Genomic DNA, 57,671 nt, shown 5'->3' on the forward strand with positions numbered 1-57,671 from the left:
GCGGATAAGTAGCTATCGACATAGACACAGTTTTCTTTATTGTAACTTTGTCAAGAATTTGAATTTTCTTTTCTGCTTCTATCTTAATACTTTTTGCTAAATTATATATATTAGAGTGATCAAATGAAGCAGGTATATATAAATAGAAACGGTCAGGTTTTTCACCTCTAGCAATAACTGATTCTTCGGGTAGTGCACTATTAATGTGTTTTGAAATATAAGAAACGATAAATGTCTCTTCTTCTTTATTAAAAGTATCTACAATTTCTTGAAACTCATCTAAATCAACTAGCATTAAGGTAAAAGGATCATCTTTTTTCTTACGACGCTTAATAGCACGGTTAATCAATTGATTAAATACATCTATTGAAACAACCTCTTCAGATAATAGAAGTTTTTCATCTTTATATTTTCTAATCTCAATTTTAAGTAAAAAGAATAAACCTATAATAAGGCCTATAATAACAACTACTATACCGAACATCAAAAGTATATCGGTCATAAATTCACCTTCTTTTTTATAAACTCAAATGCTTCTTTTTCAGGAAGTGCTTGTGAAACATAAAAACCTTGAATAATAGCAGTTGATTCTTTCCTGATTTGTTCTACTTGTTTATCAGTTTCTACCCCTTCAATAATAACACCCATTTTAAGATTCTTACCTAAAGCAATCATTGTTTTTAAAATTTGTCTTGCTTTACTAGATGTTTCAATTTCATCAACAAATAATTTATCAATTTTTATGTTATCAATCGGTAGACGTTTAAGGTAGTTTAATGAAGAGTAGCCCGTACCAAAGTCATCAAGTTGGATTTTAAAATTAAGTTCTTTTAGTGCATTAAATTTTTCTACAATAACATCCATTTGTAAAATAAGTAGTGTTTCAGTAAGCTCAATTGCAATCCGACCTGGATCTACTTGGTACTTATCTTTTAAAGCAATCAGTTCATTAATAAAACCAGGTTGAAGTAATTGTCTTGGTGAAATATTAAATGAAACATCAATATCCATACCTTCTAAAGACTTCGCTATTCTAAAGACCTTATCATTAATCACTCGCCCTAAGTCGATGATTAAATTAGATTTTTCTGCTTGTCTAATATAGGTTGCAGGAGATTCTTTTATATATTTTGGATTATGCCAACGAAGCAGTAATTCAAAACCAACTACACGTTTTTCATGCAAGTCATATTGTGGTTGCATATACATTTGAAACTCATCGTTTTCTATACCTTTTCTAATATCTATTTCTAATTGGTTTGCTCTATTTCTTAAATCCAGATAGCGTTCTGTATATATCATTAAGTTATTTGTAGTAGATACGATTGCACGTTCATAAGTTACATCAACAGCATCTAGTATTTCTTTAGTTGATGCGTTAGTGATGGTACCTTTATTATGTACTATACCAATTAATAGTTCTAACTTTACTGGTAAATCGGGTAATAAAATCTTTGTATCAACTAACTCCATCATTTGTTTTGCCCAACCAACGGTTACATCATAATTAACATCTTTTTGTTGAAGTATGACAAACTCATGTTTTTCGATATGGAATAAATACATATTTGGATACATCTTAGACTGAAATAATTCAATTAATACTTTATTTACTTCTTGTGACTTTTGACGTCCAATGGATTTAGAAATTTCATCAAAAGACTTAATACCTATGACAATCAAACTAAAGCGATCTTTTCTATTAAGCGTTTCTATCATCTCTTCTAGTGCTAATTTATTTTTTAGTCCGCTATCTGGATGTGTTAAAGCTAAATCTTTATATTTATCTAATACATTTGAAGTACTATCAATAATTTCTCCTATGAGTTGATAGTTTCTTGCATACTTATTAACTAAAAATCTAACTCTTATTTTAGGGTCCAACTTATCACAATCCATATAAAATGGTTTATTTGTTTTCAATATGGTTGGCATATCTAACTTTTCACTGGTTAGATCAGTTAATAACTTAATTTCATGATGTTTTATTAGATTTAGAAATAATTTATTCATCTTACGTATTTGACCTAAACCACCAGCTTCTATCATGATAAGATCAGATCTTAGTGTTTTAGTAATCTTTTCAAACACAATATCATCATCAAAACGTCTTTTGACAACCATCAAACTAAATACTACAAAACTTGCAAGGATTAGTAGTCCTAGTGCTAGATAACTCCAAATAACTGGTACAAAAAGTACTAAATAGTCATATTGATCATCAACACTTAAGTAAATATAATCACTATCTATTTTAGAATAAGATAATACATATGTTTTAGAATCAAGCGTATAATTTAAAAATCCAAACTCGTTTTGGCTTAACTTGGTATCTAAGTTGCTATAAACTGATGTCGGAAAATAGTTTGAGCCAAATAGGTTTGTGTTATTTACTGCATCATTCGAATGGTATTTAACAATACCGTTAGAATTTAATACAAAACCTGTGTCACCAAAACTTAAACCCACCATTGCTAGCACTTCACTAAATGGTTTGTATGTTACTTGATTAAGTGTAGGATGCTTTAAGATTAGATAGGTTAGATTTGATGTTTCATCACTAAAGATATCAGATAATCGATTAATTTCATAATTGGATAGTTCACTTACAATTAAAGTGGATGGATCATAATCTTTTGTAGGCCATGTAAGCGTACCTGCACTATAACTTTCTGTTAACACATCGATTCTTGTGCTAAGTATGTCATATTCTATTTGGTGTGTTTCAAAAGAGATTCGATTAGCTTCATTTTTAAGGGTTGTGTCTAAGATGAAAATATAAAACAGGCTATATACAACAAGTAAAAAGCCTAAAATGATAAATAATCTTAACATGAAGTTTTTAGTTGATTTCGTCAATTTATTCTCCCACCAGTTAAAAATAAATACTAATTTTATATTCATTATACATGATTTTTGAAAAATCTTGATACACCCAATTAAAAACCATCTAAAATTATGATTTTAGATGGTTTAATTTACGAATGTTTAATTCGAATATATGCTACCTTATCTTCATTCTTAACTTCGAAGTCTTTAAATGTTTTAAAGAAGTTTAAAGCTTTTAGTTTAGAACCATAGTTTACAGGGTCAAAACCAGGGCTTTTCTTTCTTAGTTGGTCAGCGACTATACTCCAGTACGCCCAACCATCGTCTTCTAAGTTATCTTCAATAATTTTTTTAACTTCTTTAATAATTGTTTCCTTCTTAGGGATTAAAGAATTGCCATTTTTGTCTTTACGTTCTTTTTTAGGTTCTAACGCTTCTAGAATTTGGTCGATGTAGTAAAAACGCTCATAAGAATTAACTAATACTTCTGGAGTTTTTGACTCACCCATACCAATTAGATACATATTATCTTCTTTTAATCTAATAATTAATTTCGTAAAGTCAGAATCACTTGAGACGATACAAAATGCATTCACCTTATTAGAATAGAGAAGATCCATAGCATCAATAACTAACGTAAAGTCTGTAGCATTACCTTTGTTTGATAGGTTTGCATATTGTTGGACGAAGGTAAGGCTGAATTTTTCAGCCTTACTACGCCATGTTTTTAATCTTTCTTGACTCCAATCCCCATAAACTCGGGCATTGGTGATTTTTCCATGTTTGTTAGCTTCATTTATAATAATATCTAAATAAATTGGTGAGATATTATCTGCATCAATTAAGAGTGCAATCGTATAATCTCTATCTGTCCTCATCTATTTTGACCTATAAAGAACAGTGCAAGTGTACCATGTCCTGCATGAGCACCAATAACTGGTCCTAATGTATTAATTAAAAGAAACTCAACATCAAAGTGTTCTTTTATCATTTCAGCTAACTTATTTGCATCTTCAAGTGCATTTGCATGAGAGATGAATACTGTTTGTTTACCTGGTTTAGCAGTTTTTTGCATTTCCTCAAATAAGCCTTTAACTGCACGTTTACGTCCAATGGCTTTATGACGTGAGATGAGTTTCCCTTCATCTGAAACGTGTAGGATAGGTTTAATGTTTGCAACCGTTGCAATAAAACCTGCAACTTTTGAAACACGCCCACCTCGTACTAAATGAGATATATCATCTACTGTAAACCAATGAGCAACCGTAGGTGCTAACTTACTTGCGAATTCATAAGTTTCTTCAATGGTTAGTTTTTTATCCATCGACTCTTTTGCAGTTAAATAGACAATTAATCCTTCACCTAGTGAAGCTGCTTTAGTATCAAGTAGCATAATTTTTCTATCTTTAAATGTTTCTCTTAGTTCTTCTGCAGCAATTCTTGCGCTATTAAATGTACCTGATAATGCGGATGAGAATGCTAGAATTAAAACATCTTGTCCCGACTTTAAGATGGGTGTTAATTTTTCAACATACTCTTCAGGGTTTACCTGGGAAGTTGTTGGTTTTGCTCCATTTTTAAGTTTTTCAAAAAACTCTGTAGGGTCAAGTTCTCTATTATCTAAGTAGTTCATGTACTCTTTACCATCTAAATTAAATTTTAGCGGCATTACATGTAATTTTAGTTCTTGTGCGATATGTTCAGGTAAATCTGTTGTAGAGTCTGTTAAAATTATAAATTTTGACATTTTTATACCTCTAATACTTTCATTTTAAAATCTTTCGGAACTTTTTTTAAGGCTTCCATCAAATTGGGTTTTCTACAATCTAGATTATGACAATCACTAGCGACGATATCAACTAAACCCTTTTTGAAGTATTTTTGAGCTTGTTTTTTAAATTGTTTTCCATCTAAACCTAATATTGCTCCACTATTAACTTGAGTGATTGCCCCTAGTGATCTTATACGTTCTACATCAAACATATCTAGATATAAGTAGCGCTCAATGTGCGCTATAATTGGCGTAAATCCTTTTGCCACTAAGTTGTAAACAATATCGTGAATTGGTTCTTTATTTTGAACAGAAAATTCTATTAATAGATATTTTTCTTTGAAACCTTGAAAAACAAAGTTATGATACTCTTTTGATTTTTCTTGATTAAATTTAACTTCATATCCTAAGTAAAGCGTCATTTCTGGTAAATCTACTTCAACACGTTTTTTCAAATCAGCAAATAGTTTAACATATTCTTTTGACGAAACTTTTTGGCTACTATTATGTACATGTGGTGTAATAATAACCTTATTAACACCACTTTGTAGTTGATGTTTTAATACTGCAAGTGCTTCTTCATATGTTTGTACACCATCATCTACACCAGGTAAAATGTGTGTATGTATGTCCATCATATGCTTATGATTTTTCCTTATCAAGATCATCTTGTAGTGATGAATTATATCCATAACCATAGCCATATGTATAAGATAATAAATCACTATTTTTAACATCTACTTGTGTAAATGCTATCCCGATGATATTCACTTTGTTTTGTTTTAGAGTTTGGATTGCTTCATTAATTACTGTACGTTTCGTCTCGTTTTGAGCAACTATAAATAATACACCATCTGCTAATCTTGAAATATATAAGGCATCAGAAACTGCCATAGTTGGAGGTGAATCAAGTAAAACGTAATCAAATTCCGTTCTTAATCTAGCAATTAAATCCTTTAATTTTTGTGCTTCTAAGACGTTTACAACTGCAGTTGTACGTTCACCAGCAACAATATAGTGAACACTAAACTTCTCAGAATAGTTTATTAATGTCTTGTAGTCGATTTTACCAGTTAAGTAGTCTGTTACACCATTTTCATTAGGTGATCTAAAAATTCTATTAATCTTAGGTTTTCTTAAATCTAAATCTACAATAACAACTTTTTTTCCTTTTTTACCAATTAAATGGGCAACGTTAGAAATAAATGTGGTTTTACCAGCACCAGCTAGCGTTGAAGTAAATTGGACGACCTTAAAATTACCATCAACGTTGATATACTCTAAATTCACTAATGCCTTTTGGAAAGCTTCTGCAGTATAAGACATAGGTGATTCATACGTTACTAAGTGATCATATTCAGCAATACGCTCTTTTTGAAATAATTTACGTCTTCTCATTTTTTCTTCCCCTCTTTAATAAAAAACTCAGGAATAACACCAATGACTTGAATACCAGTACCTTGTTCAAGTTGCTCTTTGGTCATATAAGAGTTATTAAATAGGTGTTTTATAAATGCTAAGCCGATACCAATAATTGCACCACCCATTAAACCTACGATAATATATAATATTCTATTTGGTGAATCATCAACCGGATCACTTGCTGGTGATAACTCTATAAATGAGTCTTCAAACATTAAAATGTCATTTTCTATTAAAATTGTAGTTAATACTGACGTAATCACTTGTGTAAAATCAGCATTAGAGTGGCTATAACTAAATTTGATAATAAAAGATGTACTTGATGAAGCAACCGAAATATTACTAATAATGTCACGGTCTGACATCGAATCAAGTAGACTTTGATGTTCTACATTTGTGATTAAACTACGATATTCCTCAGTTCTTAGTTTTCTTACTATATGAGGACTTCTTGCAAATTCTGCTGCGGTATCAAGTAATCTTTGTGAATTGATTAAAGTATTAGAATCAACTCTTTCACTTGATACTGGTACTTGAACCAGTATTTCAGAAGTTGATTTATACCTATCTTCTACAAAACGACTTACATAAGCGAATGTAAGTACACCCAATAATAATGTGAAAAATGTAATCATGATCCAGTTTAATTTAATAATAGATATAATATCCATTAAACTTAGCCCAGACTCCTGATTTTCTTTATTTTCTAAATCCATATAAAAATCTCCCTTTTAAATTGCTCTATATAGTTAATTTATTATAGCACATTAGCTTAATTTTTTAAACAAATCAATTACTTGGTCAATATTTTGTTCAATCATTTTTAGTGAATCTACCCAGAATGATTTCTCTGTAATATCAATACCCATAGATGCTGCTACATCTTCTGCATCTGCCATTGTTGTTAATTTTAATAATTTATCATAGTTTTTAATGAATGCTTCTTTATCTTTTAAGTACTGAGCATATAAGCCTTTTCCGAATAAAAGGCCAAATGCATAAGGGAAGTTATAGAAGTTTAAACCTGCACTATAATAGTGTCCTTTAACTAACCACATGTATGGATGTAGGTTTTGATGATCTAAGCCATCTTGATATGCTTCTTTTTGAGCTTCTAACATCCAAGTTTTCATTTCATGTTTAGAAATTGGGCGGTTTGCACTTTCAAATACTTTTGATTCAAATAGGAAACGAGAAAGAATATCAATAATAACTTGTGTATCTCCTTGTAAGCCCATTTCTAAAATAGATAATTTTTCACTATCATCTTTCACACCTGAAAGTAGGAAATCATTCATAATAGCTTCACAGAAAATTGATGCAGTTTCTGCTAAAGGCATAGAGTAACTCCAATGAAGTGGTGCGTTATCAGAAATAATTTCACCGTGATAAGCATGTCCTAATTCATGAGCAAGTGTAGATACATTATCTAGTGCACCAGTAAAGTTTAATAATATTCTTGATTGACCAATTTGTGGTTGATTTGAACAAAATGCACCACCACGTTTACCCTTTTTAGGGTATACGTCAATCCAGTTTTTATCAAATGTTTTTTGTGCAAAGTTACCAAGTTTTGGTGAGAATGATGTAAATGCATTAAACACTAATGATTTAGCCTCATCATAGGTATATGTTTTATTTAAGTTGCCGACAGGAGCAAACATATCATACCAAGGTAGGCTACCTTTATGTCCTAGGTATTTTGATTTTGCTTTTAAGTAGTTTGCAAATCGAGGTCTAAAGTCCTTCATTGCAGATATCATTGCATCCAGTGTTTCTTTTTTCATGTTGGATTGATCAAGGGTCTTTTCTAAAGCAGATTCATAACCTCTTAATTCATTCATGGTATTTACTTCACGTTTGATGTTTGTTAATGCAAGTGCTACATAGTCATCTACTTTTTCGTAAGCCTCTAATTCTTTTTCATAGGCAAGTTTACGTAATTTTTGATCACTGTCATAAGCCATATTTCTAACGTCTGAAAAGGTTTTTTCTTCACCGTTAATTTCAATCATCATATTAGAAGTTGCAAGTGTTTGAATTTGACTCCAAGAACGAGAACTTAGTTCACTTAGTTTTGCATATAGTGATTCTTCTGCTTCACTTAATAAATGTTTAGCGCCGTCTTGGTCTTTCTTCAGGTTATATAAGTATTTATTAATAAGTTCAGACTTCGTTGCTAGTTCATCTAAATTGACAGTTGTTAAATATCTACTAAAGACAACACTTGGTTTTGTTAAACCTCTGTAAATTTGGCTTAATTTAGATAAATAGCCTAGTGCTTCATTATTAGATACATCCGTAGATGATGTAAGGGAAGCAAAACTTCCAATCGTACAACCTAATACAGTGATCTTTTCATCAAATTTAAGTGCTTCTTCAATATATTTAACATCATCTTTTACTTCACTTGTTAAATGTGCTGCCATCGCTTGAACTAAGTTGTCTAACTTAGTTAAATCATTTTTGAAGGTTTCATCAAAACCTTTATATAAATCGTTTAAATCCCAGTTGATTGCTTTCATGTTTTTTGTCCTTTTTATTTTATGGTGTTTGAATATTTAAATATGTAATACGCTCTTTTGACATGATGACATTATGACTATGTGTTAGTAGATTGTTTTGATCTTTTGTATAGATTTCTATCATACCATCTTCATAATCTTTCCATCGTTCGATTTCAACTTCTACATAGAGTCCATCACTAATTTCTATGTATGCGTAGTTATAGGTGTAATTTCCCCATCCCATATCTTGGTTACCACAAGCAACCAATAGAAATACAGATGTTAGTACTATAATAAGTGCTATTATTTTCTTCATTTTATTCATCCGCCTTTAATTCAAATATTAAATCTCTTATTTCCATTGCTTTTTCAAAGTCTAGATCTTTAGCTGCTTGACGCATTAAGGTATCTAGGCGTTTAAGTTCTTTTTCTTTTTGTTTCTTATCTAGTTTGAGGTTATCTAGATCTTTATCTGTGATAACACCTTTAATAGATATATCATCACGAATGTCTTTGACTACTTGAGTTGGTGTAACATGGTGCGTCTCATTATATTTTGTTTGAATACTACGACGACGATTCGTTTCATCAATTGCTTTTTGCATCGATTCTGAAATAGTATCTGCATACATAATGACTGTCCCATCAATGTTTCTAGCAGCTCTACCAATGGTTTGAATTAAGGAACGTTCACTACGTAAAAACCCTTGCTTATCAGCATCTAATATAGCAACTAAACCTACCTCAGGTAAGTCTAGACCTTCTCTTAAGAGGTTAATACCAATTAAGACATCATATTTACCAAGTCTTAGTGCTCTTAAGATAGTCGTTCTTTCTAACGATTTTACTTCACTATGTAGATAAGCTACTTTTAAGCCCAACTCTTTAAAGTGTCTTGTTAAGTCTTCACTCATCTTAATCGTTAAGGTTGTAACAAGTACGCGCTGATTTTTTTCAATTCTCTTTTTGATTTCAAAGTATAAATCATCAATTTGACCAACAGTAGGTTTAATTGTTATTTCAGGGTCAAGTAAGTAGGTAGGTCTAATAATTTGTTCTACAATCGGTAGATTTCTTTCTAACTCATATGGCCCTGGTGTTGCAGATAGGTAAATCACTTTATCTTGACGTGCTTGGAACTCATCAAATTGAAGCGGTCTATTATCAAGTGCCGAAGGTAATCTAAACCCAAAGTTCACTAGGTTTTCTTTACGACTTCTATCACCAAAGTACATACCTCTTACCTGAGGGATTGTAACGTGCGATTCATCAATGACCATTAAGTAGTCATCCCCGAAAAAATCTATGAGTGTAGCAGGCGTTTCACCTGCTTCACGTAATGCAATATGTCTTGAGTAGTTTTCAATACCGGATGTGAATCCAATTTCTTCAAGCATTTCAATATCGTATTTGGTACGCATTTCAATACGTTGAGCTTCTAGTAGTTGGTTATTACCTTGGAAGAAATGTATTTGATCAGCTAATTCATTTTTAATACGACGAATACTTTCCTTCATTTTATCTTTATTCGCCATAAAGAGTGTTGCAGGGAATATCGTTACAAACGTCGTGCGTTCTTTTGACACACCTGTTAAAGGATCAAATAGAATAATATCATCGATTTCATCACCAAAGAATGATACTCGAATACCTTGGCTAGCTTCATTAGCTAGTATGATTTCAATGGCATCTCCTCTAACTCTAAAGCTACCTCGCTTAAAGTCAATATCATTTCGTTCATAGGTTAATTCAATCAGTTTATTTAATAAATTATTACGACCATATTCTTCGCCTACTCTTAAAAAGATAGTAGCTTTTTTATAGTCATCAGGATCCCCAATACCGTAGATACAAGAAACGGATGCTACAACAATGACGTCTTCTCTAGTTAGTAAAGATGCCACTGCAGAGTGGCGTAATTCATCGATTTCATCGTTAATGGATGAGTCTTTTTCAATATAAGTATCACTAGATACTACATAAGCTTCTGGTTGAAAGTAATCATAATATGAAATAAAGTATTCTACTCTGTTTTCAGGAAATAGTGATTTTAACTCACCATAAAGTTGACCTGCTAATGTTTTATTATGAGCAAGTACTAAGGTTTTCTTCCCCATCTTTTCAATAATATTAGCAATCGTAAATGTTTTACCTGTACCTGTAGCACCCAAAAGAATTTGTTCTTTTGTTCCAGATTCAAAATTAGATATTAATTTATCTATAGCTTCTGGTTGGTCTCCACTTGGTTTATAGGGTGATTTTAGTTTAAACAATGCTGTCACTTCCTTTGATGATTTATGATACTTTAAATATATATCTATATTTAGTCAATTTTAACATTTTTATGCATAAATAACAAGTGTAACTATTGACCACCCGTTATAAAATACACATGTTGTTTTTGATAATTTAATGTGGGTGTTTAGGTCTAGCCTAGTTCTTTATGAACTAGTTTATCCTTATTTTATTTTAGAAATAATATCATGTGAAGAAAGATATCCTGTCGAGAGCGCAATTGTAATGTTATATCCACCAATGGGCCCATGTAAGTCTGTTGTTTCACCTATGAAGTATAGATTTGGATGCGTTTTAACTTCCATAGACTTTGGATCTAGTACTTTAAGATCAATACCGCCTTTATTCACATAAGCTCTTAGTTTATCTTCTACACTGTCAATAACAAACTCATACTTAGTAAATGAGTTACTAATATACATTAAATCCTTCTTCTTCATTTCTGCAATTTTAATAGAGATAATATTTTTTAGTGCTAATACAACTTCAACAATTCTTTTACTTGTATAGTCTTCTAACACTTTATGTAATAGCTTATTTTTGTTTTCTATTAAGATGTTATATAATTCTTCTTCAGTTTTATTGATGAACCCAAAGGTTATAGTAGATTTTCCAATCTCCACAATATCTTCATAAATAAACTCAGAAAGATGCATAATAACTGGTCCACTTAAACCCACATGGGTAAATAACAGATCACCTACATAGGCTATTTTAGTGTTCTTAATCGCGACACGCACTTGGGTAATTGATGTGCCACGTAAGAGTTTAAAATCCTCTACAACTTGTTTAGAGTAGATAGATGTTTCAGCTGGTGTAAATGCTTTATAAGGTATCCCTAAATGTTCAGCAAATTTAAGTCCATCACCACTGCTACCTACTTGTGGATAACTATTTGATCCAGTAGCAACTATGACAAACTTCCCATGAAATACAGTATGGTTTGTAGTGATCTCATAGTAGTCTTCTAACTTTTCTATTTTTTTAACTGATTGACCAAACTTAATATGATCTTTATGAATGGTATGTGTTAATACTTCTAAAACATCTGAACTCTTTCCTGTTTCTGGAAAATACTTAAAGTTATTTTCTAGAATTAATTCCAAGCCATTTTCTTTAAAAAAAGCTAAAATTTCTAGTGGCCCGAATTGTTTTAATGCTGGATAAATAAACTTTTTATTTTGGATTGTTAGGGTATCGATAAAATCTCTAATATTTAAATTATTGGTTACATTACAACGCTTACCACCAGTTAATAAAACCTTTTTACCCACTTGTTCATTTTTTTCTAGTAAGACGTAGTTTATTTTTGCTTTTTCTAATTGGTTTGCGGCCATTAATCCTGCTGGTCCACCACCAATAATGATTACATCATATGTCATATATTTTGTTTCCTTAATCTATCATTTAATATGTCTATTATACACTATAGCTGTAAGTAAAAAGTGCATCAGCGGAAACTGATGCACTTATTTAAAATTACTTATTAAATATGCTAATTACTTTTGGTAAGTCTTTTTTTCTACCAAATATAAAGATTTCATCTAATGGTCTTAAAATAGAATCTTTATTAGGAACTAATATTTTGTTATTACGTTCTATAAGTAAAATGTTACTGCCATACATACTTCTTAAATCAAGTTCTGTAATCGGTGTTGGTTCAAAATCTTCTGGGATATTTATCTCAAAAACATCAAAATCATTTTTGATGTTAAAATAATCAACCACATTACCAAGGGCTATACGGTTTGCTACTCGTTCACTTGCAATACCTAGTGGACTTACAACATCTGTAGCTCCAACAAGTTTTAAGATAGATGCATAATCTTCTTCATCTGCTCTTGCTGTGATTTGCTTTACACCTAGTTCTTTTAGCTTGATGATTGTAATAATACTTGCAGTTAAGTTATTTCTTTCGTTTTGTCCAAAAGCAACAATTGCATGGTCCACATTAGAAATACCACTTGCTTTAAGTGCTTCTTCGTCTGTGGAATCACAAACAAAAACATTTGAAATGACTTCACTTGCCTTTTTAACTGAGTCTTTGTTATTATCAATTGCTATGAGTTCAACATTCAGTTTACTAAAACTATCTACTAGGTTTAAGCCAAATCGGCTTAAACCAATGATACCTATTATTTTTTTCATAAATTTGTCATCCTATCATCATTTTTTCTTCAATATATTCGATACTGTCCATACCTTTTTTATACCATTGGGTATTAAAAATGCTAATGATTGTTATCGGTCCAACTCTACCTATAAACATGACTATACTCAAGACTATTTTAGAAGCATTTGACAATGTAGGTGTTAGATTCATGGATAACCCGACGTTAGCGAATGCTGATATGACTTCAAATATTGCTTTTTCTAAATCAATATTTTCCATCATTATTATCAGTGATGTAGCTACCAAAACAATCATAATCGCAGTAGTTAATAAAATGCTAGCTTTATGCCTAGTTTCATCAGTAATTAAACGGTTATGTGTCGTCGTAGTTTTTCCTTTAGCATAACTTGTCGTACTTTTAAACAGTGCATATAGTGTCGTAGTCTTAATCCCACCACCTGTGGAGGATGGAGATGCTCCGATAAACATTAAAACCATTAGAATAAGTGCTGTTAAGGAAGATATGGTACCCATATTGATTGTTGTAAAACCTGCAGTTCTAGCTGTTACACTTAAGAAAAAGGCTTCTAATACATTTAAGTTTTTACCATCTACTTTACTTAGTAGGAAAAACCCAAAACCTAAACTCCATAACACTAAATTGACCTTAAGTACAATTTTTGAGTGTATCATCAATTTCTTATACGATTTCTTAGTTAATATATCATTTAACACAATAAACCCTAGACCACCAAGCATAATTAAGATTGCAGTACTTAAATTAAGCAATACATGTCCATTATAACCTTGAAGACTTTGATCACCTAAAATATCAAACCCAGCATTATTAAAACTTGATACCGCATGAAATAAACTGAGTCCTATTGCATCAACAAGCTCATATTGTGGAACAAAGACAATCATATTGGCTATAAAGCCAAAACTTTCAATGACGAGTGTAAAGATAATAATCTTTTTAACTAATTTAACCATACCCGATAAACTGGTTTGGTTAAAACTTTCTTTGATTAATATTCTGTTTGATAAACCTATTTTTGCTCCAATTAGATACATGACAAAAACTGATATGGTGATTACACTTAATCCACCGATTTGAATAAGTATACCTAATACGACTTTACCAAATGGACTAAGTAGCGTGGATAAGTTTGCCACTGGTGATAATCCAGTAATAGTCACAGCAGATGTTGAAATAAAAAGTGCATCTACAAAACTCAAATGTCCCTGTGCCTGTTTTGATATCGGTAGTATGAGTAAAATACCACCTATTAATATAATAGATAGAAACGATAAAACAATTATGATGTATGGTGAAATTTTCTTCATTATTATAATCATCTTTCTCATATTAAAACTGTAGTCTTTACAGTAACATATTTAATTATACCCTTAATTAGATAATATTGCTCAATTTTTGGTAATCGTAATCACTGAATCTCGTTCAAATGTACACATTAAAAAGACTTATATTCTGCAACTTATTCCCATAAACATGAATCTTATTCTTATTTATTGATTTCAAAAGAAATTGATTTATAATATTTCTTGCGTATTGGTTTTTATGACCAGTGAAAGGATTTATTAAATAACATGAAATACCTATTAGACTTACTCAACTCTGACATGATAAAGCCTGAAGCCTATCAGTCTTTATCAAAAAGTTGGTTTCACTACTTATCTTTAGTTATTACGATATTAGTGATCATTAAACTTACTAAAACATTTAAAACTGCTGATGATATAAAATTAAAACGAATGCTACTTGTTTTTGGAATTGTGATGTTAATATTAGAAATTTATAAACAAATCATCTTTACTTACCAAGTAAATGCTTACCAGTGGTATGCCTTTCCATTCCAGTTTTGTTCAACGCCCATGTATTTATTTGTTATCTACGGACTTAATAAGAACAAAAAAGTGGATCAATACTTATTATCATTTCTAGCAACTTATAGTACCTTTGCAGGTATTGCAGTCATGCTATACCCTGCAGATGTCTTTATAGAAACAATTGGAATCAATATTCAAACCATAGTACATCACGGCCTTATGGCTGCAGTAGGATTTAGTTTACTTCTAACTAAAGCAAAGATATCCTTTAAATACTTCTTAAAGGGTAGTGCAGTATTCTCAGTACTAATGGTTATAGCGATGATCATGAACTGGGTGTTTAATATGCAAGGCATTGATGCAACATTTAATATGTTCTTTATCAATGAAAGATTTGGTTCTCATTTACCTATCTTAATGGATATTGAACCACTGGTACCGCATCTAGCATTCTTAGCCATATACCTCTTTGGGTTTAGTTTTGTTGCAAGTATTATCTTCATGATAGGTTATCTATTTAGAACTATCATTTATAAAGAAAAATATAAATTAATCGATCTATTTCAATAAAGTAGTGATCCCAAAGAATTTGGGTTTGCTACTTTTATTATTTATTGCATACATTTCATGTTTTTTACCTTCTTAATATATACTATGTGATATACTATGTGTATAGGAGGCATTTCATGAAAAATAGAGTTGTTATTGTAGGTACTGGTTTTGTAGGCATGAGCTATGCTTATGCACTTTTAAACCAAGGAACTTTAGAAGAAATTATATTAGTAGATATTGATTCAAGAAAAGCCGAAGGTGAGGCAATGGATTTAAACCATGGGCTAGCGTTTGCACCAAGAAAGATGCTCATTCGTTCTGGTACATATGAAGATTGTAAGGATGCTAAACTAGTTGTTATTACAGCAGGCGTTAATCAAAAAGATGGAGAAACAAGAATTGATCTTTTAAACAGAAATGCTAAGATTATGCAGTCTGTTGTAAAAGAGATTATGAAACATGGTTTTAACGGCATCTTTTTAGTTGCAACAAACCCGGTGGATATCTTAACCTATATTGTATGGAAATCCTCTGGATTACCATCAAATAGAGTCATTGGTAGTGGTACTTCTCTTGATACTGCAAGACTTCGTTATGAGATATCTCAATACATCAACATTGATGTTCGAAACATCCATGCATATATCTTAGGTGAACATGGAGATTCTGAGTTTGTTTGTTGGTCAAATGCCTTTGTTGGCGTTAAACCTTTAAAAGATGTTATAGACTCCATGCCTGCACAAATAAAGTTTTCTGATTTAGATAAGATTTACCTTGACGTAAAAAATTCAGCCTATGAAATTATCCAAAGAAAAAGAGCCACTTATTATGGTATTGGTATGGCCTTAGTACGTATAACAAAGGCTATTTTCAATAATGAAAACAGAATTCTACCCATATCAGTATTTAACGATGATGACTATGATATTGATAATCTCTATATTGGCTTACCAGCTGTATTAAATGAAAATGGGGTAGACCATGTAGTAAAACTTAATTTAAATGATGAAGAGTTAAAATCACTTAAAAAATCTTCAAGTATATTAAAACATAGTATAGATTCCATCACTTTAGAATAGACAAAGGATAAGCCTTCTAAGGCTTATCCTTTATTTTTCATAACTTCTAATATAGGTTTTAGATCACGAAATAATTCTAATGGAAATATACTAGTATCTAAATATAATGCGAAGTTCTTTCTTATATAGTGCATGTACTCTTTAGCATTTTTTAGATAACTGTAAGAAAGTTCATAATCATCAATTACTGATGCAATCATTAAATTTTCAAATACACTTACAATCAGATCGTTATATACTGGAGTTGGTGGATTTAGTAAGTCAATTTCTTCCCTAATATAATCATCTATTTTAGATAAATACTCAAATAAAGATTTTTTTGACATAAATACATCTTGACTACTTTTAAGTAGTTCAATAAGTAATTTATCCATTTTTACCTTATCTTTTATCATGTAATCTGGATAATTGTCTTTATCATCCTTAGCTTTAACTCTAATGCCATCTAAATATTTTAGAAGTTCATTCTTTAATTCATTTTTCATATACACTTCTTTCTACCAAAAAGAAAGACGCCATCACATGATGGCGTCCATTAGATAAGTTTATCTTATGTATCCATCATTCAAGCATTAGCACCTTACTTAGTTTTGCAGGTTGCTGAAGGGTCATAGAGCTTGTCTCTAACCTTCTCTTTATGGTAGTTTTATTTTAACTTAAATTAATTAATTGTCAACTATAATATTCAAATAATAATAACTTTATCTAAGTAATGATGATTCAATTGATAGTGTATAATCAATTAAAAACTGATCGACATCTAAATTAAACCCGTGTCTAATTAAGTCTTTATATGCTTCATGTGCATAGGTAGAATGAATTACAAGTGAATTCATAAGTGCTTTATAAAGGTATGAATCGCGCATTTTATAATCATGTTTTACATGATATAAAAATGCGTGATAAGTCTCCAGACTGGTTTCATAGTTTTTGACATTGATATAGATAAAATATGCTTCGAATTTCTTAAGTATTTGTTCATAAATATCAAAATCAATCGTTTCTTGCTGGGTCATAAAACTTAAGAATTTATCCATAAGCATGATATAGAAGAATAACGATAGATTAGAATTATAGTCAATGAGCATTTGACCAAACTTCTTAGGATCAATTATGTTATCTTCTTTAAAATAACTATGGTAGATAAACTTAATTAAGTGGACAATTAAATTCTCTGTACCAAGTGATTTAAGTGATTCTAAAATCACTTGGTAGTGTATTTTAAATTCGTCTTTAGTAATCTTGTTAATTAAGTACTCAAACTCTAATTTAAATGCTTCTACCATGAGTGTTTCTATTTTGTTATCGGATTTATATTTTAAGATAAGTTCATAAATAGGACCAATATCCATGAAGTGATACATGTGCACTCTAATAGCAAATCTATTCACACCAGTATCCGACTTATCAAAGTGAATCATATAGGTCATGAATTGACCCATACCCGTATCTAATCTATCTAATAGTCTTGAAAAGATAGTAAAGTTAACTTTTGACCCATTTTTAATTTGTCTAAGATATGTTCTTTCTGAAATGATACCTTCACATAGATCAGCTATTGTATAGCCTTTGGCAATTCTTAATTCATCTAATAATTTATAATAACTACCATATTTTTCCATGTTTAAGCATCCCTTCATACATCGTATTTTGTTGATACAAACCTTTTTTTAAATAGTTTTTAAAGATTATCATATCTTCTTTAGTTACATCTAACTTATGCGGAATTGCTCCCTTTTCAAATACACTTAAATAAGAACTGATGTAACTAAATATGATAAAGTCATTTTCTAAGTTCTTTTCTTTTTGGAATTGATAAAGTATTCTAAATATTTTATGATCAAATACTGTACCTCTAAATTTAGTATGATAATCTAGTGCTCCAACGACTATTTTTTCTAAACGGTTTAATTCTTCATCATCTAATTTGTCAAGCAAGGTAAATGATAAGATACCTGTTACATGAATGATTGTTTTAGATATTTCTGTATACGAGTAATAATGTCTAAAACTTGGATCAAATATTACTTTATATATAAAGTTTCCAATTTGTCTTCTTTCACTATCACCTACTAAATAAACAAAACTATAAAGTATACCAGATATACCATCATCAATGATTCTACTTTCTAGTATGCTCTTTAAATCAAACTTTTGATGTAAATTTCTTAAAGATACTTCTTTAGATTGTTTATTTAATTTATAAAGCATAAGTTCTATAGTTGCAGGTACAGATTTAGCACCAAATATCGTTTTAAGTTCTTTACCCATTACACCTGGATAAAACTCATCATATGCTTTTTGATAGTTTTCTCTTAAGATCGTTAAGAAGAAACTGGACTCCATTGGAAATTGACCTTCAATACTATTGACAACATAAAGAGAAAACTCTAAAAAAGGTATGGAAAGCTTTTCTAGTAATTTATTTAAATCATAAAAAGAAATACTTGCTTCATCATTTAATAATCTCGTATAGGTCTTTCTTGACATTATACCTTGAACTAAATCTTGTATCTTAATCTTGTGATTCGCTCTAATCGAATCTAGTGTTTTCATAATGTCTATACTTTCAAACATATATCCCCCTAACCTTTATAGAAAGAAAAGAACCTCTTTTTAATAAAAGTATATGTGCAAAAAATAGTATTCTGGATGTTATAAGCGTCATGATATATGAATATTGTATCACGTTAAGACAATTTATGAAAATAATACCTAACATTTACATAAATATATGGGCTATAAAAAAATAGTATGCCACCTTAAAACTCTCCCCTGACTAACTTGATTCTCCCAAGTTGACCCGACTTTTAAGGTGGCATACTATATCCTCTTTTTACTTCTTTATTTGAAAGAAGCGACTTCCTACTTTTTAAGTGCTATATGTCCCCTATACCCTTTAATCGTAAGAATTAGTTAATATAATTAACTGAAGGATTCCTGATTACAAGATTCCTCACTATTATTGTAGCACCTACATTTAAGTAATCATATGACAAAACTGTCCCAAATCCTTTTATAAAGGTAAATTGTAATGGTTTTTTCCTCATTAATCAAAAAGATGCCGTTATTATCAGCATCTCTTTGATTAATATAATGTTATTAGATATATTTAGTACATGAGTTCTTGAATTGGAGGTTTTGGACCGCCTCCGCCTCCGCCACCACTACTCTTTAGATAAGTGAATTCTCTTTGATATACGCGGTAATTGTTTGTAATAAAGAAATTCATTTCATATTCAACGTAGATTTCAAATCTATAAATTTTACCATGTATCAAATCAGGAACTAATATTTGTTGAACAGAACCACTTAGATTATATTCATAAATCAATGTAGAGTTGTTAAATACTCGAAGTATACCAGATTTATAATTTTGTTTATTTGTAGCATCTGTGATGTCAACCTTATACCCGGTACTGTAGTTAGATGGATATAAGGTTTGAGTTGGAGCATTTGAAAGATCTGCATTTTTAATTCTAAATGGAGTTCTGACTAAATTAAATCCAGCATAATATCTAATACCTGTATATCGATTTTCATAATATCTTTCGGTATATCCACTTGAAAAGATGAATTTATTTGGATTACTGTTATGTGCACGATATTGTTTATCAAATAAATTATTAATTTCACTATACATTTGTGATTCATTAAGTAAATTTATTCTACCTTTTACTTGTACATATTTATCGGGATCTCTGGTGAAATTAGTCACGCCGTAACTACTGCTAATATTTCTGTAGATGACATCTGTATCAGCAAATGTGATTGCCATACCACGATGTTTGTTGGCAATAAATCCTTCTTGCTCAACATAATTTTCACTCCATGATATTGTGTTAGTGTTTATATTATGTTCAATCAAGTAATCAAAACGGATATTTTTTCCCATATTATATGGATTCAGGAGTGCTGTTAAGAATGCAGTTATATTATCTAAAATTAATGCATATTGCTCGGCTGCATATTGAGCCTCTTGTCCCATCATCCAATAGATAGCGGCAAAAGCAAGTTTACCTAAAGGATGTTGGGTGATTAGTGTCTCTGGTAAACTTAATATTTGGGAAACCAATGTATCAATAATCAAGTTACCTAAATTTTTACCAGTACTTGAGACTAGTTCACCTAAAGATTTGTGCGAAAAATCTTGTACCGTTTCTACTCCAATGCCTTTTACTAATTCTACTATAAATTTTGTATATGGATCCTCAATATTTTCTGTATCATAAATGGAATCTGCTATAGCATCGATGACATTATCCATCGTCACCTCTACTGATGCCATCACCATATTTTCGTCTAAGAAAATTTGAACCACAGGCGCTAATTTATCCAACTTCTTAGTTAAAATTAGTTCGATTGAATAGCCAATTGCTTTTTCGTAGTATGATTGAGCATTATTTTGTTGTTCAATCATGAGTTCATCCATAGCTGTCTCATAAGCAAGTAAGAGTAAAATAAGTTCTGATGTCAATTTGGCATCATATTTTACAAATAAAGACTTGTAGAAATGAAAAATCTTATTTTTAATTTCTAACATAGGCACAAATTGTAAAGGTAAGGCAATTGCAGCATTTTTGTAATAAGGATCTGTTGCCATATCTTCTAAATTGATTTCCCATGTGGCAGCACTATAGTCACCATCGACAAATACATCGCCATTCAGGTCGACTTCAGTTATATTCCCATTACTATCACGGTTTACACCATCATAGGCATGAGCATTATTTGCTGTTAGTATAGTTGCAGATAAAGCAACTACTAAAAGCAGCATGATTTTTTTCATGTCTTATCCTCCTATTATTTTTTTACATGAGTCTACAACATTAATTACCCCAATTAATTTACATTTGATGTCGTAGTTCGGTTTAATTTTAATCCTTTTTATATTCTTAGAAAACGTCATATATGTCGCATATAATTCTTTTGTGTTACTCAAAAAAAAACCACAAATGAGGATATTCATATTTGTGGTTTTCAATATCAATTTATAAGTTACTTAATATATTTCTAGCATATACTTCATAACCCTTAGGGTTAAGATGTATACCATCATAAGTGTAGTTCGTATTTAGGTAGCCTTCGCTATCTAATAAATCATCAAATTGGTGTAAATATGTCATATCATTTGATTTGGCGTAGTTCATGACTTTAAAGTTTATAGACTTTAATTCACCATTGGTTCGGCCACCAATGTAGATCTTCTTATAAAGTGGGTGCTGCGTACTAACTACTGGCGTTGTAGATAAGTAGTACAACTTAGCAGATGGAAATTTTGATTTCAATACGTCTAGTACTTTAATAATATTTTCATAAGCCTCTGCTACACTAGCTTCTAGTAAGACAAGATCATTTGAACCTATAGATATAAATATGGATTTAGGGTTTATCTTACCTAAGATAACGTCTAGGTTATCTAGTATAAGTTTTGTAGTAGCACCAGCTACACCACGATTAAGTGCATTTAACGTAGGCAAATACCTTTTTAAATTAAAGAACTCAATCATAGAGTCTCCAATAAAGATTACATCTTGATTAAAGAGATTTACCACATTATCTTTACTATAAGTATTTAAGACTTTAGATGAAGTCTTTTCTATCATTTGTTGTAAGCCTTTAAGCTCTTGATGTGTTAATTTCATATAAAGTGCTCCTCACATAAATGGACTACTGTAATTATAACATTTAAGCTGTTTTTAATAGATTTAGTGCTTAATTATGTTATACTTACAATAAATAGTAACCTAAAAAACGGAGGTATCACTAGATGAAAGACTATTTATTAGACGAAACATCCTTTATATTGCAATTTAACAGAATCCCTTGTAATTCAGAATCAGATATCCTAAGTTCCAGACCATTTGGGCTTGTCTTAAGACGTTATTTACAACATACTAAGAAATTAGAAAATCCAGATTTTAAATGGATATTAAAAATCAGACAAAGTGATTTAATATCTATTTATAAAGCACTACTTGTTTGGCCATATGAAGAAGTGGTACAAAGATTAGATGCTTTAAGTCATAGACTCAATAGATACCACTTCTTCTTATTTACAGAAGAGTTTTATAACTACTGGAGAAAGTTTGAACGTTATGGCTTTTTATCTAGAACAAGATTTGATGATGATAAGTCGATGAATAAACGTTTAATTAATACAACAGAAAGTTTTTCTAATTTAGTGCTTAATTTATATCGTACAGTGACTGAAAAAATATTAGATAGAAATTACCACTTACTTCGCCAACTACCTGCTGGTACACAAGCAAACCTTTCCTTAGTATCTAACCCATGGACTTATGATGCACCTTATACAAAGTTAACTGATAATAGATTTGTTACTGGCATTGTAATTACACCACCTTTAATGATTTATTCTAAATCCAATACAAGAACAGGCATTTTTAAAGAAGTCTTTAATAACCCCTTAAAAGATATTGAACTACACAAAAATGATTATGTAGTAGTTGCAATTAAAGTAGGACCTTTCTTAACTTATGCATATATTCATAACAAGTTTATGAAATATGCAGTCACCTTAGGATCACTATTTGAAATGGTATCCTTTCAAGAGTATAAAGATAAAAAGCCTGATCTCATCTATGTATATGGTATCAATGAATCTAAATATGATGGTACATATTACCACGATAAAGAAAATGACATCTATGCAGGCTTTGTAAGCATTGATGATAAAAATGACTATTTTGGTTATGTTAAGAAAATGTTATTAACCCTACATAACGTTAAAATGATACATGAAAAGAAATTACCAATTCATGGTGCTATGTTTAGACTACAACTTAAAGGTGGTAAGACTAAACATGTAGTCATTATTGGAGATAGTGGTGCTGGTAAATCAGAAACCATAGAATCCTTACGAGTCGTTGGTGAAGGTAAAGTTACTTCGATTGAAATCATCTATGATGATATGGGTACCTTTGACATTAAAGATGGTAAAATAGTAAGCTATGGTACTGAAATTGGGGCATTTGTAAGACTAGATGACCTGGACCAAGGCTATGCCTATAAACAAATCGATAGAGCGGTATTTTTAAACCCTAATAAGACAAATGCTAGAGTAGTATTACCTGCAGCTGATTATGAGTTTGTAATGAAGGATCATAAGGTAGATTTACTACTTTATGCAAATAACTATGATGAAACAAAATCCGGTTTAGAAATATTTGATGCATCAGATGATGCAGCTAAAATATTTGAAGATGGAAAGAGAATGGCAAAAGGTACTACAAGTGAAGTTGGTATGACTTCTACTTACTTTGCTAATCCATTTGGACCTGTACAACATGAAGAACTAACTAAATCATTAATTACTACCTACTTTAACAAGTTAAAAGACAACAATATCCCGGTAGGTGTAATTTATACTAAGTTAGCACTTGATGGCTATGAACAAAAAGGGCCACAAGAAGCAGCTCTCAAATTATTAGAATATTTAGTTAAATAATATTTATCCAATTCAAAACATCTGAAATACTCAGATGTTTTTTTATTAACTAGACTTTTATTTTATCTTTAACTTTTTTTAAGTTTAGGTATTAAGTGATTTAAAGTCTTTACAATACGTGTACCTTGCACATTCGTTCATACATGGTTATTAGTCCTTATAATAAAAAACATGGCGCAATGCTTGATGCGCCATGTTTAGTTATATAGTATTAATTTTTGTTTAATGCAGCGAGTGCAGCTGTATTTAGTAAATTCCAAGGTTTACTGTAATGTGGTTGGAAGAAAAAGTCTGCAAATGCTAGTTGTTCAATAGTCATCTTGTTTTGGATTGCTAAACTTAAGATATTCATTTGTGCAGTTAAATCATATTTAGATAAGATTTGACCACCAAGTAAACGCTTAGTATGTTTTTCATATACTAACTTTAATAATACATCATCATAACTTGGCATAAACTCTGGTCTATTATGATCATGGATAGTAATTGTTTCATATTCAATACCTGCTTGTTGTGCTACCCCTTCGGTTAAACCGGTAGATGAAATATTTAAATCATATATTTTAATACCAGATGTACCTTGTGTACCTACATAAGGTACATGTTGGTCAACAATATTTAAACCCACAAGTGTACCCATACGAACTGCATTTGTAGCTAGTGGTATATATCTAACTTCATCTGTTGGATTATAGATAATGTTTGCATTATCGCCACATGCAAACACATCAGGGTTTGATGTTTGCATGTATTCATTCGTAATTAAAGCGCCATTTGGCGTGGTTTCTAGTATACCTTTGTATAAAGTGTCATTTGGTTTGAAACCAATGCACATAATAACTAAATCTGTTTCATATGTAGCTTTATTTGTTTTAATGTGTGTTACTAGATCATTTGATGTTATAAAACTATCTACTTTTTCACCTAATGCTAATTTGACGCCATTATCAGTAAATGCTTTTTGTGCATGATAAGTAAACTCTTCATCTAAGTACTTAGGCATAATACGTTCTTCACCATCAATTAAGACTACTTCTTTACCTAAGAGTTCAAATGCTTCTGCAAGTTCAACACCAATATAACCTGCACCAACTACTACAATTTTTTGAGCATGTTTAGCTTGTTCAATAATTTCATTTGCTTGATTAAAGTTTTTAGATAGTAAGACATTACTTGAACTAATACCAGGGATTCTTGGGATAATAGGCCATGATCCTGTGGATAATACTAACTTATCAAATGAATCTACCGAGATTTCATTTGTAGTTAGATTTTTAACTGTAACAGTCTTTTTATCATAATCGATTGCTTCTACATTATATTCCATAAAGACATTAGCACCTAATTGTCTTAGTTCTTCTGGACTTGAATAAAATAATCCATTCACATCTTTTACAATACCACCAACATAAAGGGCGATACCACATGATAAGAAGGATACATTATCATTTCTTTCATATACATTTACTTCAATATCTTTGTTATGATTTAACATTGATTTTACTGCTGCTGTACCTGCGTGTGTACAACCTATAACAACAACTTTCATCGATATTACCTCTGACTTTCTTATTTTGAACTTTGTTATCTCGCTTAAGACAATTGCATTATAGGCCGTATATATAATGTATGGGATTTATTGCTTATGAAAACGTTTCACACAATTTAATTGTGGTTGTTTTGCGAGAATCTATCCTTGTGGAGCATTTTACTTTAAATATTAAAAAATAGTGTACAGCAAAAGAAAAAGAGATGCACACTTTTGAGCATCTCCACGATTCTTATAATATACTATTCTTCTTTTTTAGGTTTTGGACTAATCAAGTATTTTGAGTAGTCTTCTTTAGTCACTTGACGGCTTCTTGCAATAGCAAACCCGTTATCAGGAATGTCCTTAGTCACTGTTGAACCTGCTGCAATAAAGACATTGTCTCCAATTTTTATTGGTGCAATAAGGTTTGTATTGCATCCAATAAAGACATTGTCTCCTATTTCAGTTTTATGTTTTAACTTTCCGTCGTAGTTCACTGTAACAGAACCACAACCAAAGTTAACAGATTCACCAACAACTGAATCACCAATGTAAGCTAGGTGGCTTGCTTTTGTGTTGTGTCCTGTACTAGATTTTTTAACCTCTACGAAGTTACCAATTCTATTATGTGTACCAATATCAGCATGATCTCTTAAATGAGCAAATGGACCAACTGTTGTTCCTTCTCTAACGATACTATCATAAACAAGACTGTGTCTGACTACTACATGACTATCAATTCGTGAGTTATGTATTTCTGTATTAGGTCCTACAATTGCCCCTGCTTTAATTACTGTGTCCCCAGTAATTGTAGTATTGGGGTTAATTGTAACACCTGGTTCAATTATGACGTTATGTCCAATTGTAATGGTTTCTGGGTTAATCATTGATACCCCATTTAGCATATGATCTTTATTAATATATTCTCTTAAATACTTCTCAGCTTTGCTGATTGCATATAAGTCATTTACACCCATAGCTAAAGAGTTATTTTTGATCATATATGAACCTATCTTATAATCTTTTTTCATTAACTCTACCATATCTGTGATATAGTACTCACCTTTAGCGTTGTTGTTATTCAAGTTTTTTAATAAAGAAAAGAACTTTTTATTATTAACAATGTATATACCAGTATTGACTTCTTTAATTTCTTTTTCAAAGTCGTTAGCATCTTTTTCTTCAACAATACGTTGAATGACACCTTGTTCATTACGTACAATACGTCCATAACCTTCTGGATCTTCATAATGAGCTGTAACGATTGTAAAATCATTACCATTGTCTTCATGAACAGCAAACATTCTATCAATAGATTTATACCAGATGAGTGGCACATCACCAGGCATAATAAACGTATTACCATCTAGTTTAGATAATACTGGTGCAGCCATCATGGCTGCATGACCAGTACCTAGTTGTTCTTCTTGATAGACATACTTAGCACGGTCTTTAACAATACCTTCTACAACTTCTCTTTTATATCCTAATACAAGGTAGATTTCTTCTACACTTGATTTTTCAATATTTTCTACAATATACTCAATCATTGGTTTTCTTAGTATTGGAAAAGCAACTTTAGGTATATCTGATTTCATACGAGTGCCTTTACCAGCTGCAAGTACTAATGCATAATTTTTCATCCTTACAATCTCCCCAGATTTTGTATCTTAGTTACAAGTAGTCCCATGTACTTATCGAGTTCTAAGATATCTTGACAACTTATTGTAACACGAACTAAAGGTTCTGTACCACTAGGACGTACTAATAATAAAGAATCTTCTGATAGATTTCTTCTAACTTCTTCTACTAGTTTAATTATTTCGGGATGTTTGAGTACTTCTTTATCAACATTTTTGATGTTGACCATTTTTTGAGGATACATTTCTACTTCCTTTGTATAATCTTTTAGTGATGTTTTATGTTCTTCTAAGATCTTTAGTATATAAACACCTGCAAATAAACCATCACCTGAAGGCAGTAAGTCATTTATGATGATATGTCCTGAATTTTCTCCACCTATGCTTAAATCGTGATTCATAATTTCTTCAGATACATATTTATCTCCTACTGGAGTTTGAAGTACTTTGATACCTAATGTTTTAAATGCTTTAAGCATACCAGGATTACTCATTTGAGTTAAGACTACTGTATCTTTTTTAAGTTTTCCTTTAGATTTTAAGTACTTAGCTATGATGTAGACAATGTAGTCTCCATCAAATGTAGTACCATCCTTGTCTACAACTAAAAGACGATCCCCATCACCATCAAAAGATAGTCCAATGTCTGAACCGTTACTTTTAACTGCATTAATGATAGATTCTAAGTGAGTTGATCCTACATTTAAGTTAATGTTTAACCCATCTGGCCTGTTACCTATTTGATAGGTATGTGATGCAAAAGACTCTATTACTTTTTTAGAAATAAGATAGTTAGCTCCATTTGCAGAATCATAGGTTATTTTCATAGATGTTTTAGGAATATTTAAATCTTGATAGACATTTATATAAATATCTTCTACATCATGTGTTATTTCTATTGAACCTAGTTTCGTTGAAGATAAAACCTCATTATCATCAATGTAGGTTTCTAAATTAAGTTCTTCTTCATCAAGCATTTTATAACCTGATTTAATGACTTTAATACCATTATCAGTATATGGGTTATGAGATGCAGTGATCATAACTCCTATGATATCTTTCACTTTAGAGTAATAAGCAATCATAGGTGTTGAAACAACACCTGCAATTTTTACATTTACTCCAGCTAGTGCTGCACCGTATGCAACACCATATGCAAGCATGTTTGAAGATAGTCTAGTATCTTGACCAATGATGATTTCACTAGGACTAAACTTTTTAGCTATGGCTTGACCTAATTTAAACGCTAGTTTTGAATTTAATTTTTCAAAAGCGATACCGCGTATCCCATCGGTACCAAAATAATTATTTTTCATATTTATCACACCAATTCCGTTTCTTTAATAATGACCTATATCCTCTCTTTATTTTACTCCTATAATTAAATACTATTATTAAACTTACTACTGTAAAGTAAATAAAACCAAATATAATATAATTCTGCAAATTTGATAATCCGTAAAATAGTCCTCCACTAAATATAATTAGTAGAATATTTTTTTTCCATTTCACTTTGTAAAATTTTATCATATAAAGTTCAGTGATAATGTACCAAACGAATAAACTTATAACCGATGATACTGCAATTGCTTCTTTTGTTAGAAAGACGTAATAAAATATTAGGTTTAATATAATTGAAATAATTATTGATAATATAGCTATGTAGAAATAATGATTATTCTTGTTCAATACTTTAAAAAAATTATGTTTGATAGCGGTTATTGAAGAAGAAATCATCAATCCCGGCAATGCAATCATAAAAATCGTCAAAGATTCACTATATTCGGGTAGAAATTTTGGTATAATCCATTTTAGAGGGAAGTAGGCAGTAAGAGAAAACATGACAAAAATAACAATTAGTTGTATTAGTTTACTGTATGTCGTTTGAATATTTGACTTATCAACATTCTTTAGAATTGGATATATTACTATTGACACCGCAGAAACTAATGTGGTAATTATTGCTAGCATACTATATGCAAAAGAATAAACACTAAAGTCAACTAGGTCAAAAAATATTTCTACTATTTGTCTATCAACTGTTAACACAAGTGTTGATGTCAGATTAGCCAATAATAACGGTATTCCAATTTTAAACAAATTAAAATACTCTCTTTTTTTGATTAATATTGGGTGATCAGGTTTTACTATAATATTTCTGTAGGTATAAAAATATCCTATTAATATAATGAAATTAATAATTATCAAAAATAATATATATACCTTGTAATTGCTGATATTCATCAAAATCATAATAGCTATAATAACAATATTTAATAAAGATAATAAAAGAATGCGGTTTGAGTACTCTTTAAATCGAGATACTGCTTGTGATATCAATTGAAAGTAATTGATTAGGTTTATAATTGGAATGTAGATAAACAACATAATTAATAATATTAGATATTCGTTTTTAACTAATAATAATACTATTGTAACACCTATAAGTGATAACATAGTTTGAATTTTTATAAAAAATCTAGTATATATTCTAAACCTGTTTAAATCAAGTTCACTGTAATTTAAACCACCATATTCTAGATAGATACCATCTGCAAATCCGAAGTGGAATATACCCATGTAAGTAGCATACAATAAAAATATTTTGTAATATCCAAAATCTTCTACTCCAAGTAGTTTAGGTAATAAAAATGCAATAAGTATTGAACTAGTAAGTTTTATTATGTTACTGGAAGCAATTCTTAAAACAGCAGTTATTGTGGTGTCTTTACTCAAATCATTCACTCCAAAAATTCTTCTCTATTATATCAACTATTCTTTTTGAAGAAAAACCGTCTCCATAAGGATTATTGGATTGTGCCATTTTTTGATATTCATTGACATCAGTTAATAATAATTTAAAAGAATCATATATGTTTTTTTCTTCAGTTCCAACCAATTTTAAGGTACCAGCCTCAACTCCTTCAGGACGTTCTGTCGTCTCTCTCATTACTAATACTGGTTTACCTAATGATGGTGCTTCTTCCTGTATACCACCGCTATCTGTCAATATAAGATGTGAAGCATTCATTAAGTTATGAAAATCAACAACATCAAGTGGTTCTATTAATCTAATTCTCGCATTATTAGAAAAAATCTCATTTGCAAGATTTCTTACAATCGGATTAAGATGAATAGGATAAACAACTTTGATATCTTCAAATTCACTAACTATTCTATTAATTGCGTTAAACATATGCCTCATTGGCTCACCCAAGTTTTCTCTTCTGTGAGCAGTAATTAATATAAGTTTGGATCCTTTTGCCCAGTCAATTATAGGATGTTTATAATCCTGTTTTATTGTTGTTCTTAATGCGTCAATTGCCGTATTTCCCGTGACATAAATTGTACTTCTATCTATATTTTCTCTCATTAAATTCTGTAATGCATTTATTGTTGGTGCAAAGTTATACCTCGCAATTATCGAAACAGCCTGTCTATTAAACTCTTCTGGAAAAGGCGAGTAGATATTATTAGTTCTAAGTCCTGCTTCTACATGCCCTATTGCTATTTGGTTATAATATGCTGCTAATGCTGTTACAAATGTAGTGCTTGTATCACCATGAACTAAAACAAGATCAGGTTTTTCATAATCTAGTACTTCTTTAATCTTATCTAGTATATTAATGGTCACATCGAATAGAGTTTGATTTTCCTTCATTATGTGGAGATTGTAGTCTGGTTCAATACGAAAAGATTCAAGAACCTGATCAAGCATTTGTTTATGTTGACCTGTCACACATACTTTAGTAATAAAGTTATTCCTACTTTTCAATTCATTAACAAGAGGACACATTTTGATTGCTTCTGGTCTTGTACCAAAAACAACCATAATTTTTTTAGTCTTTATTCTCATTTTTAGGTCTCACTTTCATATAGTCATTATTTTAATTTTGTAAATATCCAATTATCAGTTATCATTGGAAGGAGTATATCATGAAAATAAGGAAGTACATATATAATAAAACAATAAACTGTAGTAATCACTATTAATATTTTAACAATAGTGCGTTCTTTACATCGTTTCATTATTGATACTCCCAAGATGCTGGCTGAAATAAAAATCGGAAAAATAATTTTGTAAATACGCGAAAACTCTGTATTTACTTTAAGGAGTGGTGCTAAAAAAAATAATATTAGACTTATCAAGTAGGCATACTCTATGAATATATATTTCTTTTTATTAGATTCCAATTTATCCAATTCAGTGTACTTGTATTTCAAAATGTAGTTCTTTATTATTATGAATGTTATAAAAAACAGCACATTTGAGATGACAAATAGTAGATATCCATAGTTTCCAGATATAGTAATATAGTCTTCTTTGGCAGATGAAATATTAAAAATTCCACTTAATAATCCCCATATTAAATCTATGAAATATTGCAATAACACTTCATTTAACGAGAGAATAATCATTAAACTAATGATTACCGTGAAAACCAAATTGAAAGTTAAAATATCTTTTCGATTATTAATAAATTTAGTCAATATCGGAATAATGAGATATATACCAAAGAATACTATTGATATATGAAATAATGAGGCCAGGTAGATTAATAGTATAAATAGCAAATTACTAAATCTAACTTTCTCTATAAGTAGTATTATTCCAATATATAAAAATGCTGTAGCAATTGTTGTTCTTAAACTGTAAGCAAAAAACGAAAGAGGATATATCATAAATATTATATAATAAATATATTTAGATTTTTTTGGTAGATATCTATTTGATAATTTTAGTATTATAAAAATAGAAGTTCCAATGATTATAGCCTTGAATAAGTTAAAATGCACCCCTTTACTATAGAAGAAATTTTCAATAAAACGATAACCCTTTTCAAAATTTGTCTCTATTAAATTAGAATAGCTCATAGAGTAAGCTTCGTAGTCAAAGTTATTAGTAACTCCTACGCCCAAAATTAGAATTAATATCACTAACAACAAGTTTTTAAGATCATTTCTATTAATTAATATATTATTTGGATTCATGTTTTGCACCTTCAACTTTTAATTTATATATTGTTAATACCTGATCCTTAAAACTATCTAAATCATACTTCTTATCTCTAATACCTTTTGCTATGTCTTCTAATTTAGGCTTATCAATGGAAATTACTCTATCAATCTGATTTATCCATTTATTTTTTTTTTCTGTTAAACTAATTCTTGTCATCAAGTTTAAACCCATGTCCACTTCTTCTGTTATGTTTTCAGATGCAATGGATGGAATACCACATGACTGGGATTCCACTAGAGACAATGGTAGACCTTCATGTAAAGAAGGTAATATAAAAACATCCAATGAATTGTAAAACAAGTTCATGTCTGTAATGTTACCTAAAAAATACACCTTATCCTTTATATTCAATTCGCTAACTAGTTTTTCATAGATATCCTTAAGTTCACCATCACCAGCTAACAATAATCTATAGTCACCATTCAAATTTGCCTCATAAATTAACTCTATTAAAAATCTTTGATTCTTGACTTCCGTAAATCTAGCAGCATTACCGATGAAAACTGTATTATCGTTTCTGTCCAAAGCAATTTTTCTATATTTTGTGGTGTGAATAGGCTTAAAAATCTCTAAGTTTATTGCATTTTTCAATATTAAAACCTTTTTCATGACTAGCTTATTACCATAAATATATATCCCTGCATCTTTACCACAAGCAATATATTTATTGTTGAACATTCTAATCATTCTTGTTGATACAAATCTATACAACTTGGGAAATCTTAGTCCTTTTAAAAGAGGATCAGAAGTATTATGGACATGATAAATTCTATTTTTTATACCTGCAAAATAGCCTGCTATTGAATTAAGTACTCCACTATGAATAGAGTGTACATGAATATAGTCATACTTTCCATTTGATTTAAGCATTTTCCTTATTAGTCTAATGTATTTCAAAGGATTTAGGTTTTTCATCTCAGGAATATAAAATATTCTTACACCCTTAGCAATTAATTGCTTATCTTTTGGGCCTTCATAATTTCGGCTCACATATATATCATAAACTATATTTTTGTCTCTCATGGAGTTGAAAATTTCTTCAACCACATATTCAACTCCACCATTCAAAAAAACTCCAGGAAAAACAGCAATTTTAGTTATAAATTGATCATTATTCAATTTCATTTTCATCACCAATAAACCGAGAAACTTTTAGGTCAAAATTAGTATTATCTATCTTAACATGGTTCATGAAGTCATCACAGCCCTTTTTTAGAGTAGAAAAATCTAGATTAATAAATTGTTCATAAATATCATCTGCAATTGTTCTAGAATCTAAATTCACTGAAATACCCATGTGGTATTTAAAGGAAATGTCATACATAAATGTATTAGGGTTAACCAAAATAGGTTTATTTAGAAATGCTGCATAGTATAACTTGTTTGATAGCGCATAAATGACTGAGGGATTATCATTTCCATATAAATTATATACTATGTCACACTCTTCAAAATACCTCATTGTTTCATTTGACTCAAACTTAGAGATTAATTGAACATTTGTTACATTCTCACTTATGCAAAATTGACGCAACATTTCCGAACCTTTACCTATAAAGTTTAGTTTAAATCTCGGATCATTTTTAAGTTCAATTATAATTTTCTTTGATATTTCAAAGAAGCGAATCAATCCGACAAATGAAATTATTATAGGTCGGATTTCTGTTAATTTTCCTTTGTCATTTGTTTTTTTTGGTAAATCTTCTAGTTGCTGGCTGTTATGCACTAGAATGTATTCATGTTTTGGTAAGAATTTCCTATAACCCTCAGACGAAATAACTGATAATTCACTCCCTTTTATTACTTTTTTCTCAATATTATAAAAAAATATGTTGTGCTCAAAGGTGTAATCTCTGATGTCGACTATATACTTTGCTCCTACATTTTTTCCAATAAGAACAGCAGACATTGTGTTTAAAAAAATTATTTTTTCATACTTATTACTCTTTAGGATTTTCTTTACATATTTCCTAAATTTTAGGTACATCACGATTTTTTTCAACTTACTTTGTTTCGGATTAATATAGCCTATGAATCCAAAAACATTCTTTGCAGAAGAACTCTCAGTTATTTCATCTCTATTCCAGTAAATAATATCAAAATCTGTAGCAATATGCTTTGTATAATTATTTATGTATGGTGTCAAATACAAATTATTAACTGTTATTATTACTATTTTACTCATTTTTATATCTCCATACATTCTGATTTATATAATCAGTATAACCTAAAATGATTCTTAACACCTTTTCTGATACATTTGGCATTGAATAATCACTAACATATCTAATAGTATCTTCGAATTGATTTTCAAGTACTACTAGACCTTGCATAATTCTATCTTTATTCAGTCCAACCATCATAACAGCTGCTTCTTCCATTGCTTCTGGTCTTTCATGTGCTTCTCTTATATTTAGTGCTCTAAACTTTAGTATTGAAGATTCTTCACTAATTGTTCCACTGTCACTCAAAACAGCTTTGGAATCAATTTGAAGCTTATTATAATCAATAAATCCTAATGGTTTTAGTGCTTGTACTAAAGGATGGAATGTAACACCTTTTGATTCAATCATTTTTCTTGTTCTTGGATGCGTTGAAATAATTACAGGCAGTTTATAGGTTTCTGCTATGGTGTTTAAGGTATCAACTAATTTTTCAAAATTACTAGAATTGATATTTTCTTCTCTATGGGCAGAAACTAAAAAATACTTTCCTTTTTCTAGATTTAGTCTAGACAATACATCTGAACTATTAATTTCATCAATTTTACTCATTAAAACTTCAAACATTGGGCTACCAGTTTTAATGATTCTATCAGCAGGAATTCCCTCTCTTAAAAGATATTCACGCGCTATTGAACTATATGGTAAGTTAATATCTGCAATATGGTCGACTATTTTTCTATTAGTTTCTTCAGGTACTCTTTGATCAAAACATCTATTACCAGCTTCCATATGGAATATTGGTATCTTACGACGTTTTGCAGCAATAGCTGTTAAGCAACTATTAGTATCTCCTAAAACTAAAAATGCATCCGGTTTAACTTCTTCTAGAATAGGATCCATTTTAATTAAAATGTTACCTATTGTTTCAATTGCAGTACCTGTAGCAGCATTTAAAAAGAAATCAGGCTTTTTAAGATTGAAATCCTTAAAAAACACTTCATTAAGTTCATAGTCATAGTTTTGACCTGTATGAACTAGTACATGTTCTACAGCTTCTGATTCATTTAATTTCTTAATAACTGCTGATAACCTAATGATTTCGGGTCTAGTACCTACAACTGTCATAACTTTTAATTTTTTCATGTTAAACCTCCACAAAAATAGTATCAGGATTATTAGGGTCAAACTGTTCGTTTGCCCACATCACTGTCACCATATCACTAGTTCCTAAGTTTTCTATATTATGTGTATATCCAGGTGGGATATCCACAACTTCCAATTTTTCACCGCTAACAAAATATTCTATAACCTCTGTTGAATTAATATCTCTAAATCTAATAACACCTTGGCCACTTACTACTAAAAATTTCTCATTTTTAGTATGGTGCCAATGATTTCCTTTGGTTATGCCAGGTTTAGATATATTAATAGATACTTGTCCTCTATCTATAGTCTTAATAAATTCAGTAAAAGATCCTCTATGATCCTTGTTCATTTTAAGTTCATAACTAAACTGATCTTTAGGTAAGTAACTTAAGTAATTAGAATAGAGTTTCTTAGTAAAACCATCCATCATATTTGGTATAGATTTGTTGGTTCTTGATTCTTTAAATTCATACAGAAGTTCTGCAATTTTACCAAGTTTAACTTCATAAACCGGTAAAACTTTGCAGTATTTACCTTCCATTTTAGGTTTACCATTTAAGCAACTTATGAGTTCTTTAACCACATCATCAATATAAATTAAATTCATTAAGTGTTCTGGGTTATTTACAGTAATCGGAAGATTATTAGCAATATTATGAGAAAATGTTGCTACTGCACTATTATAGTTTGGTCTACACCATTTACCAAATACATTTGGAAATCTGTAAACGAAAACAGATGCACCAGTCTCTTTACCATATTGAAATAATAACTCTTCGCCTGCTTTTTTGCTTTTACCATAAGGGTTATCTAAATCTGCTTGAATAGATGAAGATATCATGATTGGTGCTTTGTTATTGTATCTCTTTAATTTATCTAGTAAAGTTGAAGTAAAACCAAAATTACCTAATTCAAATTCTTTTTCATCTTTTGGTCTATTAACACCAGCAAGATGAAAAATGAAATCAGCAGATTGGCAATATAGATCAAGTTCTGATTCAGTTGAATCTATATCGTATAGATAGATGTTCTCAAATTTTTGGTTTTTTAGTTCAGCTATTAAGTTTTTACCGATGAAGCCTTTAGCCCCAGTTACTAATATGTTCATTGTTATCCTACTTAAATAAATCTAATTTTAATAATAATTTCTTCATACCTTCAACATCGAGTCTAGCTGTGTTATGAGAGTGATATGAGTCAGAAAGTTCTAGTGCTTTTGAACCTTTTTCTATAAACTTATCATAATTTAAATTTCTATTATCTGCAGGTATTTTATAAAAACCTTCCAAGTCTATAGCTTTTTGCATCTCTTCTTGAGTAACTAATACCTCATAGAGTTTTTCTCCATGACGTGTACCAATGTAAACTGGTTCCATTTTACTTTGCTTTAATTCTAACACTGCTTTAGCTAATACATCAATTGTTGCTGCAGGTGCCTTTTGAACAAATAAATCACCTTGTTCCCCATGTTCAAATGCGTAAAGCACTAGATCAACAGCATCTTCTAAAGTCATCATAAATCTAGTCATTTCAGGGTTTGTGATGGTAATTGATCTATTATGTTCAATTTGATCTAAAAATAAAGGAATTACAGACCCACGTGATGCCATAACATTACCATATCTTGTAAGACATAATACAGTATCGTTTTCTCTTAATTGACGTGATCTTGCTACAACGTTTTTTTCCATCATTGCTTTACTCATACCCATTGCATTGATTGGATATGCCGCTTTATCAGTAGATAAGAAGATTGCTTTTTTAACACCATTTTTAACTGCAGCAGTTATGACATTATCACTACCAACTACATTTGTCTTAACAGCTTCCATGGGATAAAACTCACAAGATGGTACTTGTTTAAGTGCTGCTGCGTGAAATACATAGTCTACACCTATAAAAGCTCCTTCTATGGAGTTGTAGTCTCTGACATCACCAATATAGAACTTTAATTTATCATTATTATAAAATTTTCTCATGTCTTCTTGTTTTTTTTCATCACGGGATAAAATTCTAATTTCTTTTATATCACTACTTAAAAATCTTGAGACTACAGCATTACCAAATGAACCTGTACCACCGGTAACTAATAATATCTTACCCTTTAAATCTTTATTAAAATCACTCATTTTACACCTCTATTTTTTCTAGAATTAGTTCAGCAGAATTATCAACGTTATAGTATTTTTCTAAAAAAATACGTCCTGTCTTGCCAAATTGATTATTGATATTTTCTATTTTCATTTTTTCAACTAACTTGAAGAAGTCGTCAGTATTTTTACTTTCACACCAATAGCCAAACCCACCATTTTTAATCGTTTCACCAACATCTGTATTAAGATCAGTGGCTGCTATTACTGGCTTAGAATACTCAAGATAAGATAATAATCTAGATGGAAAATTAGGAATTGTAAATCTAGCATCCAAGAATATTAGCCCTATATCACATGCAGATAGTAATAAGTCAAATTTATCTTTTGCCAACTTGTCAATAAAAACTGTATTCACCAAATTATTGTCAACAATAAATTTTTTGATTCTATTACTTTGTGTACCAGAGCCGACAATAGTTATAATATTATTATGGTTTTCATTCTCTAAAATAACCTTAAGAATAAACTCTATTCCCTGTGGTTCTCCTAGATTACCACCATATATCATCTTAAATTTGTCTTTTGCTATACCATAAGTATCTAAAACTTCTTGTTTCTGATGAGAACTAATCTCAATGATTTGATTGATTTCTATACTATTGGGATTAATTTCTATTTTATGTTTATCAATATTGTTGTTATTTAATATATACTTTAAATTTGCTTGTGACATACATCCGATATTGTCTGATAGATTATATACATTTTTTTCTTTTATTCTAAAGTATTTATGTATAAGTCCTTTTTTACTGAACATTCCCAAATCTACGGCATTTTGAGGAAAAATGTCTTTTAAAAGTAGGTAAGTCTTTGCATGATAGTGGTTCTTTATATACTTTATAGACTTATTTAATGTGATTGGTGGTGTACTGTAAAGGACCAAATCAATAGTAGTATCTTTCAAATTTGATTTTACATATCTAAGTAACTTAGTATTTAATCTTAATAAATTTATTGCCTTTTTAATTTTTGACTTTTGAAAAGATGAGCTTACTTTTATATTATGAACTTCTAGGCTTTCAGAATACTTAGTAACCTGATTATCATTGTCAGTTAAACTCAATACAATAACATTAGCATTTTTAGATAGTTCAAAGTAAAGATCACTATACAGTGATTTATTTAAATTAAAATCTATTTTTAAAATTGTTAGGACTAATATTGTTTTATCAAACATTGGCCTCATATCCTTATCTAATTAATTTTAACACATCATTCAAATGACTAATTGATTGTCCTATATTTTCTTTAATCTCTGTTTTTTGATAATGACTATTTTCATTAATATATAGGGCATATTGCATACCAAGTTTAATTGGGGCAATAAAGTCTTTATTTATATTGTCACCAATATAGATCATTTCATTATATTCAACATTAAAATAATCTTTAATAATAGTGTATGGCTTTTCACTTGGTTTCCAAAATTCTCTATTATCACCAAGTTCATCAGTTATCACTATTTTTTCGATATATTTATCTAATTCTAAACTAATAACTTTATTTATTTGAGTCGATTTGAATCCATCAGTTATTAAACCTAAATGAAATTCTGATTTTTTCAAATGTAATAGAAGCTCTATTACTTCATCACTTAATTTAATATTCGGTTTATGATTTCGATAAATATATATCAAATCATCAATAAAGTTCTTATTAAGGTGTATATTGTTTTTTTCTAAAATTCGATTAAATATATAATTAGGAGATTCATTATATAGACTAACAAGTTCTTCATAGATTACACTAATAGGCTTCTTTATAACTTTTGAAAGTTCAATAGAAATTTCACCAAATGCGCTTAGTGCAAAAGACTTTTCACTAATTAATGTGTCATCTAAATCAAAAATAACTACTTTAATCATAATATGATTTCACCTTTTTTTACCATAATACTTGAATCATATCGTAAGAAATATACATCATCCTCATAAACTTCATTATATGACAGTTGTTCACCCATTAAGAGTCTATATAGATTTTCACAGGAGTCTGCACCGGCTGCTATACTCATTGGTGCACCTCCACCAAATCTAGGATTAATTTCAATAAATTTTATCTCTTTGTCAATTTTTAATTGTACTGTTATATGTCCTATGAACTTAAATTCATCCATCATATTTTTAATTGTGTCTATTATAATTCTATGTTTTACAATCAATCCCTTAGATATTTCACCGGAACGAGTTGCAAGCCTTAATCTTGGAACTATAGTAATTGGATTAGAGTCGAAATCTAAAAAGACATCAATAGTATACTCGTCTCCTCCCACATATTCTTGTAACATGTAGTCCGGTATAAATTTTCTATATAGTTCAAGTTCCTTATTATTATTCACTTTAAACGCATTGATACTTGAACTACCTGATTTTGGCTTAATAAAGCAAGGAAATGCCACTTTATTTTGCTCGATATCCTGATCACTGTATAAGTAAGGTACTAAAAATCCGTTATTGGATAAATCATCTGAGGTCTTAATTTTGTCTCTACACATTTGAATCAACTTAAGATCAGATATCATAACTTTAGCATTTGTTTCAGATTCTATTCTTTGTTTATTTTCAGCTAGAATAAGTAACTCTGTATCTATTGTAGGTACTACAAGTTTTACATTTTCTTCGTTACATAATGAAATCAGGTTATCTATGTAGTTTATGTCACTTATCGCAGGAATTAACTTATGTTTATCAGCAAAATAGAGCGCAGGAGCTAAACCTGACATATCTGCTGCTATTATAGAACTATTAATATTTAATTTTTTTGCAGCTTTTTTAAATGCTTGAATAAGTTCTACTCTTCTTCCAGCACTTAAAATCAATATATTATAGTTATTCATCTTAATTCCCCTCAAAAAATTCCATAGTTGCAGAATTATTTGAATTAATGTCTTTTCTTCTAATCACCTTAAATGCGGTTAATATTATGATCTTTATATCACCAATAAAGGTTATCTTTTCAACATATTTAACATCAAATTTAAATTTCTCATCCCAAGAGATAGCATTTCTACCATTTACTTGAGCTAGTCCAGTTAAACCCGGTCTAACTAAATGTCTTTTCTTTTGTTCTTCATTATAAAGTGGTAAATATTGTACTAATAAAGGTCTTGGTCCTACTATACTCATATGCCCTTTAAGTATATTAAATAAGCCCGGTAACTCATCTAAGGATGTTGATCTTAAGAACTTACCAAACTTAGTTAGACGTACTTCATCAGGTAGTAGTTTCCCATCTTTATCTTTAGCAGATGTCATCGTTCTAAACTTATAAAGTTTAAATATTTTCTCGTTCTTACCAGGACGATTTTGTGTAAATAATACTGGTCCACCCAGTTTTATTCTTACCAAAATCGCTACAATTATGATTACTGGTAAGAGTACAATAATAGCAATTAAGCTTAATATAAAATCCATTGGTCTTTTTATGATAAGTTCATAAAAAGTTTTACGTCGTTTCATTTAAATAAACCTCTAATAACATCAATTACACGTTGTTGTTGCTCTTTTGTCATTTTAGTATCACTTGGTAAACATAAACCTGTATTAAATAGTTTTTCAGAAACATCTGTTCCAATATAATCAAACTTTTCATAAAAAGGTTGTAAGTGCATAGGTTTCCATAATGGTCTTGCTTCTATATTTTCATTTTCTAAGGCTACTATGACATCTATAGGTGTAATAGCGCCCTTAATGGTCATACTAGATAACCAGCAGTTAGAAAATCCAAAATCGTTTAATGGCATCATTTCAATTTCTTTAATATCTTTAAAGGCTTCTTTATACATAAAGTAGATTTCACGTTTTTTCAAGACTCTTTCATTAAGTACTTTAAGTTGTCCTCTACCAATTCCAGCTACTACATTACTCATACGGTAGTTAAAACCTATATCACTATGTTGATAGTGTCTAGCCTTATCTCTAGCTTGAGTAGCCCAGAATCTTACCTTTTGTACTCTTTCTTCGTAGTTTGATACTAGCATACCACCACCAGAAGTTGTAATAATTTTATTACCATTAAAGCTAAAGATACCATAATCACCAAAAGTACCAGTATATTTGCCCTTATAAGTAGTTCCTAATGATTCAGCAGCATCTTCAATAAGTGCTACATTATACTTTTTACAGATACTCACCAATTCATCCATTTTTGCAGGTAATCCATATAAATGTACAACCACTACTGCTTTAGCATTTGGATACTTAATTAAAGCCTCTTCTAAGTGTTTTGGACTCATGTTCCATGAATCCATATCACTGTCTATAAAGACTGGTATTGCACGTTCATACATAATAGGGTTTGCTGATGCTGAAAAGGTCAGTGACTGACATAATACGATGTCACCATCTTTAACACCCGCCGCCTTTAGTGCAAGGTGTATTGCAGAAGTACCAGAAACAAGCGCTGCTGCATGATTTATACCTACTAAAGTAGCGAGTTCTTTTTCAAAATTATCAACGTTAGGACCAAGTGGTGCAATCCAATTTGTTTTAAATGCCTCATTTACAAATTCTTGTTCATAACCTTCTTTACTCATATGAGGTGAAGCTAGTAATATTTTTTCTTTCATGTTTTTCATCCTTTTGATTAGATATCAAAGTATTTTATTATTTTATTTTTATCATACCCAGTGCTTACTAGGTTCATATATATTATTTCATTATTTGCATAACTTGATATTAATATCGCATCATGTTTATAATCTAGAGCCTCTTTAAATGAAATAATTTGTTTATTAACTAAGTATTTTTGCTGTTTTTTTAGATTATCATCAATGACCGCTAATACATTAATTGGTGTGTTTTTAGAAGTAATAGTCTGAAGTAATATTTCAGCAACTTCTCCTGCTCCATAGAGTAAAATATCTTTATAACCTTTATTAGAAAGGTTATAAAGAAATGCGTCAATGTTTTCTTTTGCAGAATCATATATTGTTTGTGCATTATCTAAATATCCAATATTCAAAAACTTTCTTCGTTCAATACCTTTTTTTGTAATATGATACCTTACTGTTTTAGTTGAGATATGCTCTTTTTCTAACAAACCTTCTTTTTCATACATATCAATGTATGTATTAACCATAGAAACAGCAATGTTAATTGCTGTTGAGATTTCTCTTTGAGTAATATTAGGATCTTTTTCTATTAAGTTTAAAATCATGTACTCTTTATAGATTATAGTTGGTTTAAAGAAGTTTTTAGCAATCACTACAACATCTCCCCTTATTGTTCGTTTATTGAATAATTTAATTGTATACTATTTGTATGAATTATTCAAGCACTTTAGAACAATATCTTAGGATGGTAAAGATTTTAATATTATTGCAATCTAAATTTATAACTAGTATTTCCACATGTAAGATGATTATTCAAGAGATAACTTTATTTTCACCCGAAAAAAATTATTTTTTTAACATTACAATAATTTCAAATATACCCTCATCACATTTTATATTATAAATCACCCTTTAACAAGCACTTCATTATTAAAATATTTTCACCAAATATTAAGATTATTCCGTTCTTTATAAACACCTTTAGACCATTTTTGTAGACTCAATCAAAAAGACAACCTAAAAAGGTTGTCTAATTTTAATAATATTTCGTTTTTCATACTTATCCATTTAATCAATTAATCATATCCCCATATGATTATTTGTATCCATTGCAAATTAGATTTATCTTAAATTCTTTTCAAATACCCAAGCATCTTTAACCATATCTTCAAGAGTCAACTTTGTTCCCCAATGAAGTTCTTTCTTCGCTTTAGATGCATCTGCATAAACAGTAGCAAGATCCCCTGGTCTTCTTTCTACTATATCATAAGGTATTTTAATACCATTTACTCTTTCAAAGGTATGAATCAGTTCTAAAACACTTGTACCTACACCTGAACCTAAATTATATATATTAAAATTACTTTTAGCATTCATTAATGCAGCAATATGTCCTTTAGCTAAATCAACTACATGGATATAGTCTCTAACACCTGTACCATCAACTGTATCGTAGTCATTACCAAAAACAAATAACTTTTCTCTTATGCCTTTTGCTACTTGAGTAACATAAGGCATAAGGTTATTCGGTATGCCTTGTGGCTTTTCACCAATTAAACCTGACTTATGTGCTCCAATAGGATTAAAGTATCTAAGTAACGTTATGTTCATATCTTTGTTATTACGAGAAAAATCTTTTAAGATACGTTCACTCATCTTCTTTGTCTCACCATATGGATTAGTAGTTACCTTTAATTCCATTAGCTCATGTAATGGTGATACTTGATCACCATATACAGTAGCAGATGATGAAAAGATAAAGTGTTTCACTTTATACTTTTCTGATAATGATGCTAGTGTCATGGTCGTATTTAAATTATTTTGATAATACATCAGTGGTTTTAAAACAGACTCGCCTACAGCTTTGTAACCTGCAAAGTGAATCACTGCATCTACTTGTTCTTTATTAAATATGTTATCCATGATATTCATATTTGAACAATCTGCTTCATAAAACTTTAATTTATTAATTTTTGTTATGGTTTTAATTTTATCTAATACATCTATTTGACTATTATATAAGTTATCTACTATAACTACTTCATGTCCTAATTCTAATAGTTCTACTACGGTATGTGATCCAATGTATCCCATACCACCTGACACTAATACTTTCATAATTACCCCCGGTTTAAATGAATTTGTTCGTTTATTGAATAATTCTATTTTAACCTATTTATACCCATTTAGCAATATTCCACATCTCTAATCATCATTTGAAACCATCATTAAATTATCTTTTAAATCATTTGATTAATTTCTCAAGGATCTCCGAAAATAATACAAGTAAAAAAGGAATAAAGTGAAAAAAATCTAATTGAGGTTCAAAAGTATAGCACTAGCATTTTTCATTTTATGAACCACCACATTTATTATAATATATATTATGATGATGTATATATTCAATCCATACTATTTCAAATTATGTCGACTCATCTTATATATTTGTAATGATTTATTAGATGTTTACCATATAAATCATCCATTTTATTATTGGTAAACTTATCTAACTTTATTACTTCTATAGGTGTTGTAGATATTTTGGTGTGCGTATCTACCAATTGAATCGGCACTAAGCAGTTCTTGATGGACATATTCGGGAACTTCCAAGTATTCATAGACTGATCCATCTTTAAATTCAAATACCAAAAGACCTGTATCACTATCGTATCCAACAGAATCTATATGTGATGATTGAACGTATTTCATATTCATAATTAAAATCTCCTTTCTCTCATTTTTCTAACAACATTTATATAATCTGTATCTTTACTTTCAAATTTATGACTCCAACTCTTAATTATATCTGGATCGTTACTATTAGGTCTTGGTTCAAATTTTTGAATTCTTACCCTGGATGGTATTTTAATTGCATCACCAACAACAATACACTCACCTATTCGTAATGTGGGGAGTAGATCCATTAATCCAGTCATGTTGTTTGGTGCTGTAGCTTTTACTGAACTTTGATCAGACGAATTAGTCAATCTCATAGAAATTGTTGTACCAACTTGAGCAAGTATCGTATCAGAAATTTCTGATGGACGCTGAGTTACAACTGCTGCTCCAATCCCAAATTTTCTACCTTCCTTAAATATTTTTTCTACACTCTTCCTTGCATATCCGTAAATATATCTTGAATCTTGATTTTTTGGTAAATAAGCATGTGCCTCCTCAAACACCATTAATATAGGACGTGCTCTACCAGTATAATCTTCATCTTTACCCCAAAACATACTATCATATACAATTCTATTTATTAGACCTATCGAAATATCCATCAGCTCATAAGGTATGCCACTTAAATCTAATATCGTCAATCTTTTTTCATGTCCCATCCATTCAATAATCAAGTCATTCAAGTCCTTATTTTCTCCATCAAGATAGCCTCCAGGTTTAAACATAAAGTCATATTTATTATCACTCAAGCGAGAAAATATTTTCTTTTCATATAAATACATGGTTTGATTCTTACTTTTATATGGTGCTTTAGAATCAACTGTATAGGGTTGAAATTGAGCTGGTATTAGTTCAGAATAATCACCCTCATCAATGAGCATTTCATTATCTCTAGTCTGTGACACTTGGTCTGCCTTGTTATATGTCGCTATTACTTCTCTATTAAGATTGTGCCACATTAAACGAATATCAAATGGTATTGGTGAATCTTCAGTAATATATTCCTCATTAATCGATCCGGCTTTTATTTTATCTTTATTTTCCTTTTTTAATCTTACAATTTCTTCTCTAAGTCTCTTATCTTCAGGACGTTCACTTCCTGCCTCTCTACCAACCAAAAAAAATGATAATTCATCGAAGTTCATAGCCCAATACGGAATATATAAAGGTGAGTCTGGGCTGTTTAATCTCATAACTTTCGATTTAGCTGGAAATGCAGATGAATATTCACCATGAATATCAATTAAGATTATTCTGGAGCCTTCGAATTTTTCTAGTATGCTAGAAATAACTCGTGCTGTTGTATTTGATTTACCACTACCTGTTGAACCCAATATAGCTAGGTGTCTTGAAATTATTTTTTGCAAATCCAGATAAATTGGTAGGTCATTTGAGGATGCATGGGTCCCTAGTTCTATTTGTCCAGTTGAATCAAAATCATAAATTGACTTGATATCACTCTCTGTGACTATGTGAACCTCGTCGTTAATTGTGGGAAACACTCCAATACCCTTCTGAAAAACACCTCTACCGATTTTTTCTCCAATCAAATTTACTCTTATGTTTCTATTCACAAGATCATGATCAATTAATGTCATTTTGGTTTGGTCAACGCCTGATATATTTACAGAATCAACAACTCCAAATAACATAGTATTACCCAATGGTATTCTTACTAATGTTCCTATTTGACCGATGCGATACTGAATACCATCAATAATCGGTGATGCACTTGGAATATCATTTGAGATTCTTACATCAATTTTCCCACTATCTACATTAGTGATAAATCCTATAAAGGTGATTTTTTTATGCATCCAATTCTCCTCCAATGGTTGTAGTAATCTTTATTAAGAAATCAGTAAATATCTTAAAATCACCCAATGTAACATTCTTCATATCTGAATTTACAAACTGGTCATAGAATTTGTCTTCACTTAGATTGTCAAAATCCCACTCAAACAGTGATCCTGATTTAATAACATGATTCGGTCCATAAACAGTGATGTTTTTATACATCACAAAATTATCTCTATTATCTAATAAAACTTTATCTTCATATACAAAGACCATTACATGAAGACGTTGATTATTTATTAAAGAAGTAAATATTACTTCATTGATATGCTGATCACTAAAAGAATAACCCTGAATTATGAACAGTGTCTCCGATTTTATTAGGAAATATTTTAATCTATCAAAATAGGTGGTGAATGGTTGTTTTCTAGATAAAGTATATTTTTCCTTTGATGGATATATTACTATCTCTTTATCACTTTCTTTCTTCAGTTCATGGTTCGATCTATAGATAACATCACCCTCACGATTTTTCTTCCAAAACCAATTTAATGAACCATGAAGTTTCCATAACCTAACCCAATTTATTGGTAGACTTGATTCTCTCTCAATATTTTCAACACTCTCCTGATGAAAGAAACTATGATATGATCCAATAAAACCATCAAAGTAAGGGATTTCTCTATCTTCTAGAGCCTTTTCTAATAATAAATCATAGTTCGTAGTGAAAATCTCAATTGCATTTGAATTTCTTACTGAATTTGCCCATAAAGCAAATCGCTTAAAAGCTTTAAATAAATCCTCATTACTAACAATTTCATTTTCTTTACTTGTTAACGTATTATAAATGTCATTGCAGATATCATGATCAATAAGAGATGATTGTGCACCATTAATGCCAAATATTTCTAGTGAATCCATGTCGTTAGTTAGACTTCTAATCATTCGAAGTGAATTGAGTATATCTTCTATTGTGGAGTAATCATTCATTTGTTTAGTTTTTTCAATAGAAATTATTTTGTCAATAGCTTCTTTATGTATACTATTTTTACGGACACTATCAGTGAGTGCTTTGATTCCCGGCATTCCTGATGACATGGAACTCCCTGCCCCTAAAAAAACCCCCGTTTTCATATTATTCGATAACTTATTCATTATGTTACTCAATTCTTGATACACGCTAATCTTCATTTTTCTTCTCCGATAAATATATTTTTGATAATTATTACTATTTAATTTGTTGTATTTAAATATGTATAAATTTTTGAAAAATATCCTATACTTCGTTGTCAAGTATAACTACTCATAAATTTTATAGTCTTGTTTTTAGTTATAGACAAAATATATTACTTAATCCTTATAGTTATAGAAATAATATCCACTTTTTACATCATTTATATTGGTAATTTCAATAATTCTGATCCTTTTTTCTAATAACATTCTATGAAGTAAATTATTTCCCACAGCATTTGGTATTGATTCTCCATAGTTTTTTAATAGTTTGATAGCATTATTCACTGTATCAGTTCTGACCTTTCTTTTCTTATCAAAGTTACTCCATGCAAAATATATAATGGTTGTACTTTCTATTAAATTACATGCATCAAAAATACTCTGAAAATATGAATAATCTTGTGGATTTAGTGAATGTCCATATATTAGTATGTGACCTTTAACAGCCTCTTTCAAGTTGAAACTCTCATCTCCATCATATGCATGTATTTTTCTAGCCGTCTTTGTAAATAAGTATTTACTTTCATTTGACTTAATCCATTTTTTCGATTCTAAATCTTGTTCATCTATACCAAAAATGACTTCCTCTGAATGAATACTTCCATGAATATTAGTCATGTTCCACTGTTTAATATCATCATAGTTTCTAGTAAATGTTGGTATACTATAGTTGAAATTAATTAGTGAAAATATTGAATCATTAACAGAACTTGCAATTTTAGAAAACTCTTTGTATAACAATGAATTTCTTCTTTCATATTTGATTTTATTTAAGCGTAATTGATTACTGACATACTCTTTAAAATCTAATTCAATTATTTTTAATTGATCTAGAAGCCATTTATTATACTCTATTTGTGAAAAAGTCATTTCTTTCAATTCGAATGCTTTGCTTATTAAAGCAAACAATGGATTGAATGTTCTAACTAGACTGCTATAATTTTTACCTTGTTTTTGTATGTCTATTAGTGATATTTTGTTTTCTGAAATATATTCAAAAATCAGATTTTCAACATTATGCCACCCAGCATTCTTTTTAACTATTTTTTCACTAATAAAAACAACATCCCAAATGGATATCTGATCAAACAGCAAATTTATATCTGATTCTGTCATTCTATTTATAATTCTGTATATCGAATTATTCAAATTTAGCGAATTATCATAATCCATTTTAGATTGAATTTGATTAAAATAATCAATAGTAATTTGAAAATCCTCTTTACTATATCTTTGATTAAAATAATCAAGATAATCCGTTTTTAACCCACATTGAATATCAAATCCATTGCCTAAAACAAGTAGCATTTCACACCTCTTAATACCTTGATTTTAATTCATTTTTTTATTACATTAATCTATCTTTAATATTTCACATTTTGTAATTCTTAAATATGATTTGTTGCCTAAATCTTTATTTCTAAATTATCTAGAAGTTTGAAATTAACATCTCTTTTATCGTTAATAGCATCATTAACACTCTCTATTAGGAACTTTTTATAATAGTCACTTATCATATTAACCAAATTCTTAATATTGTTTGTTAGATCGTTTTTTTCTTCTCCGTTTATATAGCAAGTTTCATAGTCATCGTACATTAAAAGAATTCTATGATGACTAATCGCATTTCTAAGTTCTTTGATTGCTCTTAAATTTTGAATAACATACTCGTCACTATTTGGAAACATTCTCTTAAGATCTTTATCAGTGAATTTCTCGACTATCTGAATTAGTTGACCAAAATCTAGATCTTCTAATTCAAAGGCAATATTACTTCCATTTTTTAAGTTAGCTTTTATACTTTCACCTAATTTTAATGTAGAAAGTCCATGGTTATGGCTATTAGCTATAAATGCCCTGATTTGCTCTTCAAAGGCTGATATGAACTTGTATAAACGATTTCTAAGTCTTTTATCATATTTATATAAATCAGAGACAGTTTTATATTTAATCTTTCCATCATCATCTAATCCAATAAAATTTATCAATACCACATGATAAGCAACACCTTTTAAATCAAGATATTTACTGCAGCGTTCTTCTTCCTGCGCATTACTAAATATCAATTTCTTCATGAGTTTTGATTTTGTGATATGGATATCTATATATTTACTAGTTTTCCCAGTCATATTTGTTGTACACATTATTTATAGATTCAATAAATAGTTGATAGGACTTCTTTTCAATGTCTTTATTGTTATTCTTTAGTTTTAAATACTCAAACTTTAACGCTTCCCATAATCCAGCAGCCTCTATATTGCTAAGTTTAAAAGAATAGTTTCTACTTCTTGGTCTTTCATTCCATAAATAAGTAGGTGATGAAGCATTCTTGTCTCTTATAATGATTTTTTGAGATTGATTTTCTTGATCATCTAATACATCTTCCACAATTCCAAAATCACAAGAATGTACTATACTACTTTTTTCATGGTCTATTAACTTAATTGTAATTGCATTCTTATTATCTTTTGTCTGATAACCGTATTTTTTACCTATTTTTTGAATAATTTTGAAGAAATTTTCACGAATAATCTTTGCACTATTGTATCCTTTAGCTACTTTCTTAAGGCTTAGATTATAGTCAAAATCAAATCCCTTGTTAGATCCTATTTCTTTTGTAATGAGTTTTTTTCTGCCACTACCGATTAATGAAAATTGAAATGTATACTCTGGTTTCATTTCATCTTGAATTTCTCTAATAATTTCCTCAAACTTATTTCTAACCGGTGTATATTCACCTTTTACTACAAATTCATACGCCATATATTTAACTTTTGCACTCAACTTTTATTAATCTAGTTGTGTACCCCTATCCTCTCTAATTATAATTTCAAATCTATCATACTTATTGCTTTGAGTGATTTTTGAACAGAGTCCTATCAAATCTCTGTTATAATTTTCCAGTGCAAGTCTTATCTACACATTAAACTTATTAATTAAATCAATACTCAAATTTACATAGTTACTCAAACAAATTAATTTATAGTTTATCAAGAGAATCTTAATTTTTTTCAACCGATTTCATCTTATAATTACTTTCAATTTCGTACGTTCCTGATTTGGGTTTTAATATTTCATTCGACTTATTATCATGTTCTTTTGTAAATAAATACGTTAATGTAGTTATTAAATATATAGAGAAAATTAATATACATAACGATAATACTATAACTAAATCAGTTTGATTTTTCTTAAGTGCAAACACTCCAGCTGTAATAAATGATGCGTACACAGTTACACCTATACTCATTATCAGTATTATTTTACTTTTAGATAGCTTAACATATTCTGTGGGGCTTTTTTCAGACATCTTATTTCACCTCTCTTCCATAATTACTTTAATGTAGTAATGTAATGTAATATATATTTGTAAACCAGTTAGTATAGTTAAAATCAGCACACCATTATGATTATCTGAATAATTCAGATAAATCGTAAACATGACGTTAATTAGCATAGTTAACAAGAAATCACTAAAATAGATTTTATTATGTTTTGTAGCTAGTATTTTATGTCCACCATCACCAAACTGAAAACATATAATAACCACTGTGATCCCAAATCCGAATACTGCAGTGAATATACTTGTTCCATAATTATTTTCAACACCTTTGATACTAATTGCACTTAAGATACCGATGAGTGCACTCGGCATTTGTAGTGCAAATAAAGACGTTAATCTATATAGTTTATTATTTTTTGACTCTATAATGTCTGTTAAAAATGGTAAAAAGAATATCACGAAAATTATCACAACTTTTACAGATGTAATGTTTTCAAAGTATTTCAACTCATAAAATATAAACACTATTGGTATTAACAGTAATAATTTTCTAAGAATACTTATTTGTTTTTTTACAAATTTATCATCGCCCATTATAGTTCCTCACCTATTATTTAATCTATAATGAAAAAGACAACCAAAAAAGGTTGTCTTAAATTCATTACATTATTTATTTTACTTATCCAACATTTATACATAAACAAAGAATCCTCCCCTTGGATTATTTATTATGTATGTATTGCTCCCCCAAGCCACACATGTCTACATTGTATCATGTTTTTTTAAAATGTTAATAATTTACGGTTCTTAATGCATAAATATATGTCCATTTTCCTTGTAAAATACAGTAACTTAAGTATATAACATGAAAAATAGAAAAAACCTAACCATTTTACCGGTTAGGTTTTCTATCTATAATGTCATACACATATCTTATCCGGGGAGATTAGTCTTGTATATGTATTACATTTTGGTGTTCCAATATGGATTTATTAATATCTATATATAGTAGACCACTTAAAGTATCTAGTTTAGCTTCGATTACTTTACCATTTAATTTAAATGTTCTATTACCGTTGTTATTGTTTTTATACACGATGCGTGTAAGTTTGTTACCAATACTTACCATCAGTGTTGCTTCTTTTGAGAAGAATGCTTTTGATGGACGAAGTCTTAGGTGATCAAACTTTACTTCAAGGCCAAATAAACCACGAATTAAAGTTTTAAGTAATGTATTTGCAGAACCTGTATACCAGTCACTCATGGACTCACCGTCCATGTTAAGCTCCTCATTGTGTACATATGAGTTTGGCATAATAAATGGTGATGTAGACATTTCCTTTTTAGTAATAGGTAAAACTTTCAAGACTTGCTCATTAGCAAAATCTCCTTCACCTAACATATAAAGTGCTAAGACACCAAAAAGTGTTGCATGTACATAAGTTGCTGCATTTTCAGCTGTACCAGGTGGTAGGTTTATAATACGACCAAATCCGTGGAAGTCTTGCATGGCTGGATCAAATGTTTTTAGACCATATTTAGAGTCAAGATTATGGAATGCGTGTAATAAATGTGGTTTCATCTCAGGTGTATTTTTAATCATATCTGAGATGATATAAAAAGCATTAGAGGTTAAGCTATTTCTTGAGTGACCATCCGGGTCATTAAAGCTACCTACAAAGTAACTTCTGTCATGTCCCCAACCATGTAAAACGCGTTTTTCATCTTGCTTTATTACGACTGCGTATTTATTAATGCCTAAAGATAAATTATGTCTTACCACCTCATATGTGTTAATATGTTCATTTTGAGGATCAACTAGTTTTAAGATTTCAATCATGCGTTCTAAGTTTTCATATAGTTGGAGTGTTGCCATAACAGAAACACCATTACCATAACCTGAACTACCTTCAATTAAACCTAAGCCATCAAGTGCATCATTCCAGTCTCCGTATAATGCCTTTAGGCCATATGTACTTGGATCAATATTAGACACTAAGTAATTAGTAACTCTAATTAAGTGTTCTAATACAGAGTTTTCTACTTTAGATTTTTTAGCACTGTTTGGTTCAATACGCTCATAATACCCACATACTTCATTTAAGATATCATAATCCTCAGTATATGCTAAATAGGTATGAAGGGTTGAAATAATCCATAGACCTTGGTCAATAAATGGTCTTAAATCCATCCTCGGATTACCCTCTTTAGGAGGAAGCGCATATTGTCTAGGCGGTAATCCGGATGGATCAATAAAGGAAAGGACTTCTAATATTTTACTTCTTACATTTTTTCTATCCCAAATCAGTGATGATTCTAATTGTTGCATAACATCTCTAACACCTAAAAATACGGTACCTGAGTTTGAAGATAGGGATGAGAAGTGTATTTGGTAATTAACTAACTTTAAAAACTGATTTAAGACTTTATCATCTACTCGATTGTCATTTACACCTTTAAAGGAGATGCCAAAGTTATCAAAATCATAACTTTGAGTATTAGATAAACCTTCATATACTTTTTTAATTTCTTTATCAGTTAAATCAGATGCCATCATCTTATTTAATGTATCTTTATCGTGGCATGTTTCAATACGGTAACTACTAATGATGGTATCATAGGCTTTCACTTCGTAGTTAATTAAATCAGCATTAATTGCAGTATCTGTAAAATTTGTAACAAGGGGTGCTTTTTCAAATTTTAGACTTCGAATGCTTAAAGCATTACGAACTGATCTATAACGTTTACCTACATAATCAATTCTTGAAGTTGTATTTTGAATGTTTTTAGGTTTTGTATGAAGATGTCTTTTAACCACACCATAATTTTCAATTCTGGTGTGTCTATCAATATCTTCTGGTGCATCATATATAAACATGTTATTTTCATAACTTACCTTTTTAAACCATTTTGTTTCAATACTTTCACCGCTATCATATTTAAATAGCATATTAAAGAATGATGAAAGTGTAATTTGTTTGGTCTCTCCTGTTAGGTTGTGTGCTACTGTATTAAAGTAAATTTTAAAGTCTTTACTAATATAGACTGTAACCGCATATAAGAAGTTCTTAGTAACTGTAATATAGTAAGCTATATTTTTACTAAACACTGTGTAACGTTTATTTTCTATTTCATCATTACGCTCTGATACACCTAGTAAAGACACAGGATATGTGTTGTTACCATCTTGTTCAATTCCAAAAAAATCTAAAAATGGTTCTTTACCTTCTAAATTTGGCGGTAGTATATAGTAAGATGAATGGTTTATTGAAATATAACCTGATGCATATGCCCAAATGGTCATACCATTTACGGCATATGGAAACCTAGCTCCACTATTGACAGGATCTGTTATAAGTGTTAATTCATCATCTAAGTAGTAAGCACCACTAGCAAGCTTTGTAATATTTAATTGGCCACTTTCAAAAAGTGAAATTTTTTGATAAATACTGATTACATCTTGTTTAAGTTTCATGTTATCATATTCCTTTTAGTATATTTTTTAATGATTCGATAATGGATTCACTTTTTGACACATCATTTGTTTCAACAAATATTCTTAAGAGTGGCTCAGTACCTGAGAATCTTAAGAGTATCCATTCATCATTTTCTAGTACATATTTATAATTTGATTTATATTGAATCACTTGTTTGAATTCAAATGGTAGGTTTGTCTTTTTATTGAGAAAATCTATAAGTTTTTCTCTGTCGTCAAATACCATTTCTGCTTCTTTTGTATATCTATAAAAGTTTGCAAATTCACGTACTTCAGCTACAATCTGTGAAAGTGGTTTTGCAAGTTTTGTTACAATCTCTATCATTAAGAGCGCGGATAAGGTAGAGTCTTTACCCTTAACATAATCTCTAATGGTAAGACCTCCTGAGGATTCACCACCAATTAAAGCATCATGCTGCATCATTCCAGCTGATATATTTTTAAATCCTACATCGACGGTATGCGCTTTAAATTTTAGCTTTTTTGCAAGTGCATCAATAAGGTTAGAGGTTGCAATATTTTTTACAATATCACCAGACAAGTGTCTGTGTTTTACTAGATAATAATAAATAACTGCAAGTATTTCATTATTATCTACAAAGTTACCGTGCTCATCGATCATACCCAGTCTATCTGCATCTGAATCCAGACCCATAATAAGCTCATAACCTTTTTCCTTTTGAAGTTCCCGGTTTACGCCAATAACTTCTTCTAAAGGGTTTGGCAGGATATAGTTAAAGTTAGGCGTTTGATCCCCTCTTAAAAACTCTAAGTTTACTAAATTATAGTAACGTTTAAAATAAGGAATTGTCTTTACACCTGTACCATGTATAAAGTCTACTAATATCTTATTTTCAGCATTTGGTTTAATATCAATGAATTTTTTGACAAAGTTAAAGTAAGGTGATAAAAAATCAATTTTAACAACTTCTTTTATATCACGCTTATTTAATGAACCCGGTTCATTAATTAACTTTTCCAAATGGTTTGTTGCTTCTTCACTGGCATCTACTCCATGTTCAAAAAGTTTAACACCATTATAATTATATGGATTATGAGATGCAGTGATCATCATGCCAATTGAAATATTTAAGTAACGTGCCATATACATCGCAACCGGTGTTGGTGTAGCATCATCACTTAAATACACTTTAATACCGGCAGCAGATAATACTTCAGCAATTAAATTAGCTGTCTCTTCTGAATAGGCTCTAAAGTCATAAGATAAAGACACTTCTTTCTTATATTGTTTTTCTTTAATGTATTTATAGATACCTGTTGCGATTTTAACAATATTTTCCGGAATGAAATCTTTTCCGATAATTCCCCTAAATCCACCGGTAGTAAATCTAATCATTTTCAATTCACCTTGTGTGTTAAATTTATAAATAAATCATCATATGTGATATTTGTTCCCTCAAAAATCACATTGATGGCTCTAGTGCCTTCCACTAGATTAATTACGGATGTAAAGTTTGTAAATGTATTCGCGTTTAAGTTTGATACAATAATATCTTCACCACTTATCACATTTAAATCTTTATCTAAATACTCAATACGTACAACTGCGTTATTTGAAGCTTTGGCTTTGAGTTTAAGTGTGAGTTCAAAGGCATCATTTAACCCTGTAATAAGGGACTCAGCACTGCCAAGTAAACCAGTTTTTAATTCACCATTTGAAATCACTGCATCCCCTGTTAACATATAACCTGTTTCATAATCTAGATCACCGTGTGGTAAAAGGTTAGAAACTGGTTTTTTTATTGGCGCTGTTGGGTAAAATGCTGTTGGAGAGGATGCCCCAGTTGGACCAACAACATACGGATGATCCGGGAATGACTCATATTTGAAATATTCAACTTCTAAATAATCTGTTTCAAAGTTTGGATCTCCTGCCCAGTTATTTGGAAACCATACACCAATCCAGTATCTTGCAGACATCGTTGGAACTTTAGTATGTTCTGTATATGCAAGTTTGCCATCGATAAAGTATTTAATATGAGGCGTCGGTAGTGTATGCCATTCAAAACGGTATATATGCCAGTTTCCATCATTATGGAAACTATCCATTTGATGGGTGTGGTTGTTATAGTTTGTTTCGGTTAACCAGTTGGTTAACCAAACTGTACTAAAATCATTGCCTACGTTAAACTCAAAATCAATTTCACTATTAATACCATCTAAGTAGTTAAATGTCCAAAATGCTGTTGTTGCCCCAAAACGTGGCATGATTTTAGCTTTTACTTCAAAAGATCCTGGGCCAAATGCTTCTTTAGTATAGATAGCTCCCCCAGTGCGTTTTCCATTATTTTGTTCAACACCTTTTAATGGACCTTCATAGTAATCACCATTGGCTTGAATGAGTAAATTACCTTCTTCTGTGTAGTGTACGTTTTGGAAGATTACACCACCATGATGTGTACCTCCCCAACGTTGATTTGCAACAGCCCAAACATTGGAGTCAATACCATTTTTAAAATCTATGTTTAAACGTTGCACATCATCACCTTCTTCTACGATTTCGGGCCTGGGTTTTTTAGTTAGGTTAAAGAATAAATCATCGAAGTAAATACCAGAATCTCCTCCAATTAAAGACACTTCAACACGTTTAGTTCCAAGAGGTACATTAAAGGTAAATTCTTTACCATAGAATGTATCTGCTATAAAATCTTCATCGCTTGAGTTAAACTCAATCATATACTGATCAATTTTTTGTGTCTCTGCTGGGTAGAACTCTAATAAGACATATCCACTACCATTTAAAGGTAGTTTTGCATGTGCACTAAATGTCATTTCAAATGTTTCATCTAATCCTGTGACAAATTGATATGCAATATCATTTTGTGGAACAAAGATTCCTCTTGATCCGTTTAAGCCTTCACCTTCTAGTAGTTCCACACCACTAGTTACAGGATAACGCCAAGCTGGAGCATCTGTTTCAAAACCTGCATTTGAAATGAGGTTTGCTATTGGATGTTCAATCGCCTCTGATGGATAAAAGTTTGAAGGACTTTGATTATTTGCTGGCGTTGGTGTATATGGTTGTTCTTTAAATGGTGTATATTTGAACCAGTCTACATAGGTAT

51 protein-coding genes and 1 riboswitch (2 of these 52 cut by a window edge) are annotated in these 57,671 nt (G+C 30.2%); of the genes, 3 read left to right on the forward strand and 48 right to left on the reverse strand.

The window, feature by feature from the left end; translation table 11 throughout:
- From ACL_RS05015 to ACL_RS05075, 13 genes are all read right to left on the reverse strand, one after another.
- Window positions 1–502: the 5' end (the start) of a bifunctional diguanylate cyclase/phosphodiesterase gene (locus ACL_RS05015; protein ID WP_012242955.1), read on the reverse strand. Its footprint begins 899 nt before the window's first position; the window shows 502 of its 1,401 coding nt (coding positions 1–502); it begins with the start codon at window positions 500–502; its stop codon lies beyond the left edge, outside the window.
- Window positions 499–2,904 (reverse strand): EAL domain-containing protein, encoded by a 2,406-nt coding sequence (locus ACL_RS05020; protein ID WP_012242956.1) that lies wholly within the window; start codon window positions 2,902–2,904, stop codon window positions 499–501. Before ACL_RS05020 ends, ACL_RS05015 begins: the two co-directional genes overlap by 4 nt.
- Window positions 2,905–2,978: 74 nt before the next feature.
- Window positions 2,979–3,707: an NYN domain-containing protein gene (locus ACL_RS05025; RefSeq protein ID WP_012242957.1), complete on the reverse strand. Its 729-nt coding sequence runs from the start codon at window positions 3,705–3,707 to the stop codon at window positions 2,979–2,981.
- Entirely contained in the window at window positions 3,704–4,576 is an 873-nt protein-coding gene (locus tag ACL_RS05030; RefSeq protein ID WP_012242958.1) for a DegV family protein, read from the reverse strand. Before ACL_RS05030 ends, ACL_RS05025 begins: the two co-directional genes overlap by 4 nt.
- A 2-nt stretch (window positions 4,577–4,578) precedes the next feature.
- The gene (locus tag ACL_RS05035) at window positions 4,579–5,238 is read right to left on the reverse strand and encodes a tyrosine-protein phosphatase (RefSeq protein ID WP_012242959.1); all 660 of its coding nucleotides are present in this window, start codon (window positions 5,236–5,238) and stop codon (window positions 4,579–4,581) included.
- A 4-nt stretch (window positions 5,239–5,242) separates the two neighbouring features.
- The gene (locus tag ACL_RS05040; RefSeq protein WP_012242960.1) at window positions 5,243–5,998 is read right to left on the reverse strand and encodes a CpsD/CapB family tyrosine-protein kinase; all 756 of its coding nucleotides are present in this window, start codon (window positions 5,996–5,998) and stop codon (window positions 5,243–5,245) included.
- Complete coding sequence (locus ACL_RS05045; protein ID WP_012242961.1) at window positions 5,995–6,738, reverse strand: YveK family protein; 744 nt, start codon at window positions 6,736–6,738, stop codon at window positions 5,995–5,997. The genes ACL_RS05040 and ACL_RS05045 overlap by 4 nt, the downstream gene beginning before the upstream one ends.
- A 51-nt stretch (window positions 6,739–6,789) precedes the next feature.
- Complete coding sequence (locus ACL_RS05050; protein ID WP_012242962.1) at window positions 6,790–8,547, reverse strand: M3 family oligoendopeptidase; 1,758 nt, start codon at window positions 8,545–8,547, stop codon at window positions 6,790–6,792.
- Window positions 8,548–8,566: 19 nt separating this feature from the next.
- Window positions 8,567–8,845 (reverse strand): LptM family lipoprotein, encoded by a 279-nt coding sequence (locus ACL_RS05055; RefSeq protein WP_012242963.1) that lies wholly within the window; start codon window positions 8,843–8,845, stop codon window positions 8,567–8,569.
- Between the two features lies 1 nt (window position 8,846).
- Window positions 8,847–10,811 (reverse strand): excinuclease ABC subunit UvrB, encoded by a 1,965-nt coding sequence (gene uvrB / locus ACL_RS05060; RefSeq protein WP_012242964.1) that lies wholly within the window; start codon window positions 10,809–10,811, stop codon window positions 8,847–8,849.
- Between the two features lie 177 nt (window positions 10,812–10,988).
- A complete protein-coding gene (locus tag ACL_RS05065) occupies window positions 10,989–12,206 on the reverse strand; it encodes a BaiN/RdsA family NAD(P)/FAD-dependent oxidoreductase (RefSeq protein WP_012242965.1) in 1,218 nt (405 codons plus the stop codon).
- 97 nt (window positions 12,207–12,303) lie between these two features.
- Window positions 12,304–12,972, reverse strand: a complete 669-nt coding sequence (locus ACL_RS05070) for a potassium channel family protein (RefSeq protein ID WP_012242966.1) — start codon at window positions 12,970–12,972, stop codon at window positions 12,304–12,306.
- A 7-nt stretch (window positions 12,973–12,979) separates the two neighbouring features.
- Window positions 12,980–14,284, reverse strand: coding sequence for a TrkH family potassium uptake protein (locus ACL_RS05075; protein ID WP_049751961.1), 1,305 nt, complete (start codon window positions 14,282–14,284; stop codon window positions 12,980–12,982).
- Window positions 14,285–14,548: 264 nt separating this feature from the next.
- On the opposite strand from ACL_RS05075, the gene ACL_RS05080 reads away from it, so the two are divergent.
- Together ACL_RS05080 and ACL_RS05085 are read left to right on the forward strand one after the other, a co-directional pair.
- Window positions 14,549–15,358 carry a YwaF family protein gene (locus ACL_RS05080; RefSeq protein WP_012242968.1) on the forward strand — a complete coding sequence of 270 codons (810 nt, stop codon included), beginning with the start codon at window positions 14,549–14,551 and terminating at the stop codon, window positions 15,356–15,358.
- A 116-nt stretch (window positions 15,359–15,474) separates the two neighbouring features.
- Complete coding sequence (locus ACL_RS05085; protein WP_012242969.1) at window positions 15,475–16,419, forward strand: L-lactate dehydrogenase; 945 nt, start codon at window positions 15,475–15,477, stop codon at window positions 16,417–16,419.
- Window positions 16,420–16,442: 23 nt separating this feature from the next.
- On the opposite strand, the gene ACL_RS05090 is transcribed toward ACL_RS05085, so the two are convergent.
- The 6 genes from ACL_RS05090 to ACL_RS05110 all read right to left on the reverse strand — a co-directional run bounded on the left by ACL_RS05090 (window position 16,443) and on the right by ACL_RS05110 (window position 22,064).
- The gene (locus tag ACL_RS05090) at window positions 16,443–16,904 is read right to left on the reverse strand and encodes a hypothetical protein (protein ID WP_012242970.1); all 462 of its coding nucleotides are present in this window, start codon (window positions 16,902–16,904) and stop codon (window positions 16,443–16,445) included.
- A gap of 70 nt (window positions 16,905–16,974) precedes the next feature.
- A riboswitch (SAM riboswitch) is annotated at window positions 16,975–17,063 on the reverse strand.
- Window positions 17,064–17,120: 57 nt separating this feature from the next.
- Complete coding sequence (locus ACL_RS05095) at window positions 17,121–18,041, reverse strand: transcriptional regulator (RefSeq protein ID WP_012242971.1); 921 nt, start codon at window positions 18,039–18,041, stop codon at window positions 17,121–17,123.
- Entirely contained in the window at window positions 18,025–18,996 is a 972-nt protein-coding gene (locus ACL_RS05100; RefSeq protein WP_012242972.1) for a hypothetical protein, read from the reverse strand. The genes ACL_RS05095 and ACL_RS05100 overlap by 17 nt, the downstream gene beginning before the upstream one ends.
- Before the next feature lie 535 nt (window positions 18,997–19,531).
- Entirely contained in the window at window positions 19,532–21,208 is a 1,677-nt protein-coding gene (locus ACL_RS05105; protein ID WP_012242973.1) for a hypothetical protein, read from the reverse strand.
- 3 nt (window positions 21,209–21,211) lie between these two features.
- On the reverse strand, window positions 21,212–21,388 hold the full coding sequence (locus ACL_RS07600) for a DUF1563 domain-containing protein (RefSeq protein WP_116000802.1): 177 nt from the start codon (window positions 21,386–21,388) through the stop codon (window positions 21,212–21,214).
- Between the two features lie 22 nt (window positions 21,389–21,410).
- Window positions 21,411–22,064, reverse strand: a complete 654-nt coding sequence (locus ACL_RS05110; RefSeq protein ID WP_012242974.1) for a GDSL-type esterase/lipase family protein — start codon at window positions 22,062–22,064, stop codon at window positions 21,411–21,413.
- A gap of 125 nt (window positions 22,065–22,189) precedes the next feature.
- Between ACL_RS05110 and ACL_RS05115 the strand changes: the two genes are divergently transcribed.
- Window positions 22,190–23,890 carry a hypothetical protein gene (locus ACL_RS05115; RefSeq protein WP_012242975.1) on the forward strand — a complete coding sequence of 567 codons (1,701 nt, stop codon included), beginning with the start codon at window positions 22,190–22,192 and terminating at the stop codon, window positions 23,888–23,890.
- Window positions 23,891–24,101: 211 nt separating this feature from the next.
- Here ACL_RS05115 and ACL_RS05120 read toward each other — a convergent pair whose 3' ends face one another.
- The 29 genes from ACL_RS05120 to ACL_RS05260 all read right to left on the reverse strand — a co-directional run.
- Entirely contained in the window at window positions 24,102–25,439 is a 1,338-nt protein-coding gene (locus ACL_RS05120) for an FAD-dependent oxidoreductase (RefSeq protein WP_012242976.1), read from the reverse strand.
- A 242-nt stretch (window positions 25,440–25,681) separates the two neighbouring features.
- The gene (gene glmU, locus ACL_RS05125; RefSeq protein ID WP_012242977.1) at window positions 25,682–27,064 is read right to left on the reverse strand and encodes a bifunctional UDP-N-acetylglucosamine diphosphorylase/glucosamine-1-phosphate N-acetyltransferase GlmU; all 1,383 of its coding nucleotides are present in this window, start codon (window positions 27,062–27,064) and stop codon (window positions 25,682–25,684) included.
- A 2-nt stretch (window positions 27,065–27,066) separates the two neighbouring features.
- Entirely contained in the window at window positions 27,067–28,377 is a 1,311-nt protein-coding gene (locus tag ACL_RS05130) for a phosphoglucosamine mutase (protein ID WP_012242978.1), read from the reverse strand.
- Window positions 28,367–29,806: an MATE family efflux transporter gene (locus ACL_RS05135; protein WP_069586341.1), complete on the reverse strand. Its 1,440-nt coding sequence runs from the start codon at window positions 29,804–29,806 to the stop codon at window positions 28,367–28,369. Before ACL_RS05135 ends, ACL_RS05130 begins: the two co-directional genes overlap by 11 nt.
- Complete coding sequence (wecB, locus tag ACL_RS05140; protein ID WP_012242980.1) at window positions 29,799–30,917, reverse strand: non-hydrolyzing UDP-N-acetylglucosamine 2-epimerase; 1,119 nt, start codon at window positions 30,915–30,917, stop codon at window positions 29,799–29,801. The genes ACL_RS05135 and wecB (ACL_RS05140) overlap by 8 nt, the downstream gene beginning before the upstream one ends.
- Before the next feature lie 26 nt (window positions 30,918–30,943).
- Window positions 30,944–32,053 carry an EpsG family protein gene (locus tag ACL_RS05145; RefSeq protein WP_012242981.1) on the reverse strand — a complete coding sequence of 370 codons (1,110 nt, stop codon included), beginning with the start codon at window positions 32,051–32,053 and terminating at the stop codon, window positions 30,944–30,946.
- The gene (locus ACL_RS05150; protein WP_012242982.1) at window positions 32,040–33,206 is read right to left on the reverse strand and encodes a glycosyltransferase; all 1,167 of its coding nucleotides are present in this window, start codon (window positions 33,204–33,206) and stop codon (window positions 32,040–32,042) included. The genes ACL_RS05145 and ACL_RS05150 overlap by 14 nt, the downstream gene beginning before the upstream one ends.
- A complete protein-coding gene (locus ACL_RS05155) occupies window positions 33,193–34,266 on the reverse strand; it encodes a glycosyltransferase family protein (protein WP_012242983.1) in 1,074 nt (357 codons plus the stop codon). The genes ACL_RS05150 and ACL_RS05155 overlap by 14 nt, the downstream gene beginning before the upstream one ends.
- Window positions 34,259–35,389, reverse strand: coding sequence for a non-hydrolyzing UDP-N-acetylglucosamine 2-epimerase (wecB, locus tag ACL_RS05160; RefSeq protein WP_012242984.1), 1,131 nt, complete (start codon window positions 35,387–35,389; stop codon window positions 34,259–34,261). Before wecB (ACL_RS05160) ends, ACL_RS05155 begins: the two co-directional genes overlap by 8 nt.
- A gap of 1 nt (window position 35,390) precedes the next feature.
- The gene (locus ACL_RS05165; protein ID WP_012242985.1) at window positions 35,391–36,500 is read right to left on the reverse strand and encodes a capsular polysaccharide biosynthesis protein CapF; all 1,110 of its coding nucleotides are present in this window, start codon (window positions 36,498–36,500) and stop codon (window positions 35,391–35,393) included.
- Window positions 36,501–36,507: 7 nt separating this feature from the next.
- The gene (locus ACL_RS05170) at window positions 36,508–37,521 is read right to left on the reverse strand and encodes a polysaccharide biosynthesis protein (protein WP_012242986.1); all 1,014 of its coding nucleotides are present in this window, start codon (window positions 37,519–37,521) and stop codon (window positions 36,508–36,510) included.
- A 1-nt stretch (window position 37,522) separates the two neighbouring features.
- Window positions 37,523–38,722 (reverse strand): glycosyltransferase family 4 protein, encoded by a 1,200-nt coding sequence (locus ACL_RS05175; protein ID WP_041634170.1) that lies wholly within the window; start codon window positions 38,720–38,722, stop codon window positions 37,523–37,525.
- 13 nt (window positions 38,723–38,735) lie between these two features.
- Window positions 38,736–39,410, reverse strand: coding sequence for an HAD family hydrolase (locus ACL_RS05180; protein WP_012242988.1), 675 nt, complete (start codon window positions 39,408–39,410; stop codon window positions 38,736–38,738).
- On the reverse strand, window positions 39,407–40,381 hold the full coding sequence (locus ACL_RS05185) for an ATP-grasp domain-containing protein (protein WP_012242989.1): 975 nt from the start codon (window positions 40,379–40,381) through the stop codon (window positions 39,407–39,409). Before ACL_RS05185 ends, ACL_RS05180 begins: the two co-directional genes overlap by 4 nt.
- A gap of 1 nt (window position 40,382) precedes the next feature.
- On the reverse strand, window positions 40,383–41,003 hold the full coding sequence (locus ACL_RS05190) for a sugar transferase (protein WP_012242990.1): 621 nt from the start codon (window positions 41,001–41,003) through the stop codon (window positions 40,383–40,385).
- Window positions 41,000–42,112 carry a DegT/DnrJ/EryC1/StrS family aminotransferase gene (locus ACL_RS05195; protein ID WP_012242991.1) on the reverse strand — a complete coding sequence of 371 codons (1,113 nt, stop codon included), beginning with the start codon at window positions 42,110–42,112 and terminating at the stop codon, window positions 41,000–41,002. Before ACL_RS05195 ends, ACL_RS05190 begins: the two co-directional genes overlap by 4 nt.
- A 17-nt stretch (window positions 42,113–42,129) precedes the next feature.
- On the reverse strand, window positions 42,130–42,750 hold the full coding sequence (locus ACL_RS05200; protein ID WP_041634178.1) for a winged helix-turn-helix transcriptional regulator: 621 nt from the start codon (window positions 42,748–42,750) through the stop codon (window positions 42,130–42,132).
- A gap of 469 nt (window positions 42,751–43,219) precedes the next feature.
- A complete protein-coding gene (gene galE / locus ACL_RS05205) occupies window positions 43,220–44,215 on the reverse strand; it encodes a UDP-glucose 4-epimerase GalE (protein ID WP_012242993.1) in 996 nt (331 codons plus the stop codon).
- 384 nt (window positions 44,216–44,599) lie between these two features.
- Window positions 44,600–44,812 carry a KTSC domain-containing protein gene (locus ACL_RS05210; RefSeq protein WP_012242994.1) on the reverse strand — a complete coding sequence of 71 codons (213 nt, stop codon included), beginning with the start codon at window positions 44,810–44,812 and terminating at the stop codon, window positions 44,600–44,602.
- 2 nt (window positions 44,813–44,814) lie between these two features.
- On the reverse strand, window positions 44,815–46,593 hold the full coding sequence (locus ACL_RS05215; protein WP_012242995.1) for an ATP-binding protein: 1,779 nt from the start codon (window positions 46,591–46,593) through the stop codon (window positions 44,815–44,817).
- Entirely contained in the window at window positions 46,586–47,671 is a 1,086-nt protein-coding gene (locus tag ACL_RS05220; RefSeq protein WP_094573343.1) for an SIR2 family NAD-dependent protein deacylase, read from the reverse strand. Before ACL_RS05220 ends, ACL_RS05215 begins: the two co-directional genes overlap by 8 nt.
- Before the next feature lie 252 nt (window positions 47,672–47,923).
- Window positions 47,924–49,114: an AbiH family protein gene (locus ACL_RS05225; protein ID WP_012242997.1), complete on the reverse strand. Its 1,191-nt coding sequence runs from the start codon at window positions 49,112–49,114 to the stop codon at window positions 47,924–47,926.
- Between the two features lie 98 nt (window positions 49,115–49,212).
- Window positions 49,213–49,935, reverse strand: coding sequence for an Abi family protein (locus ACL_RS05230; protein WP_041634183.1), 723 nt, complete (start codon window positions 49,933–49,935; stop codon window positions 49,213–49,215).
- Entirely contained in the window at window positions 49,919–50,590 is a 672-nt protein-coding gene (locus ACL_RS05235) for a hypothetical protein (protein ID WP_041634186.1), read from the reverse strand. The genes ACL_RS05230 and ACL_RS05235 overlap by 17 nt, the downstream gene beginning before the upstream one ends.
- A gap of 217 nt (window positions 50,591–50,807) precedes the next feature.
- Window positions 50,808–51,056, reverse strand: coding sequence for a hypothetical protein (locus tag ACL_RS05240; protein ID WP_143215640.1), 249 nt, complete (start codon window positions 51,054–51,056; stop codon window positions 50,808–50,810).
- Window positions 51,057–51,122: 66 nt separating this feature from the next.
- Window positions 51,123–51,683, reverse strand: coding sequence for a hypothetical protein (locus tag ACL_RS05245; protein WP_041634190.1), 561 nt, complete (start codon window positions 51,681–51,683; stop codon window positions 51,123–51,125).
- A 352-nt stretch (window positions 51,684–52,035) separates the two neighbouring features.
- Window positions 52,036–54,564, reverse strand: coding sequence for a GH36-type glycosyl hydrolase domain-containing protein (locus ACL_RS05250; protein WP_012243002.1), 2,529 nt, complete (start codon window positions 54,562–54,564; stop codon window positions 52,036–52,038).
- A gap of 4 nt (window positions 54,565–54,568) precedes the next feature.
- The gene (locus tag ACL_RS05255; RefSeq protein ID WP_012243003.1) at window positions 54,569–55,942 is read right to left on the reverse strand and encodes a phosphoglucomutase/phosphomannomutase family protein; all 1,374 of its coding nucleotides are present in this window, start codon (window positions 55,940–55,942) and stop codon (window positions 54,569–54,571) included.
- Window positions 55,943–55,944: 2 nt separating this feature from the next.
- Window positions 55,945–57,671: the 3' portion of a glycoside hydrolase family 16 protein gene (locus tag ACL_RS05260; RefSeq protein WP_012243004.1), read on the reverse strand. Its footprint extends 730 nt past the window's final position; the window shows 1,727 of its 2,457 coding nt (coding positions 731–2,457); its start codon lies beyond the right edge, outside the window — the gene reads right to left on this strand; the stop codon is at window positions 55,945–55,947.

Source organism: Acholeplasma laidlawii PG-8A (assembly GCF_000018785.1).
Lineage (GTDB): Bacteria > Bacillota_I > Bacilli_A > Acholeplasmatales > Acholeplasmataceae > Acholeplasma > Acholeplasma laidlawii.

Bases quoted from the DNA above. Each gene is read 5' to 3' on its own strand.
- ACL_RS05020 (WP_012242956.1), bottom strand. From the start codon at position 2,904: ATGAATATAAAATTAGTATTTATTTTTAACTGGTGGGAGAATAAATTG.
- ACL_RS05025 (WP_012242957.1), bottom strand. From the start codon at position 3,707: ATGAGGACAGATAGAGATTATACGATTGCACTCTTAATTGATGCAGAT.
- ACL_RS05030 (WP_012242958.1), bottom strand. From the start codon at position 4,576: ATGTCAAAATTTATAATTTTAACAGACTCTACAACAGATTTACCTGAA.
- ACL_RS05035 (WP_012242959.1), bottom strand. From the start codon at position 5,238: ATGATGGACATACATACACACATTTTACCTGGTGTAGATGATGGTGTA.
- ACL_RS05040 (WP_012242960.1), bottom strand. From the start codon at position 5,998: ATGAGAAGACGTAAATTATTTCAAAAAGAGCGTATTGCTGAATATGAT.
- ACL_RS05045 (WP_012242961.1), bottom strand. From the start codon at position 6,738: ATGGATTTAGAAAATAAAGAAAATCAGGAGTCTGGGCTAAGTTTAATG.
- ACL_RS05050 (WP_012242962.1), bottom strand. From the start codon at position 8,547: ATGAAAGCAATCAACTGGGATTTAAACGATTTATATAAAGGTTTTGAT.
- ACL_RS05055 (WP_012242963.1), bottom strand. From the start codon at position 8,845: ATGAAGAAAATAATAGCACTTATTATAGTACTAACATCTGTATTTCTA.
- ACL_RS05065 (WP_012242965.1), bottom strand. From the start codon at position 12,206: ATGACATATGATGTAATCATTATTGGTGGTGGACCAGCAGGATTAATG.
- ACL_RS05070 (WP_012242966.1), bottom strand. From the start codon at position 12,972: ATGAAAAAAATAATAGGTATCATTGGTTTAAGCCGATTTGGCTTAAAC.
- ACL_RS05075 (WP_049751961.1), bottom strand. From the start codon at position 14,284: ATGAAGAAAATTTCACCATACATCATAATTGTTTTATCGTTTCTATCT.
- ACL_RS05080 (WP_012242968.1), top strand. From the start codon at position 14,549: ATGAAATACCTATTAGACTTACTCAACTCTGACATGATAAAGCCTGAA.
- ACL_RS05085 (WP_012242969.1), top strand. From the start codon at position 15,475: ATGAAAAATAGAGTTGTTATTGTAGGTACTGGTTTTGTAGGCATGAGC.
- ACL_RS05090 (WP_012242970.1), bottom strand. From the start codon at position 16,904: ATGAAAAATGAATTAAAGAATGAACTTCTAAAATATTTAGATGGCATT.
- ACL_RS05095 (WP_012242971.1), bottom strand. From the start codon at position 18,041: ATGGAAAAATATGGTAGTTATTATAAATTATTAGATGAATTAAGAATT.
- ACL_RS05100 (WP_012242972.1), bottom strand. From the start codon at position 18,996: ATGTTTGAAAGTATAGACATTATGAAAACACTAGATTCGATTAGAGCG.
- ACL_RS05105 (WP_012242973.1), bottom strand. From the start codon at position 21,208: ATGAAAAAAATCATGCTGCTTTTAGTAGTTGCTTTATCTGCAACTATA.
- ACL_RS07600 (WP_116000802.1), bottom strand. From the start codon at position 21,388: ATGAATATCCTCATTTGTGGTTTTTTTTTGAGTAACACAAAAGAATTA.
- ACL_RS05110 (WP_012242974.1), bottom strand. From the start codon at position 22,064: ATGAAATTAACACATCAAGAGCTTAAAGGCTTACAACAAATGATAGAA.
- ACL_RS05115 (WP_012242975.1), top strand. From the start codon at position 22,190: ATGAAAGACTATTTATTAGACGAAACATCCTTTATATTGCAATTTAAC.
- ACL_RS05120 (WP_012242976.1), bottom strand. From the start codon at position 25,439: ATGAAAGTTGTTGTTATAGGTTGTACACACGCAGGTACAGCAGCAGTA.
- glmU (WP_012242977.1), bottom strand. From the start codon at position 27,064: ATGAAAAATTATGCATTAGTACTTGCAGCTGGTAAAGGCACTCGTATG.
- ACL_RS05130 (WP_012242978.1), bottom strand. From the start codon at position 28,377: ATGAAAAATAATTATTTTGGTACCGATGGGATACGCGGTATCGCTTTT.
- wecB (WP_012242980.1), bottom strand. From the start codon at position 30,917: ATGAGAATAAAGACTAAAAAAATTATGGTTGTTTTTGGTACAAGACCA.
- ACL_RS05145 (WP_012242981.1), bottom strand. From the start codon at position 32,053: ATGAATCCAAATAATATATTAATTAATAGAAATGATCTTAAAAACTTG.
- ACL_RS05150 (WP_012242982.1), bottom strand. From the start codon at position 33,206: ATGAAATTGAATAATGATCAATTTATAACTAAAATTGCTGTTTTTCCT.
- ACL_RS05155 (WP_012242983.1), bottom strand. From the start codon at position 34,266: ATGAGTAAAATAGTAATAATAACAGTTAATAATTTGTATTTGACACCA.
- wecB (WP_012242984.1), bottom strand. From the start codon at position 35,389: ATGAAAAAATTAAAAGTTATGACAGTTGTAGGTACTAGACCCGAAATC.
- ACL_RS05165 (WP_012242985.1), bottom strand. From the start codon at position 36,500: ATGAACATATTAGTAACTGGGGCTAAAGGCTTCATCGGTAAAAACTTA.
- ACL_RS05170 (WP_012242986.1), bottom strand. From the start codon at position 37,521: ATGAGTGATTTTAATAAAGATTTAAAGGGTAAGATATTATTAGTTACC.
- ACL_RS05175 (WP_041634170.1), bottom strand. From the start codon at position 38,722: ATGTTTGATAAAACAATATTAGTCCTAACAATTTTAAAAATAGATTTT.
- ACL_RS05180 (WP_012242988.1), bottom strand. From the start codon at position 39,410: ATGATTAAAGTAGTTATTTTTGATTTAGATGACACATTAATTAGTGAA.
- ACL_RS05185 (WP_012242989.1), bottom strand. From the start codon at position 40,381: ATGAATAACTATAATATATTGATTTTAAGTGCTGGAAGAAGAGTAGAA.
- ACL_RS05190 (WP_012242990.1), bottom strand. From the start codon at position 41,003: ATGAAACGACGTAAAACTTTTTATGAACTTATCATAAAAAGACCAATG.
- ACL_RS05195 (WP_012242991.1), bottom strand. From the start codon at position 42,112: ATGAAAGAAAAAATATTACTAGCTTCACCTCATATGAGTAAAGAAGGT.
- galE (WP_012242993.1), bottom strand. From the start codon at position 44,215: ATGAAAGTATTAGTGTCAGGTGGTATGGGATACATTGGATCACATACC.
- ACL_RS05210 (WP_012242994.1), bottom strand. From the start codon at position 44,812: ATGAATATGAAATACGTTCAATCATCACATATAGATTCTGTTGGATAC.
- ACL_RS05215 (WP_012242995.1), bottom strand. From the start codon at position 46,593: ATGCATAAAAAAATCACCTTTATAGGATTTATCACTAATGTAGATAGT.
- ACL_RS05220 (WP_094573343.1), bottom strand. From the start codon at position 47,671: ATGTCATCAGGAATGCCGGGAATCAAAGCACTCACTGATAGTGTCCGT.
- ACL_RS05225 (WP_012242997.1), bottom strand. From the start codon at position 49,114: ATGCTACTTGTTTTAGGCAATGGATTTGATATTCAATGTGGGTTAAAA.
- ACL_RS05230 (WP_041634183.1), bottom strand. From the start codon at position 49,935: ATGACTGGGAAAACTAGTAAATATATAGATATCCATATCACAAAATCA.
- ACL_RS05240 (WP_143215640.1), bottom strand. From the start codon at position 51,056: ATGAGTATAGGTGTAACTGTGTACGCATCATTTATTACAGCTGGAGTG.
- ACL_RS05245 (WP_041634190.1), bottom strand. From the start codon at position 51,683: ATGGGCGATGATAAATTTGTAAAAAAACAAATAAGTATTCTTAGAAAA.
- ACL_RS05250 (WP_012243002.1), bottom strand. From the start codon at position 54,564: ATGAAACTTAAACAAGATGTAATCAGTATTTATCAAAAAATTTCACTT.
- ACL_RS05255 (WP_012243003.1), bottom strand. From the start codon at position 55,942: ATGATTAGATTTACTACCGGTGGATTTAGGGGAATTATCGGAAAAGAT.